This window comes from Cohnella panacarvi Gsoil 349 (assembly GCF_000515335.1).
In the GTDB taxonomy this organism is placed as follows: Bacteria; Bacillota; Bacilli; order Paenibacillales; family Paenibacillaceae; genus Cohnella; species Cohnella panacarvi.
Genome location: NZ_KI911563.1, coordinates 3279773 through 3337443, shown reverse-complemented (window position 1 = coordinate 3337443; position 57671 = coordinate 3279773). Strand labels below are relative to the sequence as shown.

At 53.9% G+C, this 57671-nt stretch carries 53 protein-coding genes (2 of these 53 running past the window's edge); 5 read left to right on the top strand and 48 right to left on the bottom strand.

The genetic code is table 11. The features are described 5' to 3' along the window. The 18 genes from ltrA to spoIID form a co-directional block, all read right to left on the bottom strand. On the bottom strand, nucleotides 1–602 hold the start of the coding sequence (ltrA, locus tag COHPA_RS0116070) for a group II intron reverse transcriptase/maturase (protein WP_027087185.1). It extends 790 nt beyond the left edge of the window; the window shows 602 of its 1392 coding nt (coding positions 1–602); the start codon lies at nucleotides 600–602; its stop codon lies off the left edge, out of view. A gap of 453 nt (nucleotides 603–1055) precedes the next feature. Continuing rightward, complete coding sequence (locus tag COHPA_RS0116065) at nucleotides 1056–4067, bottom strand: S-layer homology domain-containing protein (protein WP_027087184.1); 3012 nt, start codon at nucleotides 4065–4067, stop codon at nucleotides 1056–1058. Nucleotides 4068–4660: 593 nt separating this feature from the next. Beyond that, nucleotides 4661–8824 carry an S-layer homology domain-containing protein gene (locus tag COHPA_RS0116060; RefSeq protein WP_027087183.1) on the bottom strand — a complete coding sequence of 1388 codons (4164 nt, stop codon included), beginning with the start codon at nucleotides 8822–8824 and terminating at the stop codon, nucleotides 4661–4663. A gap of 138 nt (nucleotides 8825–8962) precedes the next feature. Beyond that, nucleotides 8963–10093 carry a glycosyltransferase family 4 protein gene (locus COHPA_RS0116055; RefSeq protein WP_035121106.1) on the bottom strand — a complete coding sequence of 377 codons (1131 nt, stop codon included), beginning with the start codon at nucleotides 10091–10093 and terminating at the stop codon, nucleotides 8963–8965. 138 nt (nucleotides 10094–10231) lie between these two features. Beyond that, nucleotides 10232–10942, bottom strand: coding sequence for a WecB/TagA/CpsF family glycosyltransferase (locus COHPA_RS0116050; RefSeq protein WP_084761022.1), 711 nt, complete (start codon nucleotides 10940–10942; stop codon nucleotides 10232–10234). Nucleotides 10943–11026: 84 nt separating this feature from the next. Next, nucleotides 11027–12184: a polysaccharide pyruvyl transferase CsaB gene (csaB, locus tag COHPA_RS0116045; protein WP_027087180.1), complete on the bottom strand. Its 1158-nt coding sequence runs from the start codon at nucleotides 12182–12184 to the stop codon at nucleotides 11027–11029. Continuing rightward, entirely contained in the window at nucleotides 12163–14193 is a 2031-nt protein-coding gene (locus COHPA_RS0116040) for a DUF5693 family protein (protein WP_027087179.1), read from the bottom strand. Before COHPA_RS0116040 ends, csaB begins: the two co-directional genes overlap by 22 nt. A 425-nt stretch (nucleotides 14194–14618) precedes the next feature. Then, nucleotides 14619–16322 (bottom strand): phospho-sugar mutase, encoded by a 1704-nt coding sequence (locus COHPA_RS0116035; RefSeq protein WP_027087178.1) that lies wholly within the window; start codon nucleotides 16320–16322, stop codon nucleotides 14619–14621. Between the two features lie 26 nt (nucleotides 16323–16348). Then, a complete protein-coding gene (gene fabZ, locus COHPA_RS0116030) occupies nucleotides 16349–16786 on the bottom strand; it encodes a 3-hydroxyacyl-ACP dehydratase FabZ (RefSeq protein WP_027087177.1) in 438 nt (145 codons plus the stop codon). A 321-nt stretch (nucleotides 16787–17107) separates the two neighbouring features. After that, nucleotides 17108–17617, bottom strand: a complete 510-nt coding sequence (locus tag COHPA_RS0116025; RefSeq protein ID WP_027087176.1) for a CDP-alcohol phosphatidyltransferase family protein — start codon at nucleotides 17615–17617, stop codon at nucleotides 17108–17110. Between the two features lie 120 nt (nucleotides 17618–17737). Then, a complete protein-coding gene (locus COHPA_RS0116020) occupies nucleotides 17738–17980 on the bottom strand; it encodes a DNA-directed RNA polymerase subunit beta (protein WP_027087175.1) in 243 nt (80 codons plus the stop codon). Between the two features lie 35 nt (nucleotides 17981–18015). Next, on the bottom strand, nucleotides 18016–18858 hold the full coding sequence (locus COHPA_RS0116015; RefSeq protein WP_027087174.1) for a flagellar hook-basal body protein: 843 nt from the start codon (nucleotides 18856–18858) through the stop codon (nucleotides 18016–18018). A gap of 17 nt (nucleotides 18859–18875) precedes the next feature. After that, nucleotides 18876–19742, bottom strand: a complete 867-nt coding sequence (locus COHPA_RS0116010) for a flagellar hook-basal body protein (protein WP_027087173.1) — start codon at nucleotides 19740–19742, stop codon at nucleotides 18876–18878. A gap of 34 nt (nucleotides 19743–19776) precedes the next feature. Next, nucleotides 19777–20769: a rod shape-determining protein MreB gene (gene mreB / locus COHPA_RS0116005; RefSeq protein WP_027087172.1), complete on the bottom strand. Its 993-nt coding sequence runs from the start codon at nucleotides 20767–20769 to the stop codon at nucleotides 19777–19779. Nucleotides 20770–20890: 121 nt separating this feature from the next. Next, on the bottom strand, nucleotides 20891–21178 hold the full coding sequence (gene spoIIID, locus COHPA_RS0116000; RefSeq protein WP_027087171.1) for a sporulation transcriptional regulator SpoIIID: 288 nt from the start codon (nucleotides 21176–21178) through the stop codon (nucleotides 20891–20893). A 171-nt stretch (nucleotides 21179–21349) separates the two neighbouring features. After that, on the bottom strand, nucleotides 21350–22492 hold the full coding sequence (locus COHPA_RS0115995) for an HD-GYP domain-containing protein (protein WP_156926684.1): 1143 nt from the start codon (nucleotides 22490–22492) through the stop codon (nucleotides 21350–21352). Nucleotides 22493–22690: 198 nt separating this feature from the next. After that, nucleotides 22691–23422: a M23 family metallopeptidase gene (locus tag COHPA_RS0115990; protein WP_027087169.1), complete on the bottom strand. Its 732-nt coding sequence runs from the start codon at nucleotides 23420–23422 to the stop codon at nucleotides 22691–22693. Between the two features lie 83 nt (nucleotides 23423–23505). Then, complete coding sequence (spoIID, locus tag COHPA_RS23625; RefSeq protein ID WP_156926683.1) at nucleotides 23506–24777, bottom strand: stage II sporulation protein D; 1272 nt, start codon at nucleotides 24775–24777, stop codon at nucleotides 23506–23508. A 206-nt stretch (nucleotides 24778–24983) separates the two neighbouring features. Here spoIID and COHPA_RS0115980 point away from each other — a divergent pair, with 206 nt between their 5' ends. After that, nucleotides 24984–25658, top strand: coding sequence for a hypothetical protein (locus COHPA_RS0115980; protein ID WP_027087167.1), 675 nt, complete (start codon nucleotides 24984–24986; stop codon nucleotides 25656–25658). A gap of 750 nt (nucleotides 25659–26408) precedes the next feature. On the opposite strand, the gene murA is transcribed toward COHPA_RS0115980, so the two are convergent. The 29 genes from murA to COHPA_RS0115835 all read right to left on the bottom strand — a co-directional run bounded on the left by murA (nucleotide 26409) and on the right by COHPA_RS0115835 (nucleotide 52358). Continuing rightward, the gene (gene murA / locus COHPA_RS0115975) at nucleotides 26409–27809 is read right to left on the bottom strand and encodes a UDP-N-acetylglucosamine 1-carboxyvinyltransferase (protein ID WP_027087166.1); all 1401 of its coding nucleotides are present in this window, start codon (nucleotides 27807–27809) and stop codon (nucleotides 26409–26411) included. Nucleotides 27810–28038: 229 nt separating this feature from the next. Further along, nucleotides 28039–28299 carry a DUF1146 domain-containing protein gene (locus tag COHPA_RS0115970; protein WP_027087165.1) on the bottom strand — a complete coding sequence of 87 codons (261 nt, stop codon included), beginning with the start codon at nucleotides 28297–28299 and terminating at the stop codon, nucleotides 28039–28041. A gap of 48 nt (nucleotides 28300–28347) precedes the next feature. After that, complete coding sequence (locus tag COHPA_RS0115965) at nucleotides 28348–30951, bottom strand: S8 family serine peptidase (RefSeq protein ID WP_027087164.1); 2604 nt, start codon at nucleotides 30949–30951, stop codon at nucleotides 28348–28350. Nucleotides 30952–31132: 181 nt separating this feature from the next. Continuing rightward, nucleotides 31133–32671: an NADH-quinone oxidoreductase subunit N gene (locus tag COHPA_RS0115960; RefSeq protein WP_027087163.1), complete on the bottom strand. Its 1539-nt coding sequence runs from the start codon at nucleotides 32669–32671 to the stop codon at nucleotides 31133–31135. Nucleotide 32672: 1 nt separating this feature from the next. Next, nucleotides 32673–34280 carry a complex I subunit 4 family protein gene (locus COHPA_RS0115955; protein WP_027087162.1) on the bottom strand — a complete coding sequence of 536 codons (1608 nt, stop codon included), beginning with the start codon at nucleotides 34278–34280 and terminating at the stop codon, nucleotides 32673–32675. After that, nucleotides 34280–36148 (bottom strand): NADH-quinone oxidoreductase subunit L, encoded by a 1869-nt coding sequence (nuoL, locus tag COHPA_RS0115950; protein WP_027087161.1) that lies wholly within the window; start codon nucleotides 36146–36148, stop codon nucleotides 34280–34282. The genes COHPA_RS0115955 and nuoL overlap by 1 nt, the downstream gene beginning before the upstream one ends. A 5-nt stretch (nucleotides 36149–36153) precedes the next feature. Further along, the gene (gene nuoK / locus COHPA_RS0115945; RefSeq protein WP_425393709.1) at nucleotides 36154–36456 is read right to left on the bottom strand and encodes an NADH-quinone oxidoreductase subunit NuoK; all 303 of its coding nucleotides are present in this window, start codon (nucleotides 36454–36456) and stop codon (nucleotides 36154–36156) included. 2 nt (nucleotides 36457–36458) lie between these two features. Next, nucleotides 36459–36983, bottom strand: coding sequence for an NADH-quinone oxidoreductase subunit J (locus COHPA_RS0115940; protein ID WP_027087159.1), 525 nt, complete (start codon nucleotides 36981–36983; stop codon nucleotides 36459–36461). Between the two features lie 3 nt (nucleotides 36984–36986). After that, a complete protein-coding gene (nuoI, locus tag COHPA_RS0115935) occupies nucleotides 36987–37433 on the bottom strand; it encodes an NADH-quinone oxidoreductase subunit NuoI (protein WP_027087158.1) in 447 nt (148 codons plus the stop codon). Nucleotides 37434–37449: 16 nt separating this feature from the next. Then, the gene (gene nuoH / locus COHPA_RS0115930) at nucleotides 37450–38454 is read right to left on the bottom strand and encodes an NADH-quinone oxidoreductase subunit NuoH (protein WP_027087157.1); all 1005 of its coding nucleotides are present in this window, start codon (nucleotides 38452–38454) and stop codon (nucleotides 37450–37452) included. Next, the gene (locus COHPA_RS0115925) at nucleotides 38454–39554 is read right to left on the bottom strand and encodes an NADH-quinone oxidoreductase subunit D (RefSeq protein WP_027087156.1); all 1101 of its coding nucleotides are present in this window, start codon (nucleotides 39552–39554) and stop codon (nucleotides 38454–38456) included. Before COHPA_RS0115925 ends, nuoH begins: the two co-directional genes overlap by 1 nt. A gap of 7 nt (nucleotides 39555–39561) precedes the next feature. Continuing rightward, nucleotides 39562–40452, bottom strand: a complete 891-nt coding sequence (locus COHPA_RS0115920; RefSeq protein ID WP_027087155.1) for an NADH-quinone oxidoreductase subunit C — start codon at nucleotides 40450–40452, stop codon at nucleotides 39562–39564. Further along, complete coding sequence (locus COHPA_RS0115915; protein ID WP_027087154.1) at nucleotides 40449–40967, bottom strand: NuoB/complex I 20 kDa subunit family protein; 519 nt, start codon at nucleotides 40965–40967, stop codon at nucleotides 40449–40451. The genes COHPA_RS0115920 and COHPA_RS0115915 overlap by 4 nt, the downstream gene beginning before the upstream one ends. Then, entirely contained in the window at nucleotides 40952–41323 is a 372-nt protein-coding gene (locus COHPA_RS0115910; protein ID WP_027087153.1) for an NADH-quinone oxidoreductase subunit A, read from the bottom strand. The genes COHPA_RS0115915 and COHPA_RS0115910 overlap by 16 nt, the downstream gene beginning before the upstream one ends. Before the next feature lie 1117 nt (nucleotides 41324–42440). Further along, nucleotides 42441–42824: a LytTR family transcriptional regulator DNA-binding domain-containing protein gene (locus COHPA_RS0115905; RefSeq protein WP_027087152.1), complete on the bottom strand. Its 384-nt coding sequence runs from the start codon at nucleotides 42822–42824 to the stop codon at nucleotides 42441–42443. A gap of 24 nt (nucleotides 42825–42848) precedes the next feature. Next, nucleotides 42849–42971, bottom strand: a complete 123-nt coding sequence (locus COHPA_RS25220; RefSeq protein WP_084760746.1) for a cyclic lactone autoinducer peptide — start codon at nucleotides 42969–42971, stop codon at nucleotides 42849–42851. After that, nucleotides 42968–43501 carry an accessory gene regulator ArgB-like protein gene (locus tag COHPA_RS26495; RefSeq protein ID WP_027087151.1) on the bottom strand — a complete coding sequence of 178 codons (534 nt, stop codon included), beginning with the start codon at nucleotides 43499–43501 and terminating at the stop codon, nucleotides 42968–42970. The genes COHPA_RS25220 and COHPA_RS26495 overlap by 4 nt, the downstream gene beginning before the upstream one ends. Beyond that, the gene (locus COHPA_RS0115890) at nucleotides 43498–44118 is read right to left on the bottom strand and encodes a hypothetical protein (RefSeq protein WP_027087150.1); all 621 of its coding nucleotides are present in this window, start codon (nucleotides 44116–44118) and stop codon (nucleotides 43498–43500) included. The genes COHPA_RS26495 and COHPA_RS0115890 overlap by 4 nt, the downstream gene beginning before the upstream one ends. 157 nt (nucleotides 44119–44275) lie before the next feature. After that, entirely contained in the window at nucleotides 44276–44713 is a 438-nt protein-coding gene (locus tag COHPA_RS0115885) for a Dps family protein (protein WP_027087149.1), read from the bottom strand. 305 nt (nucleotides 44714–45018) lie between these two features. After that, nucleotides 45019–45423: a F0F1 ATP synthase subunit epsilon gene (locus COHPA_RS0115880; RefSeq protein WP_027087148.1), complete on the bottom strand. Its 405-nt coding sequence runs from the start codon at nucleotides 45421–45423 to the stop codon at nucleotides 45019–45021. Nucleotides 45424–45450: 27 nt separating this feature from the next. Further along, nucleotides 45451–46860 (bottom strand): F0F1 ATP synthase subunit beta, encoded by a 1410-nt coding sequence (atpD, locus tag COHPA_RS0115875; protein WP_027087147.1) that lies wholly within the window; start codon nucleotides 46858–46860, stop codon nucleotides 45451–45453. A 92-nt stretch (nucleotides 46861–46952) separates the two neighbouring features. Further along, a complete protein-coding gene (gene atpG / locus COHPA_RS0115870) occupies nucleotides 46953–47825 on the bottom strand; it encodes an ATP synthase F1 subunit gamma (protein WP_027087146.1) in 873 nt (290 codons plus the stop codon). Nucleotides 47826–47959: 134 nt separating this feature from the next. Further along, the gene (gene atpA / locus COHPA_RS0115865; RefSeq protein ID WP_035121096.1) at nucleotides 47960–49474 is read right to left on the bottom strand and encodes a F0F1 ATP synthase subunit alpha; all 1515 of its coding nucleotides are present in this window, start codon (nucleotides 49472–49474) and stop codon (nucleotides 47960–47962) included. 39 nt (nucleotides 49475–49513) lie between these two features. Continuing rightward, complete coding sequence (locus tag COHPA_RS0115860) at nucleotides 49514–50062, bottom strand: F0F1 ATP synthase subunit delta (RefSeq protein WP_027087144.1); 549 nt, start codon at nucleotides 50060–50062, stop codon at nucleotides 49514–49516. Beyond that, nucleotides 50059–50544: a F0F1 ATP synthase subunit B gene (atpF, locus tag COHPA_RS0115855; protein WP_027087143.1), complete on the bottom strand. Its 486-nt coding sequence runs from the start codon at nucleotides 50542–50544 to the stop codon at nucleotides 50059–50061. Before atpF ends, COHPA_RS0115860 begins: the two co-directional genes overlap by 4 nt. A gap of 103 nt (nucleotides 50545–50647) precedes the next feature. After that, the gene (gene atpE, locus COHPA_RS0115850; protein WP_027087142.1) at nucleotides 50648–50872 is read right to left on the bottom strand and encodes a F0F1 ATP synthase subunit C; all 225 of its coding nucleotides are present in this window, start codon (nucleotides 50870–50872) and stop codon (nucleotides 50648–50650) included. Between the two features lie 54 nt (nucleotides 50873–50926). Beyond that, nucleotides 50927–51697 carry a F0F1 ATP synthase subunit A gene (gene atpB, locus COHPA_RS0115845; protein ID WP_027087141.1) on the bottom strand — a complete coding sequence of 257 codons (771 nt, stop codon included), beginning with the start codon at nucleotides 51695–51697 and terminating at the stop codon, nucleotides 50927–50929. Between the two features lie 5 nt (nucleotides 51698–51702). Next, nucleotides 51703–52113 carry an ATP synthase subunit I gene (locus tag COHPA_RS0115840; RefSeq protein ID WP_027087140.1) on the bottom strand — a complete coding sequence of 137 codons (411 nt, stop codon included), beginning with the start codon at nucleotides 52111–52113 and terminating at the stop codon, nucleotides 51703–51705. Beyond that, on the bottom strand, nucleotides 52110–52358 hold the full coding sequence (locus tag COHPA_RS0115835; RefSeq protein ID WP_027087139.1) for an AtpZ/AtpI family protein: 249 nt from the start codon (nucleotides 52356–52358) through the stop codon (nucleotides 52110–52112). The genes COHPA_RS0115840 and COHPA_RS0115835 overlap by 4 nt, the downstream gene beginning before the upstream one ends. A gap of 377 nt (nucleotides 52359–52735) precedes the next feature. Between COHPA_RS0115835 and COHPA_RS0115830 the strand changes: the two genes are divergently transcribed. From COHPA_RS0115830 to COHPA_RS0115815, 4 genes are read left to right on the top strand one after another with little or no spacing between them, the layout of a single operon-like run. Continuing rightward, a complete protein-coding gene (locus COHPA_RS0115830) occupies nucleotides 52736–54181 on the top strand; it encodes a spore germination protein (RefSeq protein ID WP_027087138.1) in 1446 nt (481 codons plus the stop codon). 19 nt (nucleotides 54182–54200) lie between these two features. Further along, the gene (locus COHPA_RS0115825; protein ID WP_027087137.1) at nucleotides 54201–55421 is read left to right on the top strand and encodes a Ger(x)C family spore germination protein; all 1221 of its coding nucleotides are present in this window, start codon (nucleotides 54201–54203) and stop codon (nucleotides 55419–55421) included. Further along, nucleotides 55412–55639: a hypothetical protein gene (locus tag COHPA_RS0115820; protein WP_027087136.1), complete on the top strand. Its 228-nt coding sequence runs from the start codon at nucleotides 55412–55414 to the stop codon at nucleotides 55637–55639. The genes COHPA_RS0115825 and COHPA_RS0115820 overlap by 10 nt, the downstream gene beginning before the upstream one ends. Nucleotides 55640–55657: 18 nt before the next feature. Beyond that, nucleotides 55658–56746 carry a GerAB/ArcD/ProY family transporter gene (locus COHPA_RS0115815; protein WP_027087135.1) on the top strand — a complete coding sequence of 363 codons (1089 nt, stop codon included), beginning with the start codon at nucleotides 55658–55660 and terminating at the stop codon, nucleotides 56744–56746. On the opposite strand, the gene wecB is transcribed toward COHPA_RS0115815, so the two are convergent. Further along, a protein-coding gene (wecB, locus tag COHPA_RS0115810) for a non-hydrolyzing UDP-N-acetylglucosamine 2-epimerase (RefSeq protein WP_035121092.1) crosses the window boundary here: on the bottom strand, nucleotides 56743–57671 show its 3' portion. It continues 193 nt past the right edge of the window; 929 of the gene's 1122 nt are visible here — the last part of the coding sequence; the start codon falls outside the window, past its right edge; the stop codon is at nucleotides 56743–56745. The genes COHPA_RS0115815 and wecB overlap by 4 nt on opposite strands.

Below are 57671 nucleotides of genomic sequence, written 5' to 3'. Positions count from 1 at the left end.
CTTGCCATGAGGATGTCGTGGTTCACTCTGTCAAAGAACTTCTCCAAATCTATGTCTACGACCCAGCGATTTCCTTCTTGAATGTAGGACTGCGCTTGTTTTACTGCGTCATGGGCACGTTTCCTTGGGCGGAATCCAAAGCTGTTCGGTGAGAATAACGGGTCCAAAATCGGTGTCATTACTTGCATGAGGGCTTGTTGGATCAAGCGGTCCATTACGGTTGGGATACCTAACAGCCGCACCCCGCCTCCGGGTTTGGGGATTTCCACCCGTTTGACTGGCATCGGTCTGTACGTACCCAATTGGAGCTGCGCTTTCACGGTTTCCCAGCATTCCCATACGTGTGCTTGTAGCTCGGCTACCGTCACGTTGTCTATGCCGGGCGCTCCTCCGTTTTGTTTCACTCGCTTGTAGGCTTCTCGGAGATTTCCCTCCTCGAGCATTTGATCCAGCAAGTCGTGCTTTCCTTCGCGAGAAGAAAGGTCGGTTTGTGCCGACGAAGAACTCGGCGCTCCGGCATACCCTTGCGGTTTCACCGCTACCCTTTGCCGCGAGCTCCCTTGCGGGATATTCTGCTGTCGTTGTTCTTCGCGCGAACGCATCGATTTCTTCTCTCCTTTAGGTTCAGCCCTTCCGGTGTTGTTGCAACAACACCGTACTATGGCTTCTGCTGACTCCTGCGGATTCAGCGCGACTTCTCAGCCACGGTTACGCAAATACTTCGCATATTCCACAGGTCTCCCCAGATAAGAACGTCATCTTTCCGCCCGCGCTCGCCCAAGTTTACGGCTGCAGCCTTTGGCAGCTTAGGATTTCGTCATGTGATGGTGACTCATCCGACTGCAACCGCCTCAAATTGGATTCGTGTACCTCGAGCCGTGCGTTTGCCTCCAGCTTCCTTCGGATTCCGCCTCGCGGCGGACACCCTTGCTCTTGGCTATGGTAGGCGCTTGCCAGCCCCCATTCCGGACTTTCACCGTAGAGATGACGCCCATGCTGGGCGTACATCAAACAAAAAAGACCCCTTTCGGGGTCTTTTTTGTTTGATACAATTATTAGTGAGGAACCGTAACTGCAGTTACAGCGGATTGACCGCTCGGTGCAATTGCAGTCAACGTAAATCCGTCAACGTTACCAGTGATGGTGATTTGACCAAAGGTACCGTTGGAGATGTTGTTGTCAACCGTTACAGAACCGCCGCCTTGTACTTCGGAGATCGTGTAGCGGATATTCAATACTTTGTCATATCCAACAACGTAGTTCGGATTAGCGCCATCAACTGCTTTGTACTCGGTGTTATAGTTATCCTTCGCAATGAGCTTCATGAGTTCAGAAGCCGTAAGGCTAACCGTACCGCCGGTAGTAGCAATTGTGTTCGTGGATGCAGATTTTGCATCCGCAGACAGGCTGGCAACCGAAATCGGATCGGATTTAACGGTTACTTCTTTAGTAAGGCTTGCGTATTCGCCAGTTGCTGTCGTGTGGAATACAGTGATGGTTGCAGTACCCGCCTTAACACCAATGATTTGCTTTTGGCTGTTCGTTTGAACAATGCTAGGCTCGCTGCTTGTTACCGATTGAACGTAATCCGGAATTGCAACTGCTTCATTGCCGGTCTTAGCTTCGACTCCAACTGCTCTAGCATGTTTGCTAGTGAAGTTGTCTGCGTTAACCGTAACGCCAACAGTGGTCACAGAGTTTTCCATAGTCTTGTCATCAACTGCATCGAACAACGTGTCGATTCCTTTGACGGAGTAGACCAACTTCGTCGTTTTCGGGTTGATAACTTCCATCTTACGTACTACGGCAGATACTTGGTCATCCAAGATTTTGCCGCTGCCATTGTCGATTTTACGGAGAGCGAACTTCACTTCCACAGCATCGCCGATAGCACCAGCCGTTGCGTCGAAATCAAGACCCGTATCAAGGATGCTGGAGAGGTTCGTGTAGATACCAGCAGCACCAGCGAAAGTAACGGTAGTGCCCGTTGCAACTTTAGTTACATAGACCTCATAAGATACCGACTTGCCACCATCGTTAATGTTGCTGAACGTACCTTTGATTTCATCGCCGAACTGGTCAATAGCCACGACTTTCAAAGTGGATTTTGCGCCAGTTACCGCTTTTGCAGCGCTGTCGTCTTTAGCCTTCAAGGCTACCGGGTAACGTTTCTCCTGAACATTGAACTGGAAGTTCTTGTTGAACAGAATTCCGTTAGCCGTTGTCGGGTTAATGTTAACGAAGATGTTAGCATAGCCCTTTGTCGTTACGGAAGCAATGTGAAGCTTACCTTTGTGCTCACCAGTTTTCACAACTGCCAAGCCTGGAGACACCAGCATTGCGGTCGGCACAGTACTTACGCCAGCGTGAGTCGTCGAATCACCAAATTGCAGATTCGAAGAAGCGCTAAATTGAATGTGGCCGCTTGTGTAGTTGTCAACAATGTCTTGTGCAGACAGCTTGTTGCCTTCTTTGTCGTATGCAGTGATCGAGATGTATTTGTCTGCATCGCCTTCAGCCAGTGTAACGGAAGAATCAAGTTCTACAGTTGCAGCATAGTTCGTAGATTTGATGTTGATCGTAGTAGAAGCCGACGTGCCGCCAAATACATTTACCGTGTACTGGCCGCTAGCTTTAGCGTCAGCTTTCAGCTTAACAACTACATCACGCACTTCATCGTTGTTGTCATCCACAACTTGAGTTGCGGTTTGGTCGATAGCATCCAGATAAGGAGTTACATTAACGGATGCGTTGTACAAGGAACCGGATTGATCTGTGACTTGGTGACCATATTGGTCAAGCTGAATCAGTTCGATTACAGCCTTATCACCGTTCTTGCTCAGGTAGTCTTGACCGTTAGAGTAAGTAACCTTGCCGAGTTCGACTTTAGATACATACGGTTTCGTGCCAAGTTTGAAGATTTTGTTTACAGACATTTGAGACTCGTTGTTTACGATGTTCACGGAAATTTGAGAACCAACTGGTAGGTTGATATCATCCGTGTCCAGTACCACGAAGAGTTTGCCGTTTGCATCTTTCGTCACGCTAGCAGCGGCCGGAGTAGATGCATAAGGGTTAAAGTTGCCAGCCGGCAACGATACAGCCTCTTCGTATTGGTTCAGGGCTGCGAATTCAACTTTCACTTTGCTGGATTGTGCAATAGTATCGGAAGGAGAAACAAACTCCAACTTGGATACTTTTTCGTTTTGAGCAGTGAAAGTAGCCGAAGCGGTTGCGATTTCCTCGCTCGCGAGACCCGCAAGCGTTACGCTGTATTCGCCTTCCATGATTTTGGTGGAAGTCAGAGTCAACGTAGCCGTTTTCTTGTCGTCGGACCATTTAGCCGTAGTTGCTACAGTAGCCGTACCGCGTTTCAGCGTCAACGTAGCTTTCGTGTCGTCAACTGCTTTGTCCAACGTTACAGTTACCGTCTTAACGCCAGTAGCCTTAGCGGATGCTACGGATACTTTCGCAGGAGCAACTGGGTTGATCTTAGCGTCAGCTTGGAAGGAAACTTCTACGAGCTGGCTGCGAGTAGCAGCTTGCGTGTAGTTCGTTGGGAAGGAAACGCCAGCGTCTTTGATTGCTTGGATGTATCCAGCAGCCCAGTCAGCAGCACCTTCAATTTTAGCACCTTCAACAGCTTTCAGGCCAAGAACGTTAGCCGTTACGACAGCCAGCTCTTGTACGGAAATGTTGCCGGTTGGGTTGAACGTGCCGTCAGCGTTACCCACGAGAACTTTCGCTTCTTTAACAGCAGCTACTTCTTCCGTGTACCATTGGCCCAACGCAACGTCTGGGAATGGCTTTTCAGTTACTTGCTTCGTGTCCGTAGCGCCGATGCCTTCGAGGCCCAGGATCAGAGCAGCAACGCGTGCGAATTGCGCACGGTTCATGTTCTGGTCAAGACCAGCGGAGCCATTAGCGTCAACACCAGCGAAAATACCTTTTTCTTTAAGCGCATCGAATTTCTGTTGTGCAGTCAGATCATCAGCAGCGGATGCAAGCGATGCGAACGAACCGAACGCTACGGCTGCAGATAGAAGAACAGAGAAACTTTTCTTCATAACCTTTTTTTCTCCTCCTTGGGAAAATATCTGTTTGGATTGATGGGAAGAATTATAGCTCGAATCTCTCATGGTTGTTTCACCCCCTTCCTTGAGTAGAGCATTGTCTATAATTGATGTCTGCTGCATGTCTATGTAGTAGATACATGTCGCAGAAACTCGTAAACAGTAGAGAGCAACACAAAATAGGTAGCGTGAGCATAATACTCACCACATTATACATGAGGTTATTGTCTAGCGTAAAGTATAATCTATAATTTCGCTAGTCTGATATGTATTCCCCTATTCAGTGTTCCAAGATGTTAAACGCACGGACTCGCGAAAAGTTGCGCCTAACGTAGAATTAGTTTCAAACTTTTTTTACGAATTCTACTCTTAGTACCTTGCTTATTACATCCTTTTAAGCTCTCTTAGTATAACTTGACTACAGGATACACGTCATTGTAAAACATTTTCCTAAATGTCCAATTTAGAACACTGCGTTAGCAGCCTGGATCGTAAATAAGCGGGTTTCATTGACAAGTAATGCGCCCCCCGTTCCCCCACGAGGGAGAGCAGGCGGCGCATTTATCTCGACACAGGTCGAATTTGACTTAGCCGATCTTCGGAAGACGTTTCTGATCCATTAGAATCTTCGCCATAATGATCGCGGCATCGCTGCGAAGGAGATTGGAGTCGGGTTCAAACACAGCTCCGCCCTTCGGGTTACTAGGATCAATCGGCGTTCCTAGGATGAATCCTTTCTTAGCAACGGCAAGAACAGCAGCTCTAGCATAATAATCGATCTTATCATAGTCCTTGAACTGCTTCTGTAGGTCTTTATTAATTTTATTCGAATCAGTATCCAACTTTAAATTAAGAGATCTTGCAATGATAACTGCAGCAGCCTGTCTTGTTGTGTACGCACGCGGTTCGAAAGCCCTTGGGCTGGTCCCACGAATTATACCTTGTCTAGCAGCAGTCTCGATATAGCGATAATCCCACAACGCATCTGGATTGATCATATACGGTACGTCATCGAAGTGCGACTTGCTGAGCTCATAGTCAAGCGGCAAATTCAAGCCCTTGACCATCATACGCGCAAACTCGCCTCGTTCGGTAAACTGATCACCCCCGAAAGCATCGAAAGTAGCAGGATTCATAATTCCTTTAGCGTAGATCGCTTCCATAAAGTTGCGAGCATAAGGGTGCTGAGTTATATCTACATAAGAATAGACCATTTTGCCTACAACATAGTAACCAAACTGCTGGAACGGAACTTTAACGGTATGTTTCTTCGTATCTACTGTCCCACCAACGTTTTCCCAGTATTTTCCCTTAACATCGTAACGGAACACCGTCATAATCGTGCCAGTGACATCGCGCATGCTTTCGTCATACTTCAACTCGAGCGTACCAACCTTAGATGAAATAAGTTCTCGGTTATCTGGTCGGTTATCGTAAGTTGGTATTGCTGTCCCACCTGGCCCAGTCGCGCCTGGGAACTGGTACGGGTCAACACCATACTTGAGAGGGTCGTACGATCCTGTCGACGGATCATCCGCAAGACCCGCGTCAATCCACACCGTTGGACTCGCCTTAATGAAATGCGTTGGATAGGACACTCTAAAACGTGTACCAAAGCTGATCAGCATAGCATCGAAGTTCGCCGGTAACGTCTCGTACTCGCGTCTGTCGACGACACCATCTTCGGGGTTCGCAACTGCAAACAATAGATTATGTCCTGTGAAGATCTGATTCTTTAAATTAGCCGGTACGTTGTAATCTGTACGAATTAAAGATGTACCCTTCTGGAACGTCAGATTAATAAGTCCATCGAATACTTTGTGGCTGCTCTTCATCGTTTCCATGAATTGACCGCCCGGAATATTGGTCGGCACGTATTGGATTGTGAACGAGTCTTTGGTTGAATCGTTGGCGTTTGATATAACGTACTCGATCTTCGTTTCTTTGCCGGCCTTCAAGTTCGTAACGGTTGCGCGATACGCACCCAAATAGTCCGGAGTTCCGTCATTGTCGCTGTCATAGTCGATTCTTTCAGCTTTGACTTTGTTGATCGTCACGGTTTCGGCGCCAGGAGCGTCTATTATCACTTCGATAAAGTTCTGATTTACGATACTTTTCTCCGGCAGCAGAGGACGGATGATGCTGTAAGGAATAGCAGTCGGATCAACCTCTAAGCGGTAAGACGCTCTAGGCCCCGTAATGCCGCTATTATATACATAAATGTTATAAATGCTTGCACTACCGTCCGAATGGAGCTTCTGATTTCTCAGAATAAACGAGAACGTCTGACTATCCGTATCGTACCGTACAGTCAAGTTCGGATTCGCAGATAGCCCTGCATTAACAACTCCCGAAGGAGTGCCGGTTGGAGCGCTCTTCTTAATAACTTCAAACTCTCTCGTCAAGTCCCACTCAATCGGCGTTGACAAATCAGGAGAAGTAATCCGAAGCATGTAATTCGTTAACGAACTCATCGACCCCAGCTTTGAAACGATCTGCGGAACAGCAGCAGACGGCAGCATGCCTTGGGCTGAAGCGAAATCCAGGAAGTCAAACGTACCATAGACGTTCATTTCGGATTTCTTAGTTGTATATATACTTCCAGACATCGGGAAATTCGGATCATTCGCCAGCGGCGCATTCAGCTCTTTAGTATACGGATATACACCGTCTGTATCAGGTGCTGGAATCACTGGCAAGTTCGTCGGCACCAAATTGATCTTTATCGTCTTCTCGTAATAATTCGCATTGCTTTGGAACACGATTTTGATTTTGTTCTCGCCCATGAACATAGCATTGTACGCCGCAGCTACCGAGGACGCCGAAATTTGAAAATTCAAATCATGTAAATTCGATGCCGTAACAGGCACCAGCGGTATGAGTTGGTTGTTGACATAGAAAAATACGGTTTGTGGACCTGCGTCTGCACCTGTAGTAATCGGCGCATAGCGGATTTCAAGCGGGTTCGCTATATTGCTGAATTGTCCTCGGAAATTGTTAAGCCTGGTCGTTATGATATCGGTTGCTAACGTAGACGATGTCGTGTCTACATTGATGATCGTTCCATCGCTAGCGTTACTGAAATTCGCAAAAGGACCATATAACAAATTTACGGTAACCGACTCAACGGTTTGCGAGGCTAACGCCGAACCGGCATTCAGCTTGAATTTCAGCGTTTGGGTTCCCGTATTAGGTAGCTTGTCCACCTGCAAAATAACACGGCCGAATGTTTGCGCGACTCCATTGATCGTCTTAGTAACCGTCTGTACAACGACGGGCTTAGTATCATAGTCCGTGTTCAATACGGGCACATACGACGTGCCAGCGCTGTTTACCATCTCGGTAATCCTTACAGGATCGATCGTATCATTAAGACCGCCTGCCCCCAATGCTGCAGGGTTTCCGATCAACACTTCCACACCGAGCGGCATGCTGAACAACTGCGCGCCCTGCATATCGACTCCCGACAAGCTTTCATATCCAGTAGAGCTATAACCCGGCAAATAATTTATATCGTAGATATATGCGGTTGTTCCATTGCGCAATGAAAAGCCAAGATCAGTCGTACCCTCATTGATCGGTGTAATGCCTAGTCTTCGATTTTCTTCATTGTCTGCATGGAGTAACATATTATATAGCATATCATCCGTATAGGAAGCAGGATTCAACGTAGCGCTGTTAATCGTAAATTGATATTCGAAAAATTTGTCGGAAACGTTATACCCTGGTACTGCCGTGCCATATACAACACTAGATACGCTGTAATTAGGCGTTCCCGTCGTTACATCATAATGAATGGCGAGCGGAACAGCTGGATCCGGATGCGGTTCAGGCAAAGTGTCAGCATCAGGACCGTCATAATACGAGTTCGGTACGATCACTTTACCTGTGATTTGAACATTTCCTTTAGTCGTATACGGATAATTCGGCCGATACTCTAGAGATTGAGGCGCTGCCGCTCCCGCGGTCGTATCTGCAATGTTAACGTCATAGAATGTTACGCCGCCGTTATAGAACGCGATGTCGCGTATCGTCTCGATCGTCTGCGTACTGTTGCTGACTCGGATCGTAACTTGGTTTTTGCCTTTTTTCAAATTAACCGGAGATGCGACGAACGTGTCGCCGGAACTACTGTTAACGTTATACGTCTTGCTGTTTCCGTTGAGAACAATCGTTACTTTCTCTGCGTTCGGGGCCTTGCCTGTAATACTGATATCGTAATTGGTCCTGCCCTTAGAAGTATTCGAATAGACAACCGTCGTCTTCGTATCCTGAATCGGGAAAGATTGACCGTCGATCATCGCCATCAAATCCGAAAGTACGGGCGAGTTGCGATAATTGATATAGTAATTGTCGGATACTTCGCCGCCGTTTTGTTGCCCTTTGAACATAATCCGGTTAAGTCCGGGGAACAGTTCGAGATTATATACCGTCAAACTGTATCCATTGACGTATACGACACTCGTCTGATCCAACTTGGTTAGACCCGTAATGTCATTGGATGGGTCGGTATCGCCTTTATCATCAATGATTTGAAACACACTGACGGATATACTGTTTGGGTTGACATTATTAATCGACCCTTCCAGCGTTACTCTTTGACTTGTTGTGATCCGGGCCGAAGCAGGCGTCATCTGTTCGTTCGGGAATACGAAACTGCCTGCCGCCGCCGTTGCCACTGGGCCGAAGACGGAGAACATCTGGAATAGCATGGCCACAACGACGAATACGGTGCTGAATTTTCTAAACACGTAGAGTTCCTCCTATCATGTCGTTCCTGTACTTTTGTTATCGGTCGCGAAGCTATGAATATTTAGCCGATAACGATAAAAAATCCCTAATTCGTGACTCGAATCAGGGATTTGTATGTCGACAGTTGCACATTGCAATTATTTGGAACGCGTCTCGGTTCCCGGCTTCATCCGGAGACGAGCCAAGAAATCGAGCACCGGACGACGCGTCTTATCGACGATGCCGATCAGCTCCGCCCCGATCTGGAGCAGGAACACGAGCGCGCAGATAACGATGAACGTAATCCAGTTGCCGAGGCCCGTATCGGACATGCTCGATTGAATGACGGCGCAAGTTCCGAAGAACGCCGCGATTCCGTAAATGATCAGCACCGTCGTGCGGTGGCTGAATCCGAGCTGCTGCAAGCAGTGATGCAGATGGCCTTTGTCCGGCGCGAAAATCGGCTTCTTGTGAATCCACCGGCGTACGATGGCGAAGAACGTATCGGAGAGCGGTACGCCGATGATAAGCAAAGGCGTAACGAACGAAACGACGGTAATTTGCTTAAAGCCGAGCATCGAGAGCGTCGCCAAGGCGAAGCCTAGGAATAGCGAGCCCGAGTCACCCATGAAAATTTTCGCGGGATGGAAGTTGAAAAATAAAAATCCGATGATGCCGCCAAGCAATACGGTGGAAAGAAGAATGACCGCCGAGTTGCCCATAATAATGCCCATGACGAGAATCGTGCCGATGGCGATAGCGGATACGCCGGCAGCGAGACCGTCGAGTCCGTCGATCAGGTTGATCGCGTTCGTCACGCCGACGATCCAGAAGATCGTGAGCGGTATGCTAATCCATTCGCCGAGCGGTTGCATCGACTCGCCGAACGGAACGTTGAGCAAATTGATCTTAACGTCGAAGCCGAATACGACGATGCATGCAGCCCCGATCTGAATGAGAAGCTTCAGCTTCGCCGACAAATCGAACTTGTCGTCGAGCGAGCCGAGCAACACGATGAGCGTGCCCCCGGTCAACAATGCTCCGATAAGATTGCGGTCATGATGGCTTAGCGTGCCTTCCGGCAGCCAAGGCATTAACAATAATAATCCTACGGTGAACGAAGCGTAGATCGCGAGTCCGCCCATCCGTGGCATAATGCGCGTATGAACTTTACGATGATTCGGCACGTCTATCGCGCCGATGCGAACGGCAAACTTCTTAACGAGCGGCGTCAGTACGAGCGCCAGCGCCAATGCGATCGCAAATCCGGACAATCCGATTCCTAGCATCCAGCCAGAAAGCATCCACAACTCTCCCCTTTTTGTATACCGGAATGAATTATACTCCCGTTACGCGAATAACAACAAGGCGATAATTCTGTCGTTTTCAGCCGTTTTCAACGATTTTGTTCATTTTCATAAATATTTTCATGACGGATTGATCGGTTTCAGGACTTTTTCTCCGTCTTTAATCACTTTGAGCGCAAAGCGGGGCAATACGAGCATCCTTTTGTAACGGGTCGGCTCCTGTAGCAACCGATAGAACCATTCCAAGCTTAATTTGCGAAATATAGCCGGAGCGCGCTTGAGCTTGCCCGCAACGACATCGAAACTGCCTCCGACGCCCATAATGACCGGAACTCCGAGCTCCTGCGCGTATTTCTCGATCCATGGCTCCTGGTTCATCGTCGAACGTGCGACGAACAGCATGTCCGGATTCGCCTCCCGAATGGCCGCTACCACGGCTTCGTCTTCGCTATCCGAGAAGTAACCGTCGCGGTAGCCAACGAAACGGACGCCAGGGTATTTGGCCTTCAGGTTATCGTGCGCAGTCCGTATGATGTCCGCGCTCGCGCCTAGCAAATACGCGCTCCAGCTCTTCCGATCGCCTTCTTGCAGCAATTCGTGCATGAGGTCGAAGCCCGCGACGCGTTCCTGAACCGGCTGCTTCAAGCGGCTCGCGGCCCATACGACGCCCGCGCCGTCGGGGACGACGAGGTCGGCGGTAGCCAGCGCGCGATGAAAATCCGGGTTTTCCAACCCCGCCATCAGCATGATCGGGTTGCCCGTGATGACGCGGGTCGATCTTCTGGCTTCGATGGCGTCCGTTAGATAAGCAACGGTTTCCTTCATGTTCATTTTGGAAAACGGTACTCCGTATAGGGTCACCGTCGGGAACGGTCTTGCGCCCTTGTCCACAACCTCAGCCTCCAAGCTTCTATGTTAAATACGCAAGAAGTCGACAATTTGTTGCGCTGGCCTGATCGCTTCCAGCTTCAGCTTAACGATCGCGGGCCCGCACGCTGCAAGCCATCCGGCCGGATTATTAATTGTTTCTAATGCCTGCTCCGCGAAGCGATCCGGGTCGAGTTCCTCGGTCGTTCCGACGGCGCGCTGGCCTAGCCGCGCGAGGAACTGATCGATCTTGGGATCGTACGAGATCCCAAGGAGGGGCACTTCGCGATTCGCCGCGTAGATGAGCGAATGCAGCCGCATGCCGACGAGCATCGCGCATCGGCCGACCTCCCGCAGCATGCGCTGCGGGTCGTCGTGCGCCGGAGCGAGCTCCGCGGCGCACGAGAGCCGTTCCATCACGTAGCGCGACGCCTCTTCGTCGCCCCCGTGATGGAACGGCAAGAAGCGCAGCCGGACGGACGCCCGTCCGGCCAGCGCTTCAAGCGCGGCTGCCGCGCGGTCCAGGTCCGCGCGGTCGTCGCGCCAGAACCGGACGGACACGCCGACGATCGGCCGTGCGTCCGTCCCTGCCGGCGCAGCCTCGCGCGCATCTCTCGCGCTTCCCCCGGCCCCCGCTTCGCCGGGCGGCAGCCCCATGACGGGGTCGGGCACGACCTCGACCTTCGCCGCGGGAACCCCGTAGCCGCGGAGCAGCTCGGCGGACCCTTCGTCGCGCACCGACACGTACGCGGCCTTCTTGAACGCTCTCGCGATGAAAGGCTGGAACAGCTTGCGGTTCACCGGGCCGATGCCCTGCGCGTAGACGAACGTCGGCACCCGGCACCATCGCGCCAGCGCCATGATCCCTAAATAATACGGAATAGAGCCCATTCCGGTCGCATCCTGCAACAGGCTCCCGCCGCCGCTGATGATTCCGTCGCTGCCCCGCAGCGCCCGGCGCACTTCCGCTAGCTTCATCCGGTGTACGGCTTCGACGCCGTAGTGCTTGCTCGTCCACTCCGGATCGCCGGACAGCACGATCGGTTCGATCTTAAGCCCCGCCGCCTTGCCCGCATCGTCTAGAGCGCTCAATATACTCTTCAGCACCGCTTCGTCGCCGCTATTATGGAATCCGTAATAGCCGGACAGCACGATGCGTCGTACGGAATCGTTCTCTCTGCCTTTTACGCCTTTCGTCTTACCCATCGTGTCCATGCTCCTTCAACGATTTGCCACGCCGCAATGGCGATCAGTCCGATAATCAAACCTAAGCCCAGACCGAGCAGAACGCGAATCGCCGACAACAGCATCGGCGTATGAATGTGCGCGAACGTATCGACCATCGACAGCTGCGCGATCGTACCGGCGATGATGAGAGCCATCGCCCAGCGGTAACGCAACGCGAGGAAAATCCCCGCCAAAAACAGCGGATGTCCGAGCAGAAACTCTTTCGTTCTCGGGCGTACGCCGAACGCGTTCTCGAGCAGCGAGCGGAATTGCAACTCAAGGCCGGACACTTCGCCCGCGTTGCCCGTTCTGGACAAGTAGTACAAACCGCCGGCGGCGATAATGCCGAGTCCCACGATCCACAGTACGGTCAACGGCATAGCCAGAATACGCCGTGCGTTGCCGAGCACCGAATCGTTCGAGCCGTACAGGAACACATACAGAGCCACGAGCGCGATCGGAGCCAAGTGGAGCAAGCTCACGCCGCGGAATTGTTGCAGTACGAGGCTATACGTAATATCGTCCAACAAAGCGACCATGAACGGAATGGCCGCCAGCGACAGTATCGTCGTGCGAACGAATAGCAGCAAAGATCCGCCTAAACGTCGCGCAACCGACAAATCCGCATCTCCGTCGCGCAGCTCGCGAAGCTTCTTGACGAGCAGGATGACCGCCGTCGTCGGCGCGGCGATGGCCGTGAACAGCGCCAGCGTTTGAGCCATAAGATCGGGCTTCAGAACGTACAAGCCCGCGAAGCCGACGGCTCCGATGGCGAAAGCGGCCGACAGCAGCGCAGGAATGAACTGTCCGATCATAATCGCGCACAGCGCGATCGCTCCAAGCGCCGCAAGACCTTTGAACACCGTGCCGGCCGAAGCCGTATGAATCTCGAACGCCGCCGGCTCGCCGACCGCGTAACCGAAATCTTCGAGCTGCCCGATAACGCCTTTCGCATCCTCGGTTCCGCCGAGCGCATCGACGATCTTATCGAGAGGGTGATACACGAGCCCCTTCACGGCATCCCGCGCCGCGAGGGCGTTCAAGTAGATCAGCCGGATGTTGCGGTCCTTGACGGCGAGTACGAGACGATCCTCGATCTGCGCGGTTTTGAGTATCGTCATCTCGCCCTCGCTGATCGAATGGCCGCGGATGGCATCGAATTCGAGCAGGTTCGCGACCTTGGACAGTCCTTTAACCGGCACCTTCAAATTCTCGAACATCGCGACGCCGAGCCCATGCTCGTCCAGCATGTCGGCGAACTGCTTGACGCCGTTCATACTCGTGCCTTCGCCCCAGCCCGTCACGGCTTCGCCGTCGAACAGCACGCGTTTAACGCCGAGCGCTTGGTACTTGTCCAGCCATATCTTAACCTCGGCCGCATCGTAAGGCAGAATCCGGTTAGACAGTCGCGGATACACCTGGAACCCTTGACCGATGAGCTCTTGCATCGCGATCGGATTCGGTTCCATCGGATGAATCAGAGCATCGTCATAACCCATGCCGATGCTCAAGCCGGACAGTCCGCCCGCCGTCCAATTCCGGACGTCCGCGCCGTAATGCGTAAATGCCCATTCGATGATCGGCCGAAGAACCTTTTCATGTTCGCTATGATGGAAAATCAAATAAGTCCGGTTATCTTCCGGCGGAGACACGCGTTGCTCCAGCAGCGCCGCTTGCGCCGCGTTATAGACATTAATCTCGCCCGCCCAGCTCAATTCCTCGAGCGTGCTCTCGAATACGGCCATGCCGTTAACGCCGGCTTCGCGAAGCCTCAACAGTTGTTCTTGCACGTAAGCTTGGGGTTCCTTCTGCGTCGAGCTCACCTGCAGCAGATCGCGATAATCCATGACGATCGCGACGTTCTTAGACGAACTCTCTGTCTCGGCACGCGCGTACATAACCGGCAACGCGGCGATTAGCCCGACGATCACGACCCACCATAACCACTTGGACATCATCCCGTTTAATCTGTTCAACCACTGAGGCACAACGTTCACTCCATTACTCGGTAGATTGGTACGATGCAGTCTTAACCATGTATGAATAACAACCATTTGCAGATATTTACGTTCGGATCGAACGCCGACGTCACAATAGCACACATAAGCATTTATTTAACGCCTCGGACAACGAAAACGACCTCAATCTATATAAATATCTGCAAATCGTTGGTATTCGTTACTCACTAATGTCTATTCCCTATAATAACTGCGAATAGTTGCTATTTAACATACCTGGTTTGCGCCACGCAAGGTGGACCTACCTGGTTTGCGCCACGCAAGGTGGACATACCTGACATGCGTCACGCAAGTTAGAACACCGGCCCGCCAGCCGAAACTGCTAAGCTTGACGCTCCCTACTCGCCGTACTTGCAAAAAGCAGCGGCTGGCCTTCACCCTCCGCTGCTCCCTTATTAGGTCTTGCCGTCAACCCGGACCATGACCGTGTCGACTAGCCGCTTAAGCGCGGTCGATGTTTCTTCAAGCCCGCTGCCCCTGACGGCAAAATATACTTTGATCTTCGGCTCCGTGCCGGACGGACGCAAGCAGAACCACGAGCCGTCGGCGAGTATATATTTCAGCACGTTCTCGACCGGCAATCCGTCTAAGCCCAAGCCGTAATCGAGCACCTTGGCGACGGCGATTCCCTCGATCTCCTCCGGCGGGTTCGAGCGCCAGTCCTCCATGATCTCGCCGATCTTGGCGACGCCGTCCTTGCCCTTGAGCGTACGGGATTCCAACTTCTCCAAGTACGTTCCGTATTTCGCGTAGAGTTCCAACAATACGTCGTACAACGTCTTGCCTTGCGCCTTGTAGAAGGCTGCCGCTTCGCAGATGAGCATGGACGCCACGACGGCGTCTTTATCTCTCGCGTATGTTCCCGTCAGATAGCCGTAGCTCTCCTCGTATCCGAACAAGAACGCGTGGGAGCCGTCCGCTTCGTACTGGGACATTTTCTCGCCGATATACTTGAAGCCCGTTAGCGTATTAACGACCGTGCATCCGTACGATGCGGCGATATCCGCGCCCATCTCGCTCGTGACGATCGTCTTGATGACGGCGGCATTCGTTGGTAGCTTACCCAAAGTTTGCAAATTCGATAGCAAATAATGAACCATGAGAGCGCCGGATTGGTTGCCTGTCAGCACGACGTACTCGCCCTTATCGTTCTTGACGACCGCGCCCATACGGTCGCAGTCCGGGTCGGTGCCGACGATAATGTCCGCGCCGATTCGGTCCGCAAGCTCGATCGCCAGCGTGAATGCTTCCTGCTCTTCCGGGTTCGGCGACTTCACCGTGCTGAACTGGCTGTCCGGCTGCTCTTGCTCCGAGACGACGCTCACCTTCGAGAATCCCGCTTGGGCAAGCACGTCGCGAATCGGAACGTTCCCCGCGCCGTGCAGCGGGGTGAACACGATGCTCAGCCGATCGCCCGCTCCGCCCTTAATCACGTCGGGCCTTACGGATTGCGCGACGACGGCATCTACGAAACGCTGGTCCTCAGCATCTCCCAGCCAGACGAGCAAGCCTTGCCGTTCCGCTTCCGCGGGCGTCAGACGCTTGACTTGATCGAACGAAGCCACTTCACGAATCTGGTTAATCACCTGTTCCGCCTGCTCGGGAACGAGCTGGCCGCCATCCGCCCCGTATACTTTGTAGCCGTTATACTCGGGAGGATTATGGCTGGCGGTAACGACGATGCCTCCGGTCGCCTTCAAGTCGCGAACCGCGAAACTGAGCTGCGGCGTCGGACGAAGGGATCGGAACAAGTATGTACGTATGCCGTTAGCCGCGAGAACGCATGCGGCTTCGAGCGAGAACGTGTCCGAGTTGTTGCGCGAATCATGTGCGATGACGACGGACGGAGTCTTGGACTCCCCTAGCAAAAAGTTGGCAAAACCTTGAGTCGCTTTCCCAATGACGTATTTGTTCATCCGGTTCGTGCCCGCGCCCATAACGCCGCGAAGCCCCCCCGTTCCGAACGCAAGCTCGCGATAGAAGCGATCCTCGATTTCCCCTTGTTGAGCGCTAATTGCGCGAAGCTCATTCTTCGTTGTTTCATCTACGTTAGAATCATTCAACCATGCTTCGTATAGCTCTAGAGGTGATTTCGGCATCCTTCTCCACTCTTCTTTCTCTCTATTTAGCCCTTCTTAGGGTCGTTTAGAGCAAACATAAGCTCCCCCTCGGCGACGACGGTGTCTCCGACTTTGGCGGTCGCGCGGCCCTTGCCGATCGGACCTTTCAGACGAATGACCTCCAGCTCCAGGATGAGCGTATCGCCCGGCTTTACTTGTCCGCGGAACCGGAACTCGTCGATGCCCGCGAAAAATCCGAGCTTGCCTTTGTTCTCTTCCACCGACAGCATGGCTACCGTTCCGACTTGCGCGAGCGCTTCGACGATCAATACGCCGGGCATAACGGGATATCCCGGAAAATGACCGACGAAAAACGGTTCGTTCATCGTCACGTTCTTGATGCCGACGGCGCGCTTGCCAGGCTCCACTTCCAGAATTCGGTCCACCAGCAGGAACGGCGGACGGTGCGGAATGATCTCTTGTATCTGTACGATATCGAGCATGGTTTTTCCTCCTTGATAAAATTAAATCTTCGTCGGGCTCGAACGGACTTACCCTTGATAAAATTAAATCTTCGTCGGGCTCGAACGGACTCACCCTTGATAAAATTAAATCTTCGTCGGGCTCGAACGAACTCACCCTAAATTTCGCGTTAAAAACGGTTTATTGCCGCGATAAGCGAGCATGCGCGCATAACCTGCCGAGCGGCGGCAATACTAGCATTATCCCTCAGCGAAACTGCAGTCGCTTGGGTTGACCATAAGAGAGCTCGCCGCGGTCTGCCCCTGTTGTTCAGCCCTTGGGCGAGCTCTTTTGTCACTCTGTTAGGACGCGCGATTGAGGATTCGGAATTTCACGAGGTAGACGAACGAAGCCACGTAGGATAGCCCGATGCCGAACCAAAGCACGGCCATGCCTCCCTGCGCCTCGAGGAAGAGCAGCAAGATCGCAAGATAATAGACGACGGTCGTCACTTTGCCCAGATTATTCGCCGGCAATGTTTTGTATCCCGTAAAATGAAAATATGCCGACGTCATAATCATGCCCACTTCGCGGAAAGCCATGACACCGAACGCCTCCCAGGGTAGCTCCCCGCCTGCCAGCAGCGCGATAATGACGGCAAGCATCATCAGTTTGTCCGCCAGCGGGTCCAGCATCATGCCCGTAAGCGTGATTTGCCCGTTTCGCCTCGCGATGTAACCATCCAGCACGTCCGTCAAGCCCGCTAGCAATACGATGAAGAGGGCTGCAATTTTATTATCGTAGAAGTATAACGCTAGAAAGAGGGGGATAAGCAAAAACCGAGACATCGTTAGCATATTCGGTATGTTCATTCTCGTCCCCCCCCTTCTCTGAAGTTCCACATCATTATAACCGTTCACCCCTACAAATGAAAACTCCCCGACGTTAAGCCGGGGAGTTTGCCGTCCCGGTCAAGGGCGGCTGGCAGGGCATTAACTGCCCTCCGCGAACACGAGGTCGAACATGTGCTTCCAGGTGCCCGCATCGAACACCTCGGAGAGCGGCCTGTCGCCTAGCACGACATACCCGATTGCCAATCCTAGAATGAGTGCGGCGATGCATACGACCGGAATAATTAAAATTTTGACGCTCATCCACACGATGCGTAGTATCGTCCGCCCGGAAGAACCCGAAGAGCGCTTATTCTGATTCGCCTGACGGGATGTTACTGTCATCTGAATTTCTCTCCTCTTAGCTAGCAACCGCGAGATTATCCGCGCAGATTATTAGCCATGCCCATCATTTCGTGGCTGGAGCTCAAGGCGCGCGCGCTGAGTTGATACGCACGCTGGACGATCATGAGATCGGCCATCTCGTCCGTCAGATTAACGTTCGAGTTTTCCACGAAGCCCTGCCGTACCGAAATCCCCACCGCTTCCGCCGGAAGCTGGGTAACATCGGTCACTACATCAGCGATATTAACATTCTCGGGCACGCCGTACAAGTTGTCCGAGATCGACTGGAGCAACTCCGGCTTCGTCGCTTGCATCATCTTAAGCTTGCCGAGCTCGATCGGCGTCGAACCCTGAGGGCCGATTCCCCTCAGCGTTCCGTCCGCCTCGATCGCCAGATTGTAGCCTTCCGGAACGACGATGAATGTATCGACGCCGCCGTCTTGAGCAACGACCGGATAGCCCGTATTCGTAAGGAGCGTCCGATCTCCGCCGCCGGTCGAGATCAACTGGAACGAACCGTGTCTCGTGAACGCGGGCGCGCCGTCAAGCGTTCCGTCCGTTCTCACCTCGAACAGGCCGTTGCCTTCGATCGCCACGTCGGTCATCGAGCCGGTCTGTTGCAGCATACCCTGAGACAGATCCAACTGCATCGACGACAACCGCGCCCCCCATCCTTGGACCAGACCAAGCGGAGAGCGGCGGCCCGTCTGCTCGAAGTCTTGGTCTTGCGGACTTAGATTCGTTAATATATCTTCGAAAACGGACGTTTTGCGCTTGTAACCGACCGTATTGACGTTCGCGAAATTGTCCGCCAACATGTCAAGCTTCTGTTGCAGGGCGTTCATGGAGACGGCGGCCGTAATCATTGAGCTATTCATTGTAACTCACCCTCCGTTTATACGCGTCCGATATCGTTAGCCGCTTTATCCAAGCTGCGATCGTAGAATTGGATCACTTTCTGATTCGCCTCGTATGCGCGAAGCGCGGACATGAGGTCTACGGCCGCTTGGGCGGTGTCGACGTTCGAACGCTCCAGGTAGCCTTGCCGGGCTTCTACCCGGTCGTTCGCCGCAATCTGCCTGATGCCGGCGGCATCCCCTTCATAGCGGAAACGTCCGTCTCCCTCGCGTACGAGTAGGTTCGGATTCTCGACTCTCATGATGCGCAACTGCGGCTCGCCATCCAGCGGAAGCCCGGTCACTCCGTCGACGAGAGCTCCTCCCGCGGTTACTTTGACGGCATCCCAGGAGACGTTCACTTGAATCGGTTGACCGTTCGCGCCGAGCACGCGCATGCCGTCGGAAGTAAGGAGCGTGCCGTCGGCCGCGGTCTTGAAGCTGCCGTTGCGCGTATAGCGCTCTTCGCCTTCCGGCGTCAGAATGCTGAAGTAAGCTTGCGGCTGATAGGTGATCGCCCCGTTCTCGTCGACGAATTTGCCGGATCCGTCGAAGACGGCGCCCGGGACGAGAATATCGGATACGAGCGCGATATCTTGGTTGCGGTACGTCTCTTGCAGGTCGCCTTGAATCATCGAGAGCAGATTCTCTTCCGCGAACACGCCCGTGCTGAGCTTGCCGATCGGATTCACCGTGCCCTCCGGACCGCCCATCGCCGATAGCAGCATGTCGGGGAACGTCCGGCTGACCGTGTTCGAGCCTTTGAACCCCGGGGTATTGATGTTGGCGATATTGTTGGTGATCGCGTCATGGCGCCGCTGCTGCGTCGTCATTCCGGAAGCCGCCGTATACAAACCTCTTAGCATGGAGCATCCTCCTTCTGTCTCTTGATGCCTTAACTTATTTGCGAGCCATTTTATCTAGATGGTCCAGCATGATGCCGGTCCCTTTAACGACGCAGTGCATCGGATCTTCCGCTATTAATACGGGAACCTTGATCTCGTCCGCGAGAAGCGCGTCCAAGCCGTCAAGAAGCGCCCCGCCGCCGGTCAGAATGACCCCGCGGTCGATAATGTCCGCGGACAGCTCCGGCGGCGTGCGCTCGAGTACGGTCTTCGCGGATGAGACGATCGACATGACCGGTTCCCACAGCGCCTCGCGTACCTCTTCCGAGTGAATCGTCACGGTAAGAGGCAGCCCGGACACCATGTCGCGCCCGCGAATGTCCATCTCTTCGCGGCGGCCGTCCAGATGAACGGTCCCGATCTTGATCTTAATGTCTTCGCTCGTGCGTTCGCCGATGAGAAGCTTATATTTGTTCTTTATGTATTTCATGATCGCCGCGTCGAACTTGTCCCCCGCGACTTTAAGAGAAGAGGCGGTCACAACGTCGCCCATGGACAGCACGGCGACATCCGTTGTACCTCCGCCTATATCGACAACCATATTCCCGCTCGGTTGGAAGATATCCATACCCGCTCCGATAGCGGCTGCTTTCGCTTCTTCTTCTAGGAAAACCTCTTTGGCGCCGCTGCGCTCTGCCGCTTCGCGGATGGCCTTCTGCTCGACGGAGGTGATGTTGGAAGGCGCGCAGATCAAGATGCGCGGACGGCTGTACCAGTTCCTTCCCCCTACTCGCTGAATGAACGCTTTCAGCATCATATCCGTCACTTCGAAGTCTGCGATTACGCCGTCCCTTAAAGGACGAATCGCGATGATATGGCCGGGCGTGCGTCCGACCATTCGTCTTGCGTCCTCGCCGACGGCGAGCACTTTCTTCGTGTCGCTCTCGATCGCTACGACGGAAGGTTCGTCTAGAACGACGCCTTTGCCTTTAACATGTATGGATACGTTCGCTGTACCTAAATCGATTCCGATGTCTTTGCTAAACATGCGTCTAGACTCCCTCGCAACGTATGGAATGACTGCAACTAGATATAAAACGGTGTCGTAATAGTTTAATGTTCGCCGCGACTCCCGAAATCCCTTCTTTTTTTCGACAAATTCCCAAAAATTATGCCTTGCCCGCTGTCATAACCTCCCGTTTTTTGATTGTCGTCTTCTTGTATTTGATCTTGGTAGCTTCTCCTCCTCTAAGATGCCGGATCGACTTATGGTACTCCAGAATGTGCTTCACCTGATCTGCCAAATCGGGATTGATTTCAGGCAATCGTTCGGTCAGGTCTTTATGCACCGTGCTTTTGGACACGCCGAATTCCTTGGCAATCGTGCGCACCGTATGGCGCGTCTCCACGATGCATCGGCCGATTTTAATCGTGCGTTCCTTAATATAATCGTGCACGCTCCCGCCTCCCTGCTGTAATAAGATTGGTACAGTATATGAGGGGCGCGTTCACTTATTCTTTGTAGCCAAGCCTAACAGGCTAGGAAAGTCCCGAATCCTGCATCTTAAGCCCTACGCAAAAAAGCGGAAGGGGGGGTCCCTTCCGCCTGTAACGCTTATGAGATTCGTTTATTTCTCGGCTTTGCCGGCGATTACGACATGGTTAAGCTCCTGTAAATCCAAGATGTAAGGGAGCTTGGCCACGGTGCCGTCCGATTCGCAGAAAATTTGCACGACCGGGCGGTTCATGGGACGACCCGCCGTCTCGAGCACGACGCCGATCTGCCCCGTGCTTAGCTTCACGACCGTTCCGATCGGGTATATGGTCAGGTAACGAAGGAATACTTGAACGAGCGACAGATCGAAATCGTAATTGCCCGAAGCGAATAAGTACTCCGTCGCCTCCGCCGGCGCGAACGGCTTGCGATGGTGGCGCGGGGAGATCAGCGCGTTATAGACGTCGGCTAAACCTACGATTTGCGCGAATTCCGGAATGCCATCCTTCTTCACGCCTAGCGGGTAGCCTTCTCCTCGATATCTTTCATGGTGCAGCAGCGCGACCTGAGCGGCGGTATTCGGTACGTTCTTCATGCCTTTGAGCACGTGATAGCCGATCTTCGTATGCTGTTTCATCATTTTCAGCTCGGATTCGTTCAGTACCCGGTTAACCTTCGTCAGTTGCTCTGGCAAGCGGGTCATCCCGATGTCGGATAACAACGCCCCCATGGACAGCTCGTACATCTTCGCGCTGTCGAAGTTCTTCGCCGTCCCGATGATATCCGCGCACAAAGCCACGTTCAAGGCGTGGTTGAAAAGAATCGGATCGCTCTGCATCATCACGCTAAGTTCTTCGGCAAGCTCTCGGTTCGATGCGATCTCCAGCATGACGTCGCGGAAATCTTTCCTGAATTTATCTTCGGGCACCGGCAAAATAATGCGATCCTGCAGAAGTCCCTTTTCCGTAAAATCGGTAACGAGCTTTACCGCTTTCTCTCTCGCTTTCTCGTCGTTCTTCATGCGATCTATATCAGGTTGGATCCATTCGGTCTCGAGGGTTGCGGGCGGGGCATGGCCGAAACGTCTTGTGAAGGAAGCGGAATCGTTCGCGAGCGGCTTTACATGTACAGCGTTGATCCTCAAATTCCTAAGCCGGTTTATATATTGTTCGGTCAACACCGTCCCGGCTTCCAGCATCACGACGCCGTTGCGCCCATGAACCGCTTTGGCAAGCACGTCCCCGTTCTCAAGCTCGGCTATGCCTACTAACCTCACATCGTACACACCCTTTGCTAGGCAATATCTCCTGATCAAGTAATTATATTCATAATACAAATTATGCCATAAGGCCTACGGGCTTGTCGATGGAAGACTTTGACTTATTTTTCGAATTTTCATCCCTTAGATAGTTAAGAAGCCGCAACCTCGCCGGATTGGCTAGTTGCGGCTTCGGGGCATGACGGAGATGCGGAATTACTCTTCCGAATTGATCTTGGATGCAGGGTTGATCGACTCGCCGTTGCTGCGAACCTCGAAGTGCACGTGATTGCCTTCGCTAGGCTCGATTTGGCTTTGACCGGCGGTGCCGATCAGATCGCCTTGCTCGATTTGGTCGCCTGCTTTGACTCTGATGTTGGCCAAGCTTTGGTAGACCGTTACTAGACCGTCCGCATGCTTGATGTTTACCTCGAAATTGTTGTCGGGCGTCTGTTCGGCTACGGTAACTTCGCCGCTCATCGCGGCCAGGACGTCGAACTCTTTGGCGTCTTTGCGCGCCAGGTCGATCGCCATGTGCGGTTTGAACGTGTTGTTATACTCTACCATGGCTGCTTCGCGTTCTTCCGCCGACGCCGATACATCGTAGAACGGCATGATCGTCGTCATGTCTTCCATGTTGTCTACCGGCCAGCGCAGCGATTCGGTATTTACTGCTGCTGGTTCGGCATCCGCGCCCGTCTCGGTCGTCGGCTCGCCGCTAACCTCGGTCACTTCGGAAGCGGTTTGCTTGGTTTCATCCTTGCCCGTCCCCGAATAGACCCAGAGAATCGCTACGATGATTGCCGCCGCGGCCATGTAAACGGCTGGGAATACCCAGCGTTTGGAGAGCAGCTTTTTCCATCCGGACGGCCTGACAGCGGACGAACCTACTACCGACTTGGAAGATTCTTCGAGCTTGCGTGGCGTTTTGTTGTTTCCTTCATTCATTGTTATCATCACCTCAGTAAGCCATTGTTACCAGGTGACGGGCTTTTATACGTGCACGCTTTGGAAGATTGCAATTTTTATAGTCAGCGGTCGCGTCCCTCTATTTCCAATAGCTTCGAAGCTTCGGTTAATCGGACGCCCGTATAGTAGTGTTCGACGATTTGCCTCGCGCTCCTGCCCTTCTTCGCCATGCCTTCCGCTCCCCATTGGCTCATGCCGACCCCGTGTCCGTATCCCTCCGTCGTAATGCGGATGTTCCCGTCTTCTATCTTCCAATCGAAAGCCGCCGAGCGAAGTCCGAGCTTGCCGCGCACTTCTTCCCCCGTCCTTTTCTCGGCGCCGACGAGAAGAACCTTCACGCGCTGTCCGGCCGTCCGCTCCAGTACGCGTATATTCGGCTTGTTCGCGTTGGTCCTCGTCACCGGGATCGTTGCTACGCCGAGTTTCTCGTAAAAATCTACCAATGGCATCGTAATCGTCTCCTCCGCGGGATGTCGGCTCTCCTCTTCCCATGGGCTGGACACGGCGCGCAGGTATGGCAGCTTGTTCGCGAACACTTCCTCCGAATTTTCCGTATAACCGTTGCTGGACGAGAAGAACAGCGCTTCGATCGGCTCGTCTTTGTAAGTGAGTATGATGTTGCGAGTGCGTTCCACGGCCAGCCGCGCTTTGTGGAATCCTTCTGGATTCGTCTCGCGCAACGTCTCCATTTGCTCGAGGGATCGATAGGCTTGGTGCGTCACTTGATCGGTTACCAGCGCTTCGTTGTCCGGCACTCCGTCGCGATTGTCCGTTAATAGTCTGCGAACGATGTACGTCCGGGCAGCCATCGCTTGCGCCTCCAGCGCCGCTTGCTCGAACGTGAGCGGCATCTCCGCGGCGAGTACGCCTAGCACGTAGGTTTCGAGCGGTACGGTCTCGACTTGCTGCTTGTCCGCTAGAAAGACGCTGACGGTCGGCTCTTGCGCCGTGTCGCCGGGTGTTGAGGGCAGTACGGTCTGCCCTTGTTGCGAAGGGCGTGTTGGCTGTGCGGTCTGAAATGACGGTGATGGGCGTGTCGGCTGTGACTTCTGCGACGAATTCGACCGTGCATCTCGTATCGTCTTTTGCGCCGCGCTCACGGTAACGCTCCCGTTCATCGGTTGCTCACTAACGGTAAAGGTATCGGCCATCAAGTTCTGCGTCTTCAGCGTATAGGTAGTATACGTATTCTCAAATTCATTGCTCGAGTGGATGACGAGCCATAGCGCCGCTGCCGCAATGACTCCCCCAGCGAAGCCGCACCACAACGCGCTCCCTCTCAACTCTCTGACTGCCGTGACCCAACTGCCGCCTTTGTGCCTCACCCGTCTCACCTCTATGCGATCTCCAATGCTCTCAAAATATGCAAGAGTAGAGGGAGGTAGAACGGAATGAAGGATTGTTCATTTTGGGGTGCGTTATACCGCTTGCAAGATGGTACATTTTGTTGTAAAGTTTGCTCATACGCGTGAAGCACACCGTCCATTCCCCAGATTGGGGAGCTGGGCGGTTATTTTTTTGTTCTTGGGAGGGTTGCCAGTTGAGTCGCTTCGAACAAGCTTATTCGGCATGGTTGAATCGGCACATCGCGGAGGCGCGGGGAGAAAGATTACGGAGATTGCTCAAGAAACATGGATATGGGGAAAAACTTCTTGTACAGCAAGCTTGGTGGCCGGCGGTCGGACACTTCGACGATCTCTATCCAGAATACGAGTTCATCGACAGCAGGGGAAACTACTATTATTTCGATTTTGGGTTCGTTCGACTCCCACGACCGACGGTCATCGAATCCGACAGCTTTAGCTACCACGCGAGAGACGTTGATCGGGACAAGTTCGCGCGCAGCCTTGACCGTCAGAACGAAATCGTACTTGCCGACTGGAACATCCTCAGATTTTCAATCGATAAGCTCAAGGAAGACCCCGTCTCGTGCCAAAATATAATCGGAAAAATGATGGTCAACTGGTATGGCGGCGAGAGCTCTATTATGCGAGAGTTGAATGTCTATCAGCGAGAAATTGTCAGGCTTGCGACTCGGTCGAATGCCCCGATTACTTTTGAAGAGGCATGTCACTTGCTAGGCAAAGGCCCGAAACAAACACGAGCTCAACTCTATTCCCTCATGGAACAAGGTATATTGGAATCCGTGTCAGGCAAGGAACGCATCCATCGTTATCGCTTGAAGTTTGACCCCCTGCTACAGCGCATTCCGTAACTTCGGCGGTTTAGGGGTCAATGTGACCTCTACTGCGGCGCATTCCGTAGCTTCGGCGGTTTAAAGGTCAATGTGACCTCTACTGCGGCGGATTCCGTAGCTTCGGCGGGTTAAAGGTCAATGTGACCTCTACTGCGGCGGTTTCCGTAGCTTCGGCGGTTTAGAGGTCAATATGACCTCTACTGCGGCGGATTCCGTAGCTTCGGCGGTTTAAAGGTCAATGTGACCTCTACTGCGGCGCATTCCGTAGCTTCGGCGGTTTAAAGGTCAACGCGACCTCTACTGCGGCGGATTCCGTAACTTCGGCGGGTTAAAGGTCAACGCGACCTCTACTGCGGCGGATTCCGTAACTTCGGCGGGTTAGAGGTCAATTTGACCTCTACTGCGGCGGATTCCGTAACTTCGGCGGTTTAAAGGTCAATGTGACCTCTACTGCGGCGGATTCCGTAACTTCGGCGGTTTAAAGGTCAATGTGACCTCTACTGCGGGGGATTCCGTAGCTTCGGCGGTTTAGAGGTCAATATGACCTCTACTGCGGCGGATTCCGTAGCTTCGGCGGTTTAAAGGTCAATGTGACCTCTACTGCGGTGGATTCCGTAGCTTCGGCGGTTTAAAGGTCAATGTGACCTCTACTGCGGCGCATTCCGTAACTTCGGCCTCCATATGGTCTACTGGGCATAACACCAAAAATCCCCCAGCCCAAGGAGGCGGAGGGATCTCATCATGTTGCTTCCGTATGAAGGATAAGGACTAAGCTAGCGTTGGCTGAATTTTGATCTTCCGGCTGACTTCGGCGGGAGCGGGAGCTGGAGCGGCGGCCCGCTGTTCCAGCTGCTGAAGTAAATTCTCGGGCTGCAGCGAAGCTCTCTCGGCTGCCTCGAGAACGTCTTCCGGAGATTGCGCGCTGTAGATGTCCGCTCCAAGCGTGGCAAGCTTACCGACGATGTCCACGTAACCGCGCTCGATGTGATGGACGCCGCCGATTTCGGAGCTGCCGTCTGCCATCAACGCCGCGCAGATCAACGCCGCGCCTGCTCGGAGGTCCGTTGCGGTCACGCTTGCGCCGGACAGCTTAACGCCGCCGGTCACGATCGCGGTACGTCCGTCTACTTTAATCTCCGCCCCCATCTTGACGAGCTCTTCCACGTGCATGAAGCGATTCTCGAACACCGTTTCCGTTACGATGCTCGTACCGTCGGCCACGAGCAAGAGCGCCATCATCTGCGCCTGCATATCCGTCGGATATCCAGGGTATGGAAGCGTCTTGACGTCGACGGCCTTCAATGGGTGCATGGCGTTAACGCGAATGCCGTTCTCGTCGCATGCGATTTGAACGCCCATCTCCTCGAGCTTGGCGACGACGGGACCAAGGTGATCGCGAATCGCGCCTTCGACGTATACATCTCCGCCCGTGATGGCTGCCGCGATCATGTAAGTACCGGCTTCGACGCGATCGGGAATGACATGGTGCTCGACGCCGCGAAGCCGCTCGACGCCTTCAATGCGAATGACGCCGGTGCCGGCACCGCGCACTTTTCCGCCCATGGCATTAAGGAAATTCGCCAAGTCGACGATTTCCGGTTCTTTGGCCGCGTTCTCGATGATCGTCGTTCCGACCGCCGTAGCCGCTGCCATCATGATGTTCTCCGTTGCCCCGACGCTTGCGATATCTAAGTATATGCGAGCCCCGCGCAACTTGCCGTTAACGCTGGCTTCGATGGTTCCTTGACCGAATCCGATCTCGGCGCCCATCGCCTCGAAGCCTTTCAGATGCTGGTCGATCGGTCTTGTACCGATCGCGCATCCGCCGGGTAGCGAAATTCTAACCTTGCCAAGACGAGCCAACAGCGGGCCCATCACCAGGAACGAAGCTCTCATTCTCCTGACTAACTCATAAGGCGCTTCATACGAAATCAACGATTCAGCTTGTAAGCGAACGCTTCCGTCACTTTGCTTCGCGTGAACCCCCAAAGCCGCGAGCACTTGCAGGATATTCTTCACATCGTCCAGGGCAGGCACGTCATGAATGACGCTGGATCCTTCTTCCGCCAACAAGGCGGCAGCAAGGATCGGAAGGACGGAATTTTTGGCGCCGTGCACGCGAACTGTTCCTTTTAAGGTACGTCCGCCGCGGACGATGATTTTGCTCATGGGTGGTTCCCTCCGCGCGTTATAGATTCATTCCGAAGTTGAACCTTCGGACCGACCCTGAAAAACCCAAATTACATCATACCACCGGGCATAAGCTGTTACAAGCGGCAGAATTTGCCGTTTTACGACGTCATTCGACCGCAAAGCCACAGATGCATGCCATCCATTGACCTAATGCACATTATAACTCATTGTGAGCATTACGACAGCGGGTTATTCGAATTGATTATTACTCGGCTCCGAAAAGCCATTTGACGTTGCCGGCCCAAGTCCAATAGTCGAGAATGAACCTTGCCGCGATGTAGCCGAGCGCAATGGCGATCAGCAATTGAAGCAGCCTTGCGCGCGGACTGCGGGGATGCCGAACAATCTTGTCAAAATTCACTTCGTGCAGGACGAACCAGGCGATGGTGACGCATCCAAGCGTTACGAATATGGAGAAAAGTCCATCCCAGCCTACGCTCGCAAGCACCCCAGATTGATCCGGCATAACGATTCATTCCTTCTACGTGATCTTGTTCGACTACGCCGTTCGTCTTCAAGCGGATTGCTTAAGCAGCTTCGCTAACAGTACTGACCATTCCGCTCGGCTAATCGTTGCATTCGGCTTGAATTTCCCGTCGGAATAGCCGCTGAGCCAGCCCTGCTCCCGCAGGGCTGCCGCAGTAGCCGCAAACGGGTCCTTCGGCGATACGTCCTTGAACGCTTGTTTCGGTTGCTTAGACAATTTCAACTTGATCGCTGCCGCGAACAGCTCAGCCGCTTCCGCTCTCGTCATGGCGATTGAAGGATGCAGCTGACTGCTCTTGTACGCGGATAACCATCCCGCTTGATCGGCCTTCGCAACCGATTCGGAGAGCCAGCTCTTCGCGGCGATGTCCTTGAATCGCATCGTAGGCGCCGCTTTCTTAAGCTCCAGCGCCCGCACCAGCGATACGATCGCCTCGCCGCGAGCGAGCGGCGCTCCCGGGTGGAAGGTGCCGTCCGAATAGCCGCTCAGCCATCCGGCATCAACAAGCGATTGTATGCTCGGATTCGCCCAACGATAACCTGCCAAGTCGATGAACGCATCCTGCGTCGGTTCCGCCCCGATCAACAAGCGATACGGGCGGTTCTGTTCGGCGCGATCGGCGGCTACGGATACGTAATAAGTACCTGCATCCAGTACGCGCTCCTTTGCAAGCTCGCTTGAATCCTGCGAATTATGCCAGGTATTTAGCGTTTGCTGTTTGCGGTCCCTTAATGCGATCGTAGCTGTTGCCCCGTCGACAATACCGCTGAGCTCTACATGAACTTTCTTGCGTTCACTGAGCGTAAACCGGTACCAGTCCACGTCTTGGGGCGTTGCGATAATGCCTGCATACCGCTCCCCGACAACGAGCGGAGTTGCCGTAGCGGGACTGTTGTTCGGCTCATAAGGATCTTCGTATTGGGTAATATATTCCAAAGCTACGGTATACGTCCCGATAACGGGCTCAGGATTTGCGGATACCGCATTCGTAATTCTTATATAATACTTCCCGGCCTTGGCTTGCTTCAGCACCAATTGCTCGCTGCCCCCGTCGCCTCTCTCGTCCGCGATGGTCATCGGGCCTCCCGCCGGTTGAATCATGAGCGCCAGATCGATCCGAGACGTATCCGCTGACGCCGATAGCATAATCTCGCCGTCTTTAGGAAGGCTGATTGTCGTCCAATCCTCGTCGCTTCGCTTATGGAAAGTGCCCGTCCATTGCTGGCTGCGAGAAGGCAACGTTGATGCGGTAGCCGCCGAATCGTTCGGTTCGCGGGCGTCCGCCGCCATCGCTAAGCTCGATGTAAGCTTGTAAGCCGGATAAACTCCCTGGGAAGCCGTATTCGCCGTCCTTGAAACCTTTAACCAATATTCGCCCGCCTGGAGCTGCCACCTGGTTTCTTCGGGTTTCGACGAACCGAGCGGCGCCTTCTCGTCCGAGCTTTTGCCCGCATACAAGGATAGCTTTACCGCACCCTTGCGAATGGCTAGCGTTCCGCTATACGGAATCGTTAACGTATACCAGTCGACATCGCCGGGACTGCTCCAAGCTCCGGCTACCTCTTTCCCTAACGGGAAAACGGCTGCTTTCGCCCTCGTATCGTTCGGCTCGCGCCAATCCGCTTCCGCATTCGGCTTGACAGCATCATCCGCGGCAAGGAAGCCGTAGCCGATACTCTCGTCCCATGGTCCGGATTCCGGTCTAATGGCCGAACCGCGCAACTTCTCGCGAAGCTGTATCGGCTTCCATTCCGGATGCATCGCCTTCAGCATGGCCGCCGCCGCGGCTACTTGCGGAGCGCCCATCGAGCTTCCAACCATCGTGACGCGACCGCCGCCAATGGCAAGCGTATCTACGGTCCATGAGGCGCTAAGATCGACTTCGGGGCCGGCGGTAGACTGAGCGATCGGATGAATGCCTTCCGATCCGGAAACGGCCAACACGCTCGCGTAAGCTGCCGGGTATTGCACGGCGGCTTTAGAGCCTAGCGCGGCCGCATCGTTACCGCTCGCGGCTACGAGCAGAACGCCTTTGTTCTCGGCATCTTCAACCGCTTCGCGCAGGTTAGGCGCATCGCGCTTTAATCCTAGAGAAAGGACGATAATGTCCGCGCCTTGCTCTACCGCATAAGCAATGGCTTGCGTCAATTTGCTTTCATCGCCGGAGCCGTTCTGATCGAGCGCCTTGATCGGCAATATACGCCCCTTCCACCTCGCTTTGCCGGAAGTTTCGCCTGCCTCTGCGACCGCGGCGATAATGCCTGCTACCGCGGTCCCATGTCCGTTGTCGTCTTGCGGCTTTCGATTCGCGTTCACGAAATTTTTGCCTGGCAAGAGATACGGCTTCAGAAGAGGATTGTTCAGGTCTACGCCGGTATCGATGACGGCAACCGTTGACGTTACGTCGTTCGTCAGCATCGACCACGCCGTCGTGAATCCCGACTCTTTCAGGAATGCTGCCGTGCCTTTGCCGGATGCGGACTCAAGAGCTTGAACTTGAACAAGGTTCGCGATTCTGACTTCATGCGGAGGTAAAGAACGTACTTGCGCGATCCCGTTCGGCATGACAACCAGCATTGCGCTGCATATGGCGACGAAGCAAAGCGTCATGCGCCTCGCGCCGTTATGCATGAATACGCTACTCCTCATTCCAACCACGCCTTCGGGACTGCATTCGGTATACATATCCCTTTCTATTTTCGACAGCAATTCCCTTCTTTCAGCAACAAAATCGGGTCTTTGGTCACAACAAAAGGAAGCCGCCCTCAGCTTGTCGCACTCGCCTTGGGCAGCTATCGTCACTAAAATCTTGCTAACTGACGAGCATATCGAATGGCAATTCGAACAGCTTATCAATCCATTCGAGGATCGGTTTCGGCAAGAAACCGAGGACCAGCGTACCGGCAACGCACAACCAGATGCTAACGGCGGCAGGCCAAGACAGACGCAATCCCGAATCGACTTCTCCGCTTCTTAAATACATCTGGCGGATGAAGGAGAAGTAGACCGCATAAGACACGACGGTAGTAACGAGCAAGATCGCGGCCAGCCAGTAGGTCTTCGTCTGAACCGTCGCGAACAGAATGAACAGCTTACCGAAGAAGCCTCCGGTAACCGGAAGTCCGGCGAGCGAACAGAGAAGTATCGTCATCCCCGCCGCCGTCCACGGGGCCCGGTGGTATAGTCCCGCAAACCCCGATATCGTCTCGTTGCCCGCACTCCTCGCGACGATCGTCAAGACGGAGAACGCGCCGATATTCATCACGGCGTAAGCAATGAGGTAATAGATAAACTCGGAAAATACGGACGAGTGCAGGCGCGTAAGATCTAGCGCGAGCGGAATTAGCAGAATACCCGCGTTCGCGACGCCCGAAAGCGCGAGCAGCCGCTTCACGTTGCGCTGGCGCAACGCCCCCGCGGTCCCGACGATCATAGCCGCTGCGGACAATACGGCTAGAGCGAGGAATACGTCGTGCTTCATCACGCCGTCCGTATTCAGCGTGAAGTACGTCATGAACATGAAGAAAATACGGTACAGCATCGCGAATGCCGCGCCTTTGGCGACGACGGCCAGGAAAGCCGTAACCGGTGTCGGAGCGCCTTGGTAGACGTCGGAAGCCCATACGTGGAACGGAGCCAACGCCAGCTTCGCCGCGAAGCCGGCCGTCATGAGGAACAGGCTGACGTAGATAAGCGCCTCGCTCGATTCCATGGCTCCTTGCATGCCGCTCATGATGTCGGCCAGATTCGTGCTTCCGATCACCCCGTACAGGAACGACATCCCGTACAGAATGAACGCGGACGCCACTCCTCCGGTCACGACGTATTTGAACGCCGCTTCGCTTGACTGGCTCGCGTTTTTGCGGGCCGCAACGAGTATGTAGGACGTGATGCTGAGGAGCTCCAGCCCTACGAACAGCGTAATGAGATCGCCCGACGAAGACATAACCATCGCGCCAAGCACGGCGGGCAGCAGGAGATAGTAGAACTCTCCCTTGATCGGTATCTCTTCGTCGCGAACGGTCCCGAGCGAAGAGAATACGATGAATGCCGATGCTCCGATGAAGACGAGCTTGAGCAGGTTCCCGAAATCGTCGATCCGATAGCTTCCGCCGACCAAGGTATGAACTTGCGCGGCACCTTCGAGATCTTTGAAATCGAACATGAGCCATACGACGAATACCGCCGACGCAAGCAATCCGGCTAGCGTAAGCCAGCCGATGATATCCCGGTTGATCCGCCTAGGCAAGACAAGATCGAGAAGCGCAAGCACGATCGTCGCGATCGACAACGTGACTTCGGGGGCCAAGTACCACGCATCGGTCCACGTTAAAGTCTGCAAGTGTTCCATGTTAGCCCCCCACCCTCGTGTGAAGTTGTTCCAGCAGCCCGTTAAAGCCGTTCTGCATCAGATCCGTTAAGATGGACGGGTAAACGCCAAGCAGGACGATTAAAGCCGCCAGAGCGATCATTGGAAGCGCCTCGATGAAGCGGGCATCCTTCATATTCTCGAAGGCTTCCGGAGTTCTTCCGTACGTAATGCTGAGTATGCTGCGCAATACGTAGATGGCGGCGAACAGAACGCCGAGCACCCCGATCGCGGTAATCCACTTCATCGACCCGAACAGCCCAAGGAACGAGAGGAACTCGCCGACGAACCCGGACAAGCCCGGCAAACCCAGGGAAGCTAGACCGCCTACGAGCAAGATGCCCGACATGAATGGCATAGACTTCGCAAGACCGCCCAACTCATCCAATTGCGTCGTCTGCGTTCGCTCGTACAAGCTGCCTACGATCAAGAACAGAAGCGCCGAGATTAGCCCGTGGGACACCGACTGGTAGATCGCGCCTTGAAGACCGACCTCCTCGAGCGATGCGATCCCGAGCAGAACGATGCCCATATGGCTGATACTCGAGTAGGCGAGCACGAGTTTGAACTCTCGCTGCACGCAAGCGATAATCGCGCCGTACAGAATGTTGATGACCCCTAAGATAGCGATTATTGTCGACCAATCGTGTAATTGCTCGGGAAATAAAAACGCGCCGAATCGAATGAGCCCGTAAACGCCCATTTTAAGCAGAATGCCGGAGTGAATCATGACGATCGATGGCGGCGCTTCCGTATGTACGCGAAGCATCCAAGTATGGAACGGGAAGATCGGCACTTTAATGCCGAAGGCGATCATGAGCAGAACGAACGCGCCCCAGCGCATGTTGTCGTTCAGCAGGAATTCCGCCGCTCCGGCTTGATCCGCAGTCAAATTGGCCATCGCCTGCGGGTCCGTTAAGTTCGCGAGCAGCACGTCATAATTGCCGCTGAATATCACTTGCGAATCCGTAGCGCTCAACCCGAGCGTGGCAATGAGCAGCAAGAAAGACAGCAGCATGGCCGCGGAACCGAGTCCGTTATAGACCAGGAAGCGAGTCGCCGCCTTCTCCCGGCCGTAGTAACCCCATATTCCGATCAGGAAGAACATCGGAATCAGCGTCACTTCGAAGAAGATGAAGAACAAGACGAGATCGCGTGATAGGAAAACGCCGTAGATTCCGGTAAGCAGCAGGAGGAAGAGCACGTAGAACGTCTTCCAGCGCTTTCGAATGTGCACGGTGGCCAGCGCCGCCATGGTAGAGACGATGCCTGTCAGAATAACGAGCGGCATCGAAATTCCGTCGACCGTAAGATGATAGTCGAAGCGCAGCTGCGAGGATTCGAAGCCTTGCAGCAGCTCTTTGTTAAGCGGGATGGTCAGCCATGTCTCATGCTCGGTATAGGCAGCCCCGCCGACCGAAGGCTCGTAAGCGGCGAACAGCCATAACGTCAACGCGAGCGGGATGACGGTGAATGCGATCGCCGTTATTCTTAACCACTGGCTGCGTTGACCCGGCAACAGTAGAACGATTAGCGATCCGACTAACGGCGCGAACGTGATGAGAGAGAGAATTGGGACGTTGTCCAGCATTACCAGAACCTCCTTCCCGCTATGGCTAGCGCCAGGATGACGATTCCGATTAACGCCGTAAGCGCATAGGTCTGCACTTGCCCACTTTGCAGGCGGGAGTTAAGACGTCCGAGCGCGGAGGTCGAATACCCCGCCAACCGTACGACGCCGTCTACGATGTAATCGTCGAACGCCTGCAGCGCCTTGCCGAAGCTTCGCAGCGGCTTCACGATCAGAAGATCGTAGAGCTCGTCGATATAATACTTCCGTTCTAACGTTCTTACCAGAGCCGGCGCCCTGGACGACACCGCATCTCTGCGAACCGTGCCTTTAACGTAAACGAGCCATCCGATATAGATGCCGAGCAACCCGACCGCGACGGATACGACCATTACGATGCCGCTGCCATGATGCTCGGGCGCCTCGCCCGTCAGCCATTCGCCAAGCCATCCTTTGAACGGCGTGTCTACGAATCCGGCGACGACAGACAGGATCGCGAGGACGATCAGCGGAACCGTCATGACCGACGGAGATTCGTGCGCATGGCCGTCTTGCTTCGGTTTGCCCGCGAACACTAGGAAGTACAATCTCGCCATATATAGCGCCGTGAAGAAAGCGGCAATCGCCCCGACGGCGAACAGGATGCCGTTCTTATCCAGCGCGGCTGCCAGTATGGCGTCCTTGGACCAGAAGCCCGCGAACGGCGGTATGCCGGACAGGGCGAGCGCTCCGATGCCGAACGTCCATGCCGTGATCTTCATCGTCTTGCCTAGGCCGCCCATCTCCCGAATGTCTTGCGTGTGCGCGCCGTGAATGACGCTACCAGCGCCGAGGAATAAGAGCGCTTTGAAGAAGGCGTGCGTGAACAGGTGGAACATCGCAGCCGAGACGGAGCCTACGCCCAGCGCCAGCATCATATAGCCGAGCTGGCTGACCGTCGAGTAGGCGAGAATCCGTTTAATATCGTTCTGCGCCAAGCCGATCGAAGCCGCGAATATCGCCGTGAACGCGCCGATGACCGCAACCGTCGTCATGGCGGCGTCCGATGCCTCGAAGATCGGGAACGTGCGCGCGACCAGGAATACGCCTGCTGCGACCATCGTCGCGGCATGAATGAGCGCGCTGATCGGCGTCGGGCCTTCCATCGCGTCCGGAAGCCACGTATGCAGCGGGAATTGACCCGACTTGCCCACGGCGCCTACGAAGATGAGAAGGGCGATCAGCGTCGTGATGCCGACCGAGATGACGCCGCCCGGCGTGCTGAATACGTTATGGATCGTCGTGAAATCGAGCGCATGGTCGGGCATGTACCAGAATAGGAGAAGCAAGGCAATCAGCAAGCCCAAATCCCCGATTCTCGTCACGATGAAAGCTTTCTTGGCCGCCGCCTTCGCTTCCGGCTTGTGGTACCAGAAGCCGACGAGCAGGAACGAGCAAACGCCGACGAGTTCCCAGAAAATATAGAACGTGAGCAGGTTGTCGGAGAGAACGAGACCCAGCATCGAACTCGTGAACAGCGCGACATAGGCGAAGAACGTGGAAATCCGATCGTCATCGCGCATGTAGCCCTGCGAGTACACGTTCACGAGGAAGCTGACGAGCGTAACGACGACCAGCATCAGCGACGTCAAGTTCGTTACTTCGAAGCCGGCGCTCAGCTTGAGCGAACCGACCTGCAACCATTCGATGCTCTTGCTGTAATCGTCCGCGTTGTCGGTCATTCGCTCGAAGGCGATGCACAGCGACAGCACGAGAGAAGCTAACGTGCCGATGATGCCGATCCAGGGGCCGGTCTTTCTCGCGCCTTTGCCCATCGCCGTTAAGATCGCGAATGCCGCCAATGGGAACACGGGGACGAGCCAAGCGTATTCCGCAAAAGAGGTGCTCATGAAAGTTACCCCCTCAACTCGTCGAATTCGTCCACGTTCACCGTCGCACGGTTGCGATACCATACGATAAGGACGGCCATGCCGACCGCAGCTTCCGCCGCAGCCACCGTCATGGTGAACAAGGAGAAGATTTGACCCGTCAGGGACGGGGTTACGCCGTATTTCGAGAAGGCGATCAAATTGAGGTTGACCGCGTTCAGCATCAGTTCGATGCAAAGCAGAACGACGATTGCGTTCCGCTTGGTGAGCACGCCGTACAGGCCGACGCAGAACAGCACCGCCGCCAGCGTCAGATAGGAGGCCAGCATCGTCATTGCGGGTCCTCCTCTCTCTTCGCCAGCGCGACGGCGCCGATGAACGCGACCGTTAACAATACCGAAATCAACTCGAACGGCACCGCATAGCGGCTGAACAGCTCTAACCCGATAGCGCGGGTATTGTCGTCCGGCAGCGGAGCGACTTCCGTGGGAAAGTCCGCATTGCGGATCGCGAAGAACAGAATGCCGAACAGACATATACAGCCGATCGCCGCGAGCGTCTCCAAGAGCGGACGCGCCGGCTCCTGACCCTCCCCGTCGTGCTTCGTCATCATGATTCCGAAGATCATCAGAATCGTGACGGCTCCCACATAGAGCAGCACTTGAACGAAAGCGACGAATTCGGCGTTCAGCAGAATGTACAACCCCGCGAGCGCAACGAACGTAAACGCCAGCGACATGACGATATGAACGACTTTCGTGAAGTTGATCGCCAAGACTGCGCCCACGATCGCGCAGATCGCCAGCGAGAAGAACGCGAAAAACTCGCCGCTGAAATCAATGTTGAAGTTAAACACGGATTATTTGGCGCCTCCTTTCGGAGAGCCGATATTGTTATTGTCCTGGCGGACGTTCACGTTGTTCGCGAACAGCCAATCTTTATCCTTATAGAGGTCATCGCGGCTATAGGTAGCCAGTTCGAAATTGTTCGTCATGACGATCGCTTCCGTCGGGCAAACTTCGGTACACAAATCGCACAGGATGCAAATTTCGAAGTTGATGTCGTACGTGTCGATGACTTTGCCCTTTTTCTCCGGATCGGGATTCGCTTTGCCTGTCAGGGTGATGCACTCCGTCGGGCAAATCCGCACGCATTGGTTGCACACGATGCACTTGTCCGGCTCGAAGTATTGAATGCCGCGGAAACGGTCCGGCATGACCACCGGCATATCCGGATACGACATCGTCACTTTCTTGCTGCTCATCGTTTTAAGCGAAACGCCAAGCCCTTTAAGCATTCCTTTCATGTCGTCAGCCCCCCGTTCACATCAATTCAATGCCTAGCGCCGTCAAGAAAATATTCAGTATCGCGAGAGGCAGCAGCACCTTCCACGCCAGGCTCATGAGTTGGTCGACGCGGAGCCTCGGGAACGTAGCCCGTATCCAGAAGATCGTGAACACGATGAACGCGAATTTCAGGAAAAACCACAGCACCCCGGGAATGAAATCAAGCTGCGGGAACGGAGGGTTCCAGCCGCCCAGGAACAGCAGGGTCGTTAGACATGCAATCGCATAGAGGTAGATATACTCCGTAAGCATGAAGAACGCGAACCGAAAGCCGCTGTATTCTACGTGGTAACCCGCGACGAGCTCCGACTCGGCTTCCGGCAAGTCGAATGGCGTGCGATTCAGCTCCGAGATGGCGGAAATAACGAATATGCCGAACCCGAGAATTTGGGGCAGGAAGTTCCAGTCCCAGAAATAACCTTCTTGCGCGATAACAATATCTCGCAGATTCAAGCTTCCCGTCATCATCACTACACCGACGATGGACATGACAAGCGGCACCTCGTAGCTGATCATCTGAGCAGCCGAGCGCATGCCGCCGAGCAACGAGTATTTGTTGTTGGACGCCCAACCGCCGACGACGATGGCGATCGTCGTAATCCCGGACAGCGCGATGTAGTAAAGGAAGCCGACGTTAAGATCGGCGAATTGCAGGTTCATGCTATACGGGATGAACGCCAGCACGACGAAGGAAGGGACGAACGCGAGTACCGGAGCCAAGACGAACAAGCCTTTGTCGGCTTTGCTCGGTATCGTGTCCTCCTTGAGAAGGAGCTTGGCGACGTCCGCGACCGTCTGCAGCAACCCTAGCGGGCCTACGCGGTTAGGTCCTTTGCGGAACTGCATCCAACCGATGAACTTCCGTTCGAAGTAGATGGCGTACGTAACGAAGAATATGACGACGGCAAGAACCGCGACGGCTCCCGCGATGAAGATGCCGGCATTCCCCCAGCCAAGCGGATCGTTCCAGAAATGCTGCATCAGCAGTCGACCTCCCCTAGCACGATGTCAATGCCGCCAAGGATCGTGACCATGTTCGTCATGTTCTCCCCGATAAGCAGCTTTGGCAAAATTTGCAGGTTTACGAACGATGGCCGGCGGAATTTCAGGCGATACGGCTCCGCTTTGCCTTTGGATACGATGTGGCAGCCGATCTCGCCGCGCGGCGACTCGATGCGCACGTAGATCTCCCCGGCAGGCGGGCGAATGACGCGCGGCACTTTGCCCATCGTATCGCCTTCTCCCGGAAATTGCTCCAGCGCTTGCTCGAGAATGCGCAGGCTTTGCGTAATCTCGCCAAGACGGCATAGATATCGGTCGTAGCAATCGCCGTTCTTGCCGACCACGACGTCGAAGTCGAACCGGTCGTATAAGCTGTATGGCTCGGCTTTGCGCAGATCCCAATCCACGCCCGTGCAGCGCAGGTTTGCTCCTGACAAACCGTATTCGATGGCGGTCTTGACGTCGTATTGGCCGATGCCCTTAATCCGCGCGAGGAAAATTTCGTTGCCGCTGACCAGGTTATGATACTCGTCCAGACGAACGTACATGTCTTTGACGAACGTCTTGACGCGGTCGATCCAGCCGTCCGGCGCGTCCCACTTCACGCCGCCGACGCGCATGTAGTTGTAAGTCAGCCGCGCGCCGCACAGCTCGTTGAACAAGCCAAGAATGCGCTCGCGGTCGCTGAACGCGTACAGGAACGGGCTAATCGCCCCAATATCGAGAAGATAAGTCCCCCACCAGACGAGGTGGCTGGCGATCCGTTGAAGCTCCATGACGACGAGCCTGAGAAACTCCGCGCGTTCCGGCACTTCCAGTCCCATCATTTTCTCCACAGCGTGCACGAGCACGTAGTTGTTCGTCATGGCCGACACGTAATCCATGCGGTCGGTATAAGGAATAATCTGCGTATAGTTCAAATTCTCGGCGAGCTTCTCCGTGCCCCGGTGCAAATACCCCATGACGGGCGTCGCTTCCGTAATGATTTCCCCGTCCAGCTTGACGACGATCCGAAATACGCCGTGCGTGCTCGGGTGCTGCGGGCCGACATTGAGCAACAGTTCTTCTGTACGAATCACGTGTGCCTTACACCTCCGGATCGAGCGGGACGTAGTCTTTGCGTAGCGGATGGCCTTCCCAGTCGTCAGGCATCATAATGCGCCTGAGATCCGGATGGCCCGGAAAATCGATTCCTAGCAGGTCGTAGATTTCGCGCTCGTTCCAATTGGCCGTCTCCCAGATCGGCGTCGCGCTCGCCACGCTAGGCTGTTCGCGGTCGACTTTGACCTTGATGCAGTAACCTTCGCGAGCGTCCATGTTCCATGGATAATAGACAACTTCCATATAAGTCTCGTAATCGACGCCGGAGACGTTGCGCAAGTAATTGCAAGCAAGCTCCGTATGATTGCGGAACAACTGAGCCGATTGCAGCCAATGCTCATTCTTGATGACCAGCGTCGGCAGATGATCGTTCGGCTCGTTAATATACGATTCTTCAACCGCGTCTTCGGCTACCAACTCTCTGAGCAGCGTAACGACGCGATTCAAGCGCGGCTGGCTCGGCGAAGGCGGGGCCGGCGGGGCCGGCGGCGATTCCCCGGCAGGAGCGCCTTCCGCGGCTGCCGCGGGCGTTTCCGCAGTTGCCGGCGCAGACGCATTCGCTTGCTGAGCGGCTTTAGCCGCTTCCGCCGCGGCCTGGGCGGCAGCCGCTTTCGCGGCTTGCTTCGCTTCGAACGCCGCCTTGCGGCGGGCAGCCTTCTCTTCGTCCGTCTCCTTGCGAGGCGCCTCGGCGGCAGGTTGCTCTGCTGCCGGTTGCGCTGTTGCCGACTGCTCTGACGGCTGTGCCGGTGTCGCTTGCTCTGTTGCCGGTTGCGCTGCTGCCGACTGCGCCGGTGTCGCTTGCTCCGCACCCGGCTCAGCAGGCGCGGAACCCGCCGGTTGCTCGGTTGTCGGCTTGTTTTCGTTCTCTTCGCTCATCGGTCGATCACCCGCTTTCCGGTTTTCGCCTCGTAGCGGATCTTCTCTTGAAGCTTATTGATTCCATAGATCAGCGCCGCGGGATTCGGCGGGCAGCCTGGGATATAGACGTCAACGGGCACGAGCTGGTCGACGCCCTTCACGACCGAGTAGGATTTCACGTAAGGCCCTCCGGCTGTTGCGCAAGAGCCCATCGCGATAACCCACTTCGGTTCCGGCATTTGATCGTACAACCGTTTGAGCAACGGTCCCATTTTTTTCGTAACCGTACCCGAGACGATCATCACGTCCGCTTGGCGCGGGGACGTACGGAACATGACGCCGAAGCGGTCCAGATCGTAATGGGCGCCGCCCGACGCCATCATCTCGATCGCGCAGCAGGCAAGCCCGAACGTCAGCGGCCATAGCGAGTTGCTTCTCGCCCAGCCCTTAAGCTGCTCGATCGTGCCGAAGAAGACGTTGCGCTCGATCTCTTTGCGATCCTCTGGAGATACGTTCTCTAGATTGAATTCCATTTGAATACCTTCTTCCTCCAGGCATATACAAGCCCGATGCATAATAATCCTGCGAAGATGATCATCTCGGTCAATGCAAAGAGGCCCATTTGCTTATACGCAACGGCCCAAGGATAGAGGAATACGGTTTCGACATCGAAGATGACGAACATCAAAGCATAAAGATAGTAACGGACGTTAAAGCGAATCTGGCTAACGCCGACGGGTTCGTTGCCGCTCTCATAGGTCGTCTTTTTGGCATCGGTCGGCTTATGCGGACGCAACTGCTTTCCTAGCCAAAGAACGAAGATCGGAAACAAAATCCCCAGGATCAGGAAGACGGTAACAATGACGTAAGAATTGATGTACTTCTCCAAATCATCGCCTCCGCGATCAGTTATTTGACGCGCACTACGGCATGCTATGTAGACAAATCCATCCACAATTATAACAAAGGCTAACATTCGGTGTCCATGATAAAAGCGGTTTCATTTCCGACTCTTCGGGAATACCGGGAGAGATACATCCGGACAACGAACATTTCGTGCAAGTTCGACGCCGCAATCAGTCTGCGAGACCGTTGCAGGTACAACTCACACGTCTAAATATCGCGCATGCACAGTTAATTCGCTAAAAGTTCCGCCACACTCCGAAATAACCTGCATACGCAGTTAATTCTCTGAAAATCCCACCACACGCCGAAATAACACACATTTGCACTTAATTCGCTGAAAATCCCACCACACGCCGAAATAACACACATTTGCACTTAATTCGCTGAAAATCCCACCACACGCCGAAATAACACATATTTGCACTTAATTCGCTGAAAATCCCACCACACGCTGAAATAACACACATTTGCACTTAATTCGCTGAAAATCCCACCACACGCCGAAATAACACACATTTACACTTAATATTAGCAGAATTCCGAAAATCGGCTCAACCGCGCTCCAATAACTATCGTTTGGTTGTTATTCCACCCTTGGGTGGCGAACGGCTCACAAATAACTGCCGATTTGTTGTTATCTATCGCACCCTTTTATCGGTATCCCCCTCGCTCAGCCTTAATCATACCTCAGCAGATTTCGAGAACGCTGCAAACACAAATCACACCCCGAAAATAACATGCATACGCAGTTAATTCTCTAAATATCCCACCGCGCGCCGAAATAACACACATTTGCACTTAATTCGCTAAAAATCCCACCACACGCCGAAATAACACACATTTGCACTTAATATTAGTAGAATTCCGAAAATCGGCTCAACTGCGCTCCATTAACTATCGTTTGGTTGTTATTCCACCCTTGGGAGGCGAACGGCTCACAAATAACTACCGATTTGTTGTTATCTATCGCACCCTTTTATCGGTATCCCCTTCGCTCAGCCCTACTCAAACCTAATCAGTCTGCGAGAACATTGCAAGCACAAATCAAACTAACTCGACGCTACAGCTATCAGAAAGAAAAGACTGCCCTCGCGGGCAGCCTAGATGATTACCATATTCGGATCCTGAACGTACTCTCGCGACAACAGCTTGTCGAAATACTTTCTAGAAAGCGTTATTCTCTTGGATGACTTATGTATTTCGTACTCAAAGTAAGCGAAGGTGTTCAATCGATCGAGTCGCTTGATCTTCGGAATGTGAACGACGATGTTGCGGTCGACCTTTTCGAACTCATATCCATTGGCCTTCAATGCCGTCACTAGATAGGTCAGCGTCCCTGCGACGTAATAACAATCCTCCATCGTGTGGGCGAGAACCCATTTCTTCGACATATCGTATTCGAGAAATAAAAGCTTCCCCGCTGGAACATTGATGAATCCGTCTTTGCCTTCCTCGTCACGTGTAACAGCTAATTGAAGAATCATATGGGACTTGCCTCCATGAATTCGTTATTTCAAAAGCTCTTCAGGAGTTTCGTCTTGGTGCCAAAATGTCCAACAGGCTGTACTAACAACTATTACAGCTAACGCACCTAAAATTGAAGCAATGTTATAAACGAGCCTTTTCTTCATAGGTTCGTCCTCACCTCCTTACCATAACGGATCAAGGTTAAGCTCTGAACGAAAAATGAAGTTGTAACTACTGACGACCCAAACAAGAAGCTTGTCGAAATGATTACCATTGATAATACTTTCAGCAATGGGTAATACCTCTTTGGAATTCTAGTCTGCTTCTCGATTCTCGATGGAGAGAATACTAAAGCAATCAACAAACTGAGAAAAGTTAAAATGATTAAAATAGAATCTCCAAAATTTGAAAAGGATATTGCGGTGATCGCAGCTGTCGAGGCAACTATACACAGCCATCCCGATTCGAAATGGAATCCGCCAGATGCTTGTCTAATTATGGCGTATGAGAACAGCGCAATAGCTGTCTCTATATATCTGCCCGTGAATAGCGATACTAGCATAGAAAACAAAATTACGAATATCGTGTTCAACAAGAAAGAGATAGAATAAGCCAGCACTTGTTCCGATACCGGATGATGGGGAACAACAGTTTTAATTTTTTTAGCGATACCTCTAGATAAGATTCTGATCATCTATCGACATCCTTCCAACGTGAGTATAGTAAAAGAAGTGCAAATCCTATTGCAACGACTAATAGCAGACCAAATAATGACCTTATTGCCAATGTCACAACTATGACAACAAAAAACACAATAACCAAACTAATAATAAGAATGCGTTCCCATCTGAAACGAAGTTTTTCAAACTCAAAGCTAAACCCATAACCAAGCCTATAGATTACAAAAGCTATAGCAGTCCCAACTACACCAGAAACACATTGAACCATATAAATTTTCCATGTCGCATCCTGCACTTGATCCACCGTTAATGCAGAGAAAAACACTATTGATAATTGAATCAATCCAAAAGCCATGAATCCCGTTAATGCTATGATGATAGACCATATAATCGGAGTACCCGCAAAGAGCGTTATGAACAGAATACATATTAATAAATTAACTATAGGAGACAGAGTCGAAAGTGACGACTCTTCTCGAACAAAAAAGCTTACACAATTAATAAAAATATTCAAGAGAGTGATAGGTGTTAGGTATTTTGCCAAATCAATTCGGAACAAATAGAACATTAAAGCGAAAACGGCAAAGCCTTCAATAAACGAGAAGAACATATATCCGATGAAATTCTGCATTGTCCGTAACTCCTCGATTGTCTGCGACTCGACATCATTCTACACTTCCTTTTCTATCCTGATACTATATTTACCTGCCTAAACAGTCAAATAAGGCAAAAAATATCTAAAGAAGCCTGCAGACCCATATCTAACACATAGGCATGCAGGCTCTCCTTCATCCAAGCGTCGCGCTGAGCAGCCAGATCTGTTTCTGCAATTCGCCGATCTGGCCGACGAATAAATCCGTCGTTGCGTCGTCCCCTGCTTCCTCCGCTAGCTTCGCCGTCGTCTGTAAGCCTGCGACGAGCGCTTGCAAATCTTGCACCGCCAACTGAAGCATATTCGCTTCGTTTCCGCCTTGATCGGCTTCCTTCAGCGTAGCGTGTTCCAAGTACTCCTTCATCGTTGACAACGGTTTACCGCCGATGGTCAATATGCGTTCGGCAAGCTCATCCAGCTTCTCAGCCGCCAGATCGTACAGTTCTTCGAACTTCTCATGCAAAGTCGGGAAATGCGGTCCTTTCACGTACCAGTGAAAATGATGCAGCTTCACGTAAAGCACGGCCCAGTTGGATAGCTGCTCGTTCATGGCATGATGCAAGTTATTGTTCATAGCCTCTCCTCCATTGCTTACAGTCAGTCTCCTGCTTACTGTACCCCAGAGAAGCTATTTCCAATCAAAACACATAACGAACGCTAGTTATCCACAGTTTATTCCGGTTTTATCCCCAGACTACAGCCGTTATCCCCGTATTCCCCTGACTTATCCTCATTTCATGTCCGTTTGTCCACAATCCTGTGGATTAATCCAGACATATAAGAGCTTTGTATGAAATTTCGTCGGGGTCTACGACTCGGCAACTACAAAAATCGCCCTCCACCGGAATGAATCCAGTGAAGGGCGACTCGCGGTACTGCTTATTCTTTTTCGCCTGCGGCGTTAATACGGTTCAACGCGCGATGAAGCGCAAGCTCCGCGCGTCTCGCGTTGATGTCCGATTGCTTCTGGGCAAGTCGGCGCTCTGCGCGTTCTTTGGCCAGACGCGCGCGAGACAAGTCGATGTCCGCTCCGAGCTCGGCCGCTTCCGCGAGGATGACCACTTTGTCCTTGCGGACTTCCATGAATCCTCCATGGACAGCGATGAACGTCTCGCTGTTTCCGACTTTCGCTTTAACTGGAGCGATCTTCAAAGGCGTAACGAGAGGTACGTGGTTCGGCATAATGCCGAGCTCGCCCTCGACGCCCCTGGCGACGACCATATTCACGTCTTGCTCGAATACTTTCTTCTCGGGCGTGACGACTTCCAATCGTAAGGTACTCATGTCGATTCCCTCCTAACCGGCGGCGGATTAAACCGCGGCAGCGAGTTTCTTCGCCTTCTCGACGGCTTCTTCGATGATGCCGACGTTGTGGAAAGCCGGTTCAGGAAGATCGTCGTGCTTGCCTTCGAGGATCTCCTTGAAGCTGCGGATCGTTTCTTTGATCGGCGCGTATACGCCAGGGATGCCGTTGAACGCCTCGGCCACGTGAAGCGGCTGGGAGAGGAACAATTGCACGCGGCGCGCGCGGTGAACGACCACTTTGTCTTCCTCGGACAGTTCGTCCATACCGAGGATCGCAATGATATCGAGCAGCTCTTTGTAACGTTGAAGCAGCTTCTTAACGCCTTGAGCGACGTTGTAGTGCTCTTCGCCAACGATCTCAGGAGCCAGAATACGGGAAGAAGATGCGAGCGGGTCTACTGCCGGGAAGATACCCATTGCAGCGATGTTACGCTCCAAGTTCGTCGTCGCGTCCAAGTGGGCGAACGCCGTAGCCGGTGCCGGGTCGGTGTAGTCGTCGGCAGGTACGTAGATCGCTTGGATGGACGTGATGGAACCTTTCTTCGTCGACGTGATCCGCTCTTGCAGCTGGCCCATCTCCGTCGCGAGCGTAGGTTGGTAACCTACCGCGGATGGCATACGGCCAAGCAATGCGGATACTTCGGAGCCCGCTTGGGTGAAGCGGAAGATGTTGTCGACGAACAAGAGAACGTCTTTGCCCTCTTGGTCGCGGAAGTACTCAGCCATCGTCAAGCCCGTCAGAGCAACGCGCATACGCGCTCCCGGAGGTTCGTTCATCTGGCCGAATACCATCGCGAGCTTCGCGATAACGCCGGACTCGCTCATTTCGTGGTAAAGGTCGTTACCTTCGCGAGTACGTTCGCCTACGCCGGCGAATACGGAAATACCGCCGTGCTCGGACGCGATGTTGTGGATCAGCTCTTGCATAAGAACGGTTTTGCCTACGCCGGCACCGCCGAACAGACCGATCTTACCGCCCTTCGTGTACGGAGCGAGAAGGTCTACGACCTTGATGCCGGTCTCGAGCATTTCGGTCTGGGTCGAAAGTTCTTCGAACGTCGGAGCCGCGCGGTGAATCGGGCTGACCATGCTGCGATCGGGAGCAGCTTCTCCATCGATCGGATCGCCCAGTACGTTAAATACGCGACCGAGCGTTACCGGTCCAACAGCAATCGTGATAGGAGCGCCCGTGTCTACCGCGTCCATGCCGCGGACAAGTCCGTCCGTCGAGGACATCGCGACTGCGCGTACGAGATTGTCGCCCAAGTGTTGAGCGACTTCGGCCGTCAGGCTGATTGTGACATCGCCTGCTTGGCCTTCGATTTTAATCGCATTCAGAATGTCCGGCAGGTGGCCGTGGTCGAACTCGATGTCGACAACCGGACCCAGTACCTGGACAATGCGTCCCTTGCTCATTGGTGTCCCTCCCTTATTCTTCCCCCAAAAGTGACGTGAGCCTCCGAGGCTTATTCCGTTTTCTTTCCGGGGATTCCATTAAATCAATCCTATTAAGACTGTGCGTTCGCGCCGCCGACGATTTCCGCGATTTCCTGCGTGATCGCCGCTTGGCGTGCTCGGTTGTAGCTTAGCGTATACGAAGCGATCATCTTCGTCGCGTTCTTCGTTGCGTTGCCCATCGCGGTCATACGGGAACCGAACTCGCTCGCTTTGTTGTTCAGCATCGCGCTGTACACGAGCGTCTCCGCGTACTTCGGCAGAAGAACGTTCAGTACTTCTTCCGCGGACGGCTCGTATTCGTAGTCCGCTTTCGCGCCGTTCGACCCGCCGTCGAGCTGGGAAGGATCGAGCGGAAGCAACTGCTTAACCGTCGGAATTTGCGATAATGCGTTAACGAACAGGTTATACACCACGTAGACTTCGTCATACTGGCCGTTCTCGAAACCTTCGACCGCAGCGGATGCGACCGGCTTGATATCGTGGAACGTCGGAGAATCCGACAAGCCCGTAATGACTTCCGCCAGAGGATAGTTTCTGCGGGACAAGTACGCTTGGCCTTTGCGTCCGATAACGAAAATCGCGTATTCGTCTTTCGACGCATGCTTCTCGCCGATCGTGTTCGTCAGCTTGCGAAGCAAGTTCGAGTTCAAACCGCCGGCAAGACCGCGGTCGGAAGTGATCACGATGTAAGCCGTCCGTTTGATCGGACGCTTAACGAGCATCGGATGCTTCACGGAACCGCCGCTAGACGCGATGCTGTCCACGACTTCCTTGAGTTTGTCCGCGTAAGGCTTCGATGCGAGCGCAGCGTTCTGCGCGCGTCTCAGCTTAGCAGCGGCAACCATCTCCATCGCTTTCGTGATCTGCTTCGTGCTTTGCGTGGTCTTGATCTGGCGTTTAATATCGCGCATACCTTTAGCCATTCGATTCACCACCTTGTTGCCGTGCCCGGCGGCGTGCCGGACACGGGTGCTCGCTTATTCAAGCGGTAATGCGTCTATCCGAGCGTACACGGCAATCATCGTCCTTCGAGGACGAGATGACGTTTACGTCAAGCTTACGCTTTAACGGCGAAGCCTTTTTTGAACGCGGCGATCGCTTCGACAAGCGATTTTTCGGTGTCGCCCGTCAAGTCTTTCGTATCGCGAATGGAAGCGAAGATTTCAGGACGGTTCGCATCCACGTAGGACAAGAACTCGGCTTCGAAGCGGCGAACGTCTCCGACCGGAATATCGTCCGTGTGGCCACGGGTTACGATAAACAGGGATACGACCTGGCGCTCAACCGCAAGCGGTTGGTTAACGCCTTGCTTCAGAATTTCGAGCGTGCGGATACCGCGGTCGAGACGCGACTTCGTCACTTTGTCGAGGTCGGAGCCGAACGCTGCGAACGCAGCAAGCTCGCGGTATTGGGCAAGGTCGGTCTTGAGCGTGCCCGCTACCTTCTTCATTGCTTTGATCTGCGCGGACGAGCCTACGCGGGATACGGAGATACCGACGTTAACCGCCGGACGTTGGCCGGAGTAGAACAGGTCGGATTCCAAGAAGATCTGGCCGTCCGTAATCGAGATTACGTTCGTCGGAATGTATGCCGATACGTCGCCTGCTTGCGTCTCGATGAACGGAAGCGCGGTCAAGGAACCGCCGCCCAGCTCGTCGTTCAGCTTGGCAGCGCGCTCGAGCAAACGGGAGTGCAGATAGAATACGTCCCCTGGATAAGCTTCGCGGCCCGGAGGACGACGGAGCAAGAGGGACAGCTCGCGGTATGCCGCGGCTTGCTTGGACAAGTCGTCGTATACGATCAGAACGTGCTTGCCATTATACATGAAGTATTCGCCCATTGAGCAGCCCGTGTACGGAGCCAAGAACAAGAGCGGAGATGGTTCGGAAGCGGAAGCCGTAACGACGATCGTGTAGTCCAACGCGCCTTGTTTGCGGAGAGATTCGACAACGCCGCGAACGGTCGATTGCTTCTGTCCGATGGCTACATAGATACAAATAACGCCGTTGCCTTTTTGGTTAACGATCGTATCGATCGCGATTTGCGTTTTACCCGTTTGGCGGTCGCCGATGATGAGCTCGCGTTGACCGCGGCCGATTGGAATCATCGCGTCGATCGCTTTAATGCCGGTTTGCATCGGCTCATGTACGGATTTACGCGCCATTACGCCCGGTGCGGGAGATTCTACGGGACGGAAAGCCGTCGTAGCGATCGGACCGTTGCCGTCTACCGGTTGGCCGAGCGCGTTCACGACGCGGCCGAGCAGAGCATCGCCGACCGGAACTTCCATGATGCGTCCCGTTCTTTTGACTTGGTCGCCTTCGCGGATGCCTTTGTAAGGACCCATGATAACGACGCCGACGTTGTCTTCTTCCAGGTTGAGCGCCATGCCGACGACTCCGCCTTCGAACTCGAGCAATTCGCCGGCCATACATTTCTCTAAGCCGTGTACGCGAGCGATACCGTCACCGATCTGGATGACGGTGCCTACGTCAACGACTTGAATATCGGATTCGTACTGTTCGATCTGCTTCTTGATCAGCGTGCTGATCTCTTCGGGCCTAATACTCAACTCGTTCACCCCTGTCTCCATTGCTTACTGAATATAATGTTAGATCGCCGCGTTCCGCAGCGCTTTGTCCAATCGATCTAGCTTGCCCTTCAGGCTGCCGTCGTAGAGCGTATCGCCGATGCGAACGGTCACGCCGCCGAGCAAATCAGGGTTGACGGCACTCGTCACGCGCACGGTTTTGCCGAGCAGCTTGCCGAATTTGTCCGCCAGTTTGTTCTTCTCGTCCTCCGTCAGCGGTGTCGACGAGGTCACGTGCGCGTCGGCGCGGCCGAGCGCCGCGCCCGAGACTTGCAGGTAAGCTTCCAATACGGAAGCGATCTCTCCTTCGCGTCCGCGTTCGATCAGCAGGCTGATCGTATTCAGGACGAACGAGGATGCTTTGTCGTCAAAGCCGCTTTTGAGCGCTGCGACTTTGGCGGACAGCGCGATGTTAGGCGCGCTGAGGAACGCGCGGATCTTCGCGTCGTTCTCAAGCGTTGCGACGACGAGACTCAGCTTGTTCTCCACTTCGGCGACGAGTCCTTGCTCTTGCGCGAGCTGGAACAGCGCTTTTGCGTAGCGTTTCGCTACAACCGTGCCGCGGCTCATGACTTCGTTCCTACGTCTTCGAGATATTTGTTAACGATTTCCGAATTGGCCTTCTCGTCGACTTGCTTCTCGATGATCTTGGACGCGATCTGTACGGAGAGTCCACTGACTTCCGCTTTAAGCGAAGCGACCGCTTTGTTCTTCTCGGACTCGATTTCGCGTACCGCTTCGTTCTTAAGACGATCCGCTTCGTTGCGGGCGGCGACTACGATATCGTCCGCTTGCTTGGAGCCCGTCGATTTCGCGAGTTCGATAATATCGTAAGCTTCTTTGCGCGCTTGTTGCAGCGCTTGCTTCTGTTCCTCGATATACTGATCCGCTTCAGACCGGTTCTTTTGAGCGGTTTCCATTTGCTCTTGCACCATCTGGCGGCGCTTCTCCATAATGCCGAACAGCGGCTTGAACGCGTACCTCTGAAGCAGCAAGAAGAGAATGAGGAACGCAATTAGCTGAATGACGAAATTTTCCCACAGGAAATTCACCGATCTTCACTCCTTTCGCACGACCCTATGTCGCTATCATTCGTTGACTCAAAAGGAGGGCGCGGAGGCATTGGCACTCCCCGCCCTATCCCAGTTATGCGAATTACTCGGCTTGGCCCATCAGCAGGAACGCAAGAACGAGGGAGATGATCGGCAATGCTTCTACCAGACCAACGCCGATGAACGCCGTCGTTTGCAGCGCGCTGCGTTGCTCAGGTTGACGCGAGATACCTTCGATCGTCTTGCTGAAGATCATACCGTTACCAATACTCGCGCCGAACGCGCCCAGACCGAAAACAATTGCAGCTGCCAAAAGACCGTATTCCATTAGAAAATCCTCCTCAAAATAGTTGAAAGTTAGTGTAGATATGTTGATTTTGCGCTAGTGCTCTTCGGAATGGATGCTCTCCTGGCTAATATACACCATGGTTAGCATCGTGAATACGAACGCCTGGATCGCGCCGACGAACACACTGAAGCCTTGCCATACAGCCAATGCCGGAATACCAACCCAGCCCAGACCCAGAATGACGCCGATCATGACCTCGCCCGCGTAGATATTACCGAATAAACGAAGCCCAAGCGTAAGAGGTTTAGCCATCAGCTCGACCAAGTGGATCGGGGTGAATACGACGGATGGCGTGACCCAGTGCTTCCAGTAATGCTTGCCGTTCTTGCGGATGCCTTGGAAATGCGCAATTACGATGACCATGATGGCGAGAGCCATTGTCATAGATGCGTCAGCCGTCGGTGATTTCCACCAGGTGTACGCGACGTGGTCTCCAGCCTCCTTGGCACCAGGAAGGTCGAACCCTAAGAAATGACCGTAGTGCTCCCCATGTGCAGGCTCCGTAATGATACCGAGAGGCAAGCCAAGCAGGTTGCCTACGAAAATGTACATGATCAGCGCCATGCAGAGGCTTAGGTAGATCTTGCCTTTCTTATAATCGGTAGCTTGGCCGATAATGCTCTGCACGAATTCAACGACCCACTCCAGGAAGTTCTGGAGCTTGCCCGGATTATCCACGGACAAATTGCGAACTGCAAGACGGGCCAGCACGAACACAGCGACGCTGGTGATCGCGATCATGAACAAGGCCGATAGATCCAGCCTGAATCCGCCAAGATTAATTACGGGTGCAATATGATCCATCTCTGTTACTTCTCACCCCTTTCGTATCCGGAGTTACCGCCCCGAACGCGACGGTTAGCCAATAAACTCAGTAGGAGTGTTGCCAACGGCGCGGTAAATAAACCGACGACGGTAGCCGCTGGACTAAACTCCAAATAACGATCCGATACGATCACGGCAAGCAGCGCAAGGGAAGTGCGAAAGATAAATCCGAAGCCCGCTCGGGGCTTCCGTCCAGAGAGTATGACGTCTCCAAGCCTTATCGTTTTCCATGCGAGATGCCACGATCCAAATACACTTGCGATCGCGCCGACCATGAATCCGCCGAAAACAGCCTTCTCATTGGGCCATACAGCCCAAGCGACGCAACCTAATGACAAAAAAAAGAGCGTGAAACGCGTGACGCCTTGTAGCAGCTTCGGTAACTCATCCATCATTTACGTCCTGCCCCCGTATACTTGCGAATTAGCCCAGCAACCGTAACGACGCCAACAGCTAATCCAACAAGCAATCCGACAAGGTAACCGTACTCGGTACCTTGGTGCTGATCGTAATTACTGCCAACCCAAAACCCCAACCATAACATGACGCCGAGATCGACTCCGATGGCGCTGACAAGTCCTAATGCCCGCCACGGATTATCGTCCGGCGGCTTTGGTGGGCGGTCCTGGAAATTTGACATGGATTGTCGCTCCTTAAGGCTGCGATTGGAGATGCGAAAGCTAAAAAAGTAAGCCTTTTCTCCCCATGTTCACGTTATATTGTAGCCTTGCGCATTAACGTTTGTCAATTCGCCGAAAATCAAACTTTATGTGAACGAAATCCCCGAAAATGCCGTAAAATCAACGTTTGCGGGGTGCCGCAACCATACAGTTTAACTGTATGCTGTACGCCCCCTGCCGTCTGGGCCAGCAATAGATGGCATTCCTTCGACAGGACAATCCAAGAAGTGGGAATCGGAAGCCTCGAGCTGCCCGCGACAGTATTCTACCTATTGGCATAAAAGGGATGTTATTGGGGGAAGTGGGGCAAAGTAAGGGCGGAAAGGATGGTGCTTCCATGAAGCCTCTCAGCCTCGGCCGCACGTTGGCCATGATTCGCGAAACGCTGGGCAGGAGCGAAGACCTCGTTGTCCGCACGATTCGCCTGGAATGGGCAAAGCCCTCCCCGATCCGCGCCGCGATCGTCTATCTCGACGGCATGGTCGATACGAACACCGTGCAGGAAGCGATCATCGGCGCCCTGCATCGGTACGAGCCGGCAACTCCTGTCTATGAATACAAGCCCGACCTCATCAGGACGCTGCAGGAGGCCGTACTGAACGCGGGCGACGTACAGGTTATGGACCGGCCGGAGGACGGCATACCCATGGTGCTCTCCGGGCATGTACTGCTGTTGGCGGAGGGCATGGAAGCCGGAGTCGCCATCGCTTCGATGGGGTGGAAAGAACGGGCGGTCTCGGATTCCACGACGCAGCCGGTCGTCAAAGGCCCGCAAGAATCATTCACGGAGACGCTTCGGACGAACACCTCTCTTATCCGCAAGAGAGTCAAGGACCCGCGGGTGCGGATCGTCGGCCGCAAGCTCGGAACCGTAACGAACACCGACGTCAACGTCCTTTATATCGAAGATATAGCTGCTCGGGAAATCGTCCAGGAAGTCCTGAAGCGCCTTGAGAACGTATCTTTGAAGGGCATATACGAAGGGGAGTATATCGAAGAATTTTTTCGCGAGAGCAAATGGACGCTGTTCCCCACGACGTACAGCACCGATCGACCGGATTCCGTCGCCGCGGCTCTCGTCGAAGGAAGGATCGCCCTTTGCGTGGACGGCAGCCCTTTCGCGCTAATCGTGCCCGCTCTCTTCCTTGATTTCATCCAGTCTGCCGAGGATTACTACCAGCCTCCGCTCTACAGCAATCTTGTCCGGCTGCTGCGATTTCTCGCGCTGTTCATCGCCACGCTCGCCCCGGCGTTCTATATTTCGATCACGACGTTCCATCAGGATCTGTTTCCGACTCAACTGCTGCTAAGCTTGGCCTCCCAGCGCGAGGGCGTCCCTTTCCCGGCTTTCGTCGAAGCTCTGTTCATGGAGATTACGTTCGAGATCCTGCGGGAAGCCGGCATCCGCATGCCTCGGACGATCGGACAAGCCGTATCGATCGTCGGCACGATCGTGATTGGCGACGCCGCCGTGCAAGCCGGCATCGTCTCCCCGATCATGGTCATCGTCGTCTCCATCACGGCGATATCGAGCTTCGTCATCCCGTCGTATTCGCTGGCGATCTCCGCACGGATCCTTCGGTTTGTCTACATGACCCTAGCCGCGGCGTTCGGTTTCGTCGGCCTGTTCGTCTCGCTCATGCTCACGGCAATCGGATTATGTCGACTAGATTCGTTCGGCGTTCCCTATATGAGCCCGGAGGCGCCATTCGATCCGCAGCACAACAAAGACGCACTCTTCCGGTTGCCCTTCTGGTTCGTCCGGAAGAAACGAAAAACGTAGCTCGAAAGGAGTCGTCGACGTGAAAGCCTTGATGCGAGTTCTCGCCGTCCCGATCCTGCTGGCGCTCGTTCTGTCCGGGTGTTGGGATCGCAACGAGTTGAACAACCTGGCGATCATTCTCGCCGCTGGAGTCGATTACGTAGACGGCATGTACGAGGTTAGCGTCCAGACGATCGATCCGTCGCAAACCTCGAAAAACCCGAAAGGTATTCGCTCGGCCGCGATCCTCTATTCCGAGAGAGGCCCAACCCTCATAGAAGCCGCGCGCAAAATGACGATCAAACGATCGAGGCTCAACTATACCGGGCATATTCGCCTCTACCTGCTAGGCGAAAGCATAGCGCGTCGCGGCATTACCGAGGCGCTGGAGGTCGGCTTCCGCCTCCCCGGCATTCGCCCCGACTATTACATTGCCATCACCCGCGGCTACACCGCAAAGGAAATCCTGAGCTTAGTGACTCCGTTCGAGCAGATTCCTGCCATGGACTTCGTCAAGTCGCTGGCTATATCCGAAGCGGTATGGGCGCCGACTACCGCCGTCAGAGCGTTGGAAATGCAACAGATTCTTCTGTCCGACAGCCGGCAGCCCGTGCTTACCGGGATCACGGTCATCGGAGATTTCCGTAAAGGCCAAACCGCCGGCAACGTGAAACAGCCCAAGTCGCCCGCGGAATACCGATACACCGGCCTTGGCGTAATCAAGAACGATAAGCTGGTCGGGTGGATGAACGAATCCGACAGCAAATCGTACGCCTATATTCATAACCTCGTCAAATCAACGATCGCTTCGACAGAATGCCCGAACTCGAGCGAACGATTCGCTATCGAGCTTAACCGCGTGCATACCTCGCTGAAGCCGCTCGTCCGGAACGGCGAGCCTGCCATGAAACTCGCCATGCAGGTGGAATCCAACCTAGCTGAAGTGAACTGCGATATCGACTTGACCAAGGAGGCTTCTATCGCGAAATTAGAGAGTCTGATGCGCGAGAAAGTGAAGGACGTCATGAGCGACGGTATCCGCCACGTTCAGCAGCAATACGGCGCGGATATCTACGGGTTCGGGGAAGCCTTCTATCGTAAATACCCCAAACAATGGCGCACGTGGCATAAGGATTGGGAGACCCGATTCCGCGAGCTGCCTATCGAGTTCGATATCCGCTATCGCATAGAGCGGATGGGCAAGAACAAGAATTCGGTCAAGTCCAATCCGGATAAAGGAGGGCGAACGGAATGGAGATGATGATCTTCGCGGTAGGAATCGCGTTCTTCGTCTTCGAATCCGTCCAATGGCGAAAGAGATACCGCAACGAACCGATCGCGTTTCCGTCGCTCCTCTATGCGATCGGTCTCGTCTTGGCATGGCTGTCCGCCCGTCACGCGCCGATTCCCGCACCGGCAAGCTTCATCCTTCCGGCGTTCAAACCGGTTATCGAAACCGTCTCATCCTGGCTCGGGTAGGCGTAAGGAGGTTAGAAGATGACGCAGGCGTTGACGTCCAGGCAAGCTATATTCGTATTCAGCATGTTCTATCTCGGAAGCGCCATGTTGTCTTTAACCGGGTTATTGGCCTCCGACGCCGGGCAGGACGCTTGGATTTCGGTCCTCGTCGCTCTTATCGTCCACGCCTTGACGATCCCGCTTTATATGGCGCTCGGCAAGCAAATGGAGGAGCAAAGTTTCGGCGATTACTTGACCGGGTTGTTCGGCTCCTTGGTGGGAAAAGGGGTTGCCGCCGCGTTCGTGCTGTTGTTTCCTTTCTTTATCTACACATTCGGATTGTTCGATCTAACCCAATTCATCCATACCCTCGTCTTGCCGCGAACGCCGACTTCGGCGACGATCCTCATGTACACGATCGTCATCGTCGCAGGCTGCTATAACGGGATCAAGACGATCGGAAGAACGTCCGAATTAACGTTCCCGATCTTGATCGGCTTTGTCGTCGTCATTGCCGTCTCGTTAACTCCTCAGATCGAATGGAAAAATCTGCGCCCCGTCTTGGACAACGGTTTCGCCCCCACCGTCAAGGCGTCCTTGCCCTTGATCGGCTACCCATATTGGGAAATGTCGATGTTCTTATTTGTCTTGCCTTATCTTAAGGATCGAAAGAAGTTCGGCCATATCCTCCTGCATAGCGCGTGGATCAGCGGTGCCGTCTTCTTCGTCACGACGACAATCACGATATTGGTTCTAGGACCGAGGCTGAGCTCACATTTGGTTTATCCGTCCTACTTCGTTACGCGGACGATCAGCATCGGAGATTTCTATGAACGCTTCGAGGAAATTTTTACGTTCGTTTGGTACATTATGATTTATTATCGGTTGTCGATCATGTTCTTCGTTACGGTAGAAGGATTGGCGTACGCCTTCTCCATCGCGAGCAAACAACGCTTACTGATTCCGCTCGCGTTAATCGGCATCACCTTATCGAAATACGCAGCGCCGAACGTTACTGCGCATCTTAACGGAATCCACGACCTGCCTCTCGGCTATTCCGGGTTATTCGGCCTGCTGGTTCCCGCCGTGCTGCTCCTCATCGGCAAAATAAAAAACCGCCCGGCTTAGAGCCGGAACGGTTCTGGACGTTGACCTTGTCCGAAATGATGAAGGATCGCCTGCACGATTCTCTTGGAAGCTTGTCCGTCTCCGTAAGGATTGGCGGCTTTGCTCATTTGCTCGTACAGCTTGGCGTCGGTTAACAGCGTCTTGGCGCGGCTATAGACATCTTCCTCGTTCGTGCCGACGAGCTCGAGCGTCCTCGCTTCGATGCCTTCCGGCCGCTCGGTCGTGTCGCGCAACACGAGAGTCGGGACGCCGAAGGAAGGCGCCTCCTCTTGCAACCCGCCGGAATCGGTCATGATCATGAACGTGTGCGGATAGAAGTTATGGAATTCGAACACGTCGAGCGGCTCGATCAGCTTGATGCGCGGATGGTCGCCGAGAACCTCGTTGGCCGGCTCCCGAACGGCCGGATTCGGATGCACCGCATAGACGAACGCTACGTCTTCGAACTCGTCGGCGATGCGTTTGACCGCCCGGAAAATGTTCAGGTGCGGCTCCCCTATCGACTCGCGACGATGCGCGGTCATAAGAATCATCCGCTTGCCCTTCGCCCAATCGAGCACCGGGTGCGCGAATCCGCGATCGACGGTATATTCGAACACGTCCGTCGCCGTATTGCCCGTGACGTAGATGCGGTCCTCGGGTTTGTTCTCCTTGCGAAGGTTGTTCGCCGACCATTCCGTCGGAGCGAAATGCACGTCGGACAGAACGCCGGCCAATTGGCGGTTCATCTCCTCGGGATACGGATTCAGCTTGTTCCAAGTGCGCAATCCCGCTTCGACGTGTCCGACTTGAATCTGTTGCAGGAACGCGGCGTAGCTGGCTAGGAAGCAAGTCTGCGTATCGCCGTGCACCAGCACGATATCCGGTCGGGATTCCTGCAGAATGGGCTCAAGTCCTTCCAGGACGCGCACCGTCGTACCGGTAA

Excerpts from the sequence above, each read along its gene's own strand:
- COHPA_RS0115840 (WP_027087140.1), bottom strand. The coding sequence starts at position 52,113 with ATGATGGATGAGTTACCGAAGCTGCTACAAGGCGTCACGCGTTTCACG.
- atpD (WP_027087147.1), bottom strand. The coding sequence starts at position 46,860 with ATGAGCAAGGGACGCATTGTCCAGGTACTGGGTCCGGTTGTCGACATC.
- atpG (WP_027087146.1), bottom strand. The coding sequence starts at position 47,825 with ATGGCTAAAGGTATGCGCGATATTAAACGCCAGATCAAGACCACGCAA.
- mreB (WP_027087172.1), bottom strand. The coding sequence starts at position 20,769 with ATGTTTAGCAAAGACATCGGAATCGATTTAGGTACAGCGAACGTATCC.
- COHPA_RS0115885 (WP_027087149.1), bottom strand. The coding sequence starts at position 44,713 with ATGAACAATAACTTGCATCATGCCATGAACGAGCAGCTATCCAACTGG.
- COHPA_RS0116055 (WP_035121106.1), bottom strand. The coding sequence starts at position 10,093 with ATGCTAGGAATCGGATTGTCCGGATTTGCGATCGCATTGGCGCTGGCG.
- COHPA_RS0115835 (WP_027087139.1), bottom strand. The coding sequence starts at position 52,358 with ATGTCAAATTTCCAGGACCGCCCACCAAAGCCGCCGGACGATAATCCG.
- murA (WP_027087166.1), bottom strand. The coding sequence starts at position 27,809 with ATGAGCAAAATCATCGTCCGCGGCGGACGTACCTTAAAAGGAACAGTT.
- COHPA_RS0115860 (WP_027087144.1), bottom strand. The coding sequence starts at position 50,062 with ATGAGCCGCGGCACGGTTGTAGCGAAACGCTACGCAAAAGCGCTGTTC.
- nuoL (WP_027087161.1), bottom strand. The coding sequence starts at position 36,148 with ATGAGCACCTCTTTTGCGGAATACGCTTGGCTCGTCCCCGTGTTCCCA.
- COHPA_RS0116065 (WP_027087184.1), bottom strand. The coding sequence starts at position 4,067 with ATGAAGAAAAGTTTCTCTGTTCTTCTATCTGCAGCCGTAGCGTTCGGT.
- nuoH (WP_027087157.1), bottom strand. The coding sequence starts at position 38,454 with ATGCAGCATTTCTGGAACGATCCGCTTGGCTGGGGGAATGCCGGCATC.
- atpB (WP_027087141.1), bottom strand. The coding sequence starts at position 51,697 with ATGGATCATATTGCACCCGTAATTAATCTTGGCGGATTCAGGCTGGAT.
- COHPA_RS0115820 (WP_027087136.1), top strand. The coding sequence starts at position 55,412 with ATGGAGATGATGATCTTCGCGGTAGGAATCGCGTTCTTCGTCTTCGAA.
- COHPA_RS0115920 (WP_027087155.1), bottom strand. The coding sequence starts at position 40,452 with ATGAGCGAAGAGAACGAAAACAAGCCGACAACCGAGCAACCGGCGGGT.
- fabZ (WP_027087177.1), bottom strand. The coding sequence starts at position 16,786 with ATGCTCGATATCGTACAGATACAAGAGATCATTCCGCACCGTCCGCCG.
- COHPA_RS0115965 (WP_027087164.1), bottom strand. The coding sequence starts at position 30,951 with ATGCATAACGGCGCGAGGCGCATGACGCTTTGCTTCGTCGCCATATGC.
- COHPA_RS0116010 (WP_027087173.1), bottom strand. The coding sequence starts at position 19,742 with ATGCTAAGAGGTTTGTATACGGCGGCTTCCGGAATGACGACGCAGCAG.
- COHPA_RS0115970 (WP_027087165.1), bottom strand. The coding sequence starts at position 28,299 with ATGCCGGATCAATCTGGGGTGCTTGCGAGCGTAGGCTGGGATGGACTT.
- atpE (WP_027087142.1), bottom strand. The coding sequence starts at position 50,872 with ATGGAATACGGTCTTTTGGCAGCTGCAATTGTTTTCGGTCTGGGCGCG.
- COHPA_RS0115990 (WP_027087169.1), bottom strand. The coding sequence starts at position 23,422 with ATGAATGAAGGAAACAACAAAACGCCACGCAAGCTCGAAGAATCTTCC.
- COHPA_RS0116025 (WP_027087176.1), bottom strand. The coding sequence starts at position 17,617 with ATGAACATACCGAATATGCTAACGATGTCTCGGTTTTTGCTTATCCCC.
- COHPA_RS0116015 (WP_027087174.1), bottom strand. The coding sequence starts at position 18,858 with ATGAATAGCTCAATGATTACGGCCGCCGTCTCCATGAACGCCCTGCAA.
- COHPA_RS26495 (WP_027087151.1), bottom strand. The coding sequence starts at position 43,501 with ATGATCAGAATCTTATCTAGAGGTATCGCTAAAAAAATTAAAACTGTT.
- COHPA_RS0115905 (WP_027087152.1), bottom strand. The coding sequence starts at position 42,824 with ATGATTCTTCAATTAGCTGTTACACGTGACGAGGAAGGCAAAGACGGA.
- COHPA_RS0115880 (WP_027087148.1), bottom strand. The coding sequence starts at position 45,423 with ATGAGTACCTTACGATTGGAAGTCGTCACGCCCGAGAAGAAAGTATTC.
- COHPA_RS0116050 (WP_084761022.1), bottom strand. The coding sequence starts at position 10,942 with ATGAACATGAAGGAAACCGTTGCTTATCTAACGGACGCCATCGAAGCC.
- COHPA_RS0115890 (WP_027087150.1), bottom strand. The coding sequence starts at position 44,118 with ATGCAGAATTTCATCGGATATATGTTCTTCTCGTTTATTGAAGGCTTT.
- COHPA_RS0115960 (WP_027087163.1), bottom strand. The coding sequence starts at position 32,671 with ATGGAACACTTGCAGACTTTAACGTGGACCGATGCGTGGTACTTGGCC.
- nuoI (WP_027087158.1), bottom strand. The coding sequence starts at position 37,433 with ATGAAAGGAATGCTTAAAGGGCTTGGCGTTTCGCTTAAAACGATGAGC.
- COHPA_RS0115815 (WP_027087135.1), top strand. The coding sequence starts at position 55,658 with ATGACGCAGGCGTTGACGTCCAGGCAAGCTATATTCGTATTCAGCATG.
- COHPA_RS0116020 (WP_027087175.1), bottom strand. The coding sequence starts at position 17,980 with ATGACAGTAACATCCCGTCAGGCGAATCAGAATAAGCGCTCTTCGGGT.
- COHPA_RS0115830 (WP_027087138.1), top strand. The coding sequence starts at position 52,736 with ATGAAGCCTCTCAGCCTCGGCCGCACGTTGGCCATGATTCGCGAAACG.
- COHPA_RS0115915 (WP_027087154.1), bottom strand. The coding sequence starts at position 40,967 with ATGGAATTCAATCTAGAGAACGTATCTCCAGAGGATCGCAAAGAGATC.
- COHPA_RS25220 (WP_084760746.1), bottom strand. The coding sequence starts at position 42,971 with ATGAAGAAAAGGCTCGTTTATAACATTGCTTCAATTTTAGGTGCGTTA.
- COHPA_RS0116035 (WP_027087178.1), bottom strand. The coding sequence starts at position 16,322 with ATGCCGAAATCACCTCTAGAGCTATACGAAGCATGGTTGAATGATTCT.
- csaB (WP_027087180.1), bottom strand. The coding sequence starts at position 12,184 with ATGGGTAAGACGAAAGGCGTAAAAGGCAGAGAGAACGATTCCGTACGA.
- COHPA_RS0115955 (WP_027087162.1), bottom strand. The coding sequence starts at position 34,280 with ATGCTGGACAACGTCCCAATTCTCTCTCTCATCACGTTCGCGCCGTTA.
- nuoK (WP_425393709.1), bottom strand. The coding sequence starts at position 36,456 with ATGCTGGCCTCCTATCTGACGCTGGCGGCGGTGCTGTTCTGCGTCGGC.